General features: G+C 42.0%; 51 protein-coding genes (2 of these 51 only partly in view). 24 read left to right on the plus strand and 27 right to left on the minus strand.

Features of this window, described 5'->3' with window-relative positions; translation table 11 throughout:
• On the minus strand, positions 1-1,060 hold the 5' portion of the coding sequence (locus ACST14_RS09330; RefSeq protein ID WP_459462882.1) for a cryptochrome/deoxyribodipyrimidine photo-lyase family protein. Its footprint begins 404 nt before the window's first position; 1,060 of the gene's 1,464 nt are visible here — the first part of the coding sequence; its start codon is at positions 1,058-1,060; its stop codon lies beyond the left edge, outside the window.
• Positions 1,061-1,144: 84 nt separating this feature from the next.
• Here ACST14_RS09330 and ACST14_RS09335 point away from each other — a divergent pair, with 84 nt between their 5' ends.
• Entirely contained in the window at positions 1,145-1,774 is a 630-nt protein-coding gene (locus ACST14_RS09335; protein ID WP_459462884.1) for a hypothetical protein, read from the plus strand.
• Here the strand turns inward: ACST14_RS09335 and ACST14_RS09340 are convergent.
• The gene (locus tag ACST14_RS09340) at positions 1,769-2,257 is read right to left on the minus strand and encodes a DUF4442 domain-containing protein (RefSeq protein ID WP_459462886.1); all 489 of its coding nucleotides are present in this window, start codon (positions 2,255-2,257) and stop codon (positions 1,769-1,771) included. The genes ACST14_RS09335 and ACST14_RS09340 overlap by 6 nt on opposite strands.
• A gap of 57 nt (positions 2,258-2,314) precedes the next feature.
• Entirely contained in the window at positions 2,315-4,321 is a 2,007-nt protein-coding gene (locus ACST14_RS09345; RefSeq protein WP_459462888.1) for a glycoside hydrolase family 3 protein, read from the minus strand.
• Between the two features lie 54 nt (positions 4,322-4,375).
• On the opposite strand from ACST14_RS09345, the gene ACST14_RS09350 reads away from it, so the two are divergent.
• On the plus strand, positions 4,376-5,023 hold the full coding sequence (locus ACST14_RS09350) for a DUF1801 domain-containing protein (protein WP_459462890.1): 648 nt from the start codon (positions 4,376-4,378) through the stop codon (positions 5,021-5,023).
• 47 nt (positions 5,024-5,070) lie between these two features.
• On the opposite strand, the gene katG is transcribed toward ACST14_RS09350, so the two are convergent.
• Positions 5,071-7,236 (minus strand): catalase/peroxidase HPI, encoded by a 2,166-nt coding sequence (gene katG / locus ACST14_RS09355; RefSeq protein WP_459463133.1) that lies wholly within the window; start codon positions 7,234-7,236, stop codon positions 5,071-5,073.
• 249 nt (positions 7,237-7,485) lie between these two features.
• On the opposite strand from katG, the gene ACST14_RS09360 reads away from it, so the two are divergent.
• The 3 genes from ACST14_RS09360 to ACST14_RS09370 all read left to right on the plus strand — a co-directional run bounded on the left by ACST14_RS09360 (position 7,486) and on the right by ACST14_RS09370 (position 11,219).
• Positions 7,486-8,385: a LysR family transcriptional regulator gene (locus tag ACST14_RS09360; protein ID WP_459462892.1), complete on the plus strand. Its 900-nt coding sequence runs from the start codon at positions 7,486-7,488 to the stop codon at positions 8,383-8,385.
• A 77-nt stretch (positions 8,386-8,462) separates the two neighbouring features.
• A complete protein-coding gene (locus ACST14_RS09365) occupies positions 8,463-10,703 on the plus strand; it encodes a TonB-dependent receptor family protein (protein WP_459462894.1) in 2,241 nt (746 codons plus the stop codon).
• 9 nt (positions 10,704-10,712) lie between these two features.
• The gene (locus tag ACST14_RS09370; protein WP_459462896.1) at positions 10,713-11,219 is read left to right on the plus strand and encodes a hypothetical protein; all 507 of its coding nucleotides are present in this window, start codon (positions 10,713-10,715) and stop codon (positions 11,217-11,219) included.
• A 1-nt stretch (position 11,220) separates the two neighbouring features.
• Here ACST14_RS09370 and ACST14_RS09375 read toward each other — a convergent pair whose 3' ends face one another.
• On the minus strand, positions 11,221-11,784 hold the full coding sequence (locus tag ACST14_RS09375; protein WP_459462898.1) for a methyltransferase family protein: 564 nt from the start codon (positions 11,782-11,784) through the stop codon (positions 11,221-11,223).
• Between the two features lie 110 nt (positions 11,785-11,894).
• Between ACST14_RS09375 and ACST14_RS09380 the strand changes: the two genes are divergently transcribed.
• Genes ACST14_RS09380 through ACST14_RS09400 form a run of 5 tightly spaced genes read left to right on the plus strand, consistent with a single transcriptional unit; the run spans position 11,895 to position 17,468 of the window.
• The gene (locus tag ACST14_RS09380; protein ID WP_459462900.1) at positions 11,895-12,812 is read left to right on the plus strand and encodes a TolB family protein; all 918 of its coding nucleotides are present in this window, start codon (positions 11,895-11,897) and stop codon (positions 12,810-12,812) included.
• 45 nt (positions 12,813-12,857) lie between these two features.
• Positions 12,858-14,258, plus strand: a complete 1,401-nt coding sequence (locus tag ACST14_RS09385; protein ID WP_459462902.1) for a Gfo/Idh/MocA family protein — start codon at positions 12,858-12,860, stop codon at positions 14,256-14,258.
• A gap of 34 nt (positions 14,259-14,292) precedes the next feature.
• Complete coding sequence (locus ACST14_RS09390; RefSeq protein ID WP_459463136.1) at positions 14,293-15,915, plus strand: sulfatase family protein; 1,623 nt, start codon at positions 14,293-14,295, stop codon at positions 15,913-15,915.
• A 1-nt stretch (position 15,916) separates the two neighbouring features.
• A complete protein-coding gene (locus ACST14_RS09395; RefSeq protein ID WP_459462904.1) occupies positions 15,917-17,131 on the plus strand; it encodes a hypothetical protein in 1,215 nt (404 codons plus the stop codon).
• A gap of 10 nt (positions 17,132-17,141) precedes the next feature.
• Positions 17,142-17,468, plus strand: a complete 327-nt coding sequence (locus ACST14_RS09400) for a DUF6370 family protein (protein WP_459462906.1) — start codon at positions 17,142-17,144, stop codon at positions 17,466-17,468.
• On the opposite strand, the gene ACST14_RS09405 is transcribed toward ACST14_RS09400, so the two are convergent.
• The 4 genes from ACST14_RS09405 to ACST14_RS09420 are packed head-to-tail and all read right to left on the minus strand — an operon-like array spanning position 17,465 to position 22,998.
• Positions 17,465-18,658 (minus strand): multidrug effflux MFS transporter, encoded by a 1,194-nt coding sequence (locus tag ACST14_RS09405; protein ID WP_459462908.1) that lies wholly within the window; start codon positions 18,656-18,658, stop codon positions 17,465-17,467. The two genes, ACST14_RS09400 and ACST14_RS09405, sit on opposite strands and share 4 nt — an antisense overlap.
• A 45-nt stretch (positions 18,659-18,703) precedes the next feature.
• Entirely contained in the window at positions 18,704-20,092 is a 1,389-nt protein-coding gene (locus ACST14_RS09410; RefSeq protein ID WP_459462910.1) for a TolC family protein, read from the minus strand.
• Positions 20,082-21,380, minus strand: coding sequence for an HlyD family secretion protein (locus tag ACST14_RS09415; RefSeq protein ID WP_459462912.1), 1,299 nt, complete (start codon positions 21,378-21,380; stop codon positions 20,082-20,084). Before ACST14_RS09415 ends, ACST14_RS09410 begins: the two co-directional genes overlap by 11 nt.
• Positions 21,367-22,998, minus strand: coding sequence for a peptidase domain-containing ABC transporter (locus tag ACST14_RS09420; protein WP_459462914.1), 1,632 nt, complete (start codon positions 22,996-22,998; stop codon positions 21,367-21,369). Before ACST14_RS09420 ends, ACST14_RS09415 begins: the two co-directional genes overlap by 14 nt.
• A gap of 132 nt (positions 22,999-23,130) precedes the next feature.
• Here ACST14_RS09420 and ACST14_RS09425 point away from each other — a divergent pair, with 132 nt between their 5' ends.
• Together ACST14_RS09425 and ACST14_RS09430 are read left to right on the plus strand one after the other, a co-directional pair.
• On the plus strand, positions 23,131-23,808 hold the full coding sequence (locus tag ACST14_RS09425; RefSeq protein WP_459462916.1) for a TetR/AcrR family transcriptional regulator: 678 nt from the start codon (positions 23,131-23,133) through the stop codon (positions 23,806-23,808).
• 123 nt (positions 23,809-23,931) lie between these two features.
• The gene (locus tag ACST14_RS09430) at positions 23,932-26,673 is read left to right on the plus strand and encodes a DUF7133 domain-containing protein (protein ID WP_459462918.1); all 2,742 of its coding nucleotides are present in this window, start codon (positions 23,932-23,934) and stop codon (positions 26,671-26,673) included.
• An 85-nt stretch (positions 26,674-26,758) separates the two neighbouring features.
• Here the strand turns inward: ACST14_RS09430 and ACST14_RS09435 are convergent, their stop codons facing one another.
• Together ACST14_RS09435 and ACST14_RS09440 are read right to left on the minus strand one after the other, a co-directional pair.
• The gene (locus ACST14_RS09435) at positions 26,759-27,268 is read right to left on the minus strand and encodes a nuclear transport factor 2-like protein (RefSeq protein WP_459462920.1); all 510 of its coding nucleotides are present in this window, start codon (positions 27,266-27,268) and stop codon (positions 26,759-26,761) included.
• 114 nt (positions 27,269-27,382) lie between these two features.
• Entirely contained in the window at positions 27,383-27,763 is a 381-nt protein-coding gene (locus tag ACST14_RS09440; protein ID WP_459462922.1) for a Dabb family protein, read from the minus strand.
• A 94-nt stretch (positions 27,764-27,857) separates the two neighbouring features.
• Here ACST14_RS09440 and ACST14_RS09445 point away from each other — a divergent pair, with 94 nt between their 5' ends.
• A complete protein-coding gene (locus tag ACST14_RS09445) occupies positions 27,858-28,154 on the plus strand; it encodes a Dabb family protein (protein ID WP_459462924.1) in 297 nt (98 codons plus the stop codon).
• Here the strand turns inward: ACST14_RS09445 and ACST14_RS09450 are convergent.
• From ACST14_RS09450 to ACST14_RS09460, 3 genes are read right to left on the minus strand one after another with little or no spacing between them, the layout of a single operon-like run.
• Positions 28,123-29,010 (minus strand): dihydrodipicolinate synthase family protein, encoded by an 888-nt coding sequence (locus ACST14_RS09450; RefSeq protein ID WP_459462926.1) that lies wholly within the window; start codon positions 29,008-29,010, stop codon positions 28,123-28,125. The genes ACST14_RS09445 and ACST14_RS09450 overlap by 32 nt on opposite strands.
• Entirely contained in the window at positions 29,007-30,458 is a 1,452-nt protein-coding gene (locus ACST14_RS09455; protein WP_459462928.1) for a sodium:solute symporter family protein, read from the minus strand. The genes ACST14_RS09450 and ACST14_RS09455 overlap by 4 nt, the downstream gene beginning before the upstream one ends.
• A gap of 44 nt (positions 30,459-30,502) precedes the next feature.
• Complete coding sequence (locus tag ACST14_RS09460; RefSeq protein WP_459462930.1) at positions 30,503-31,492, minus strand: sialidase family protein; 990 nt, start codon at positions 31,490-31,492, stop codon at positions 30,503-30,505.
• Positions 31,493-31,560: 68 nt separating this feature from the next.
• On the opposite strand from ACST14_RS09460, the gene ACST14_RS09465 reads away from it, so the two are divergent.
• The 4 genes from ACST14_RS09465 to ACST14_RS09480 all read left to right on the plus strand — a co-directional run bounded on the left by ACST14_RS09465 (position 31,561) and on the right by ACST14_RS09480 (position 35,203).
• A complete protein-coding gene (locus tag ACST14_RS09465; RefSeq protein ID WP_459462932.1) occupies positions 31,561-32,757 on the plus strand; it encodes a parallel beta-helix domain-containing protein in 1,197 nt (398 codons plus the stop codon).
• The gene (locus tag ACST14_RS09470; RefSeq protein ID WP_459462934.1) at positions 32,757-33,755 is read left to right on the plus strand and encodes an SO2930 family diheme c-type cytochrome; all 999 of its coding nucleotides are present in this window, start codon (positions 32,757-32,759) and stop codon (positions 33,753-33,755) included. Before ACST14_RS09465 ends, ACST14_RS09470 begins: the two co-directional genes overlap by 1 nt.
• Positions 33,756-33,863: 108 nt before the next feature.
• Entirely contained in the window at positions 33,864-34,640 is a 777-nt protein-coding gene (locus ACST14_RS09475) for a hypothetical protein (protein WP_459462936.1), read from the plus strand.
• A gap of 14 nt (positions 34,641-34,654) precedes the next feature.
• Entirely contained in the window at positions 34,655-35,203 is a 549-nt protein-coding gene (locus ACST14_RS09480; protein WP_459462938.1) for a nuclear transport factor 2 family protein, read from the plus strand.
• Between the two features lie 82 nt (positions 35,204-35,285).
• On the opposite strand, the gene ACST14_RS09485 is transcribed toward ACST14_RS09480, so the two are convergent.
• Entirely contained in the window at positions 35,286-35,576 is a 291-nt protein-coding gene (locus ACST14_RS09485) for a helix-turn-helix domain-containing protein (RefSeq protein ID WP_459462940.1), read from the minus strand.
• A 226-nt stretch (positions 35,577-35,802) separates the two neighbouring features.
• Between ACST14_RS09485 and ACST14_RS09490 the strand changes: the two genes are divergently transcribed.
• The 3 genes from ACST14_RS09490 to ACST14_RS09500 all read left to right on the plus strand — a co-directional run bounded on the left by ACST14_RS09490 (position 35,803) and on the right by ACST14_RS09500 (position 38,496).
• Positions 35,803-36,171, plus strand: a complete 369-nt coding sequence (locus ACST14_RS09490; RefSeq protein ID WP_459462942.1) for a BlaI/MecI/CopY family transcriptional regulator — start codon at positions 35,803-35,805, stop codon at positions 36,169-36,171.
• Entirely contained in the window at positions 36,164-37,516 is a 1,353-nt protein-coding gene (locus ACST14_RS09495; protein ID WP_459462944.1) for a M56 family metallopeptidase, read from the plus strand. Before ACST14_RS09490 ends, ACST14_RS09495 begins: the two co-directional genes overlap by 8 nt.
• Positions 37,517-37,650: 134 nt before the next feature.
• Positions 37,651-38,496: a ThuA domain-containing protein gene (locus ACST14_RS09500; protein ID WP_459462946.1), complete on the plus strand. Its 846-nt coding sequence runs from the start codon at positions 37,651-37,653 to the stop codon at positions 38,494-38,496.
• On the opposite strand, the gene ACST14_RS09505 is transcribed toward ACST14_RS09500, so the two are convergent.
• Positions 38,474-39,103, minus strand: a complete 630-nt coding sequence (locus tag ACST14_RS09505) for a peptidoglycan DD-metalloendopeptidase family protein (protein WP_459462948.1) — start codon at positions 39,101-39,103, stop codon at positions 38,474-38,476. The two genes, ACST14_RS09500 and ACST14_RS09505, sit on opposite strands and share 23 nt — an antisense overlap.
• 115 nt (positions 39,104-39,218) lie before the next feature.
• Here ACST14_RS09505 and ACST14_RS09510 point away from each other — a divergent pair, with 115 nt between their 5' ends.
• Complete coding sequence (locus ACST14_RS09510; protein ID WP_459462950.1) at positions 39,219-40,484, plus strand: M28 family peptidase; 1,266 nt, start codon at positions 39,219-39,221, stop codon at positions 40,482-40,484.
• Positions 40,485-40,535: 51 nt separating this feature from the next.
• On the opposite strand, the gene ACST14_RS09515 is transcribed toward ACST14_RS09510, so the two are convergent.
• From ACST14_RS09515 to ACST14_RS09525, 3 genes are all read right to left on the minus strand, one after another.
• Complete coding sequence (locus tag ACST14_RS09515; protein ID WP_459462951.1) at positions 40,536-41,990, minus strand: RagB/SusD family nutrient uptake outer membrane protein; 1,455 nt, start codon at positions 41,988-41,990, stop codon at positions 40,536-40,538.
• Between the two features lie 21 nt (positions 41,991-42,011).
• The gene (locus tag ACST14_RS09520; protein WP_459462953.1) at positions 42,012-45,224 is read right to left on the minus strand and encodes a SusC/RagA family TonB-linked outer membrane protein; all 3,213 of its coding nucleotides are present in this window, start codon (positions 45,222-45,224) and stop codon (positions 42,012-42,014) included.
• Positions 45,225-45,359: 135 nt separating this feature from the next.
• The gene (locus ACST14_RS09525) at positions 45,360-45,770 is read right to left on the minus strand and encodes a GNAT family N-acetyltransferase (RefSeq protein ID WP_459462955.1); all 411 of its coding nucleotides are present in this window, start codon (positions 45,768-45,770) and stop codon (positions 45,360-45,362) included.
• A gap of 71 nt (positions 45,771-45,841) precedes the next feature.
• Between ACST14_RS09525 and ACST14_RS09530 the strand changes: the two genes are divergently transcribed.
• Positions 45,842-46,690, plus strand: a complete 849-nt coding sequence (locus ACST14_RS09530) for a sugar phosphate isomerase/epimerase family protein (protein WP_459462957.1) — start codon at positions 45,842-45,844, stop codon at positions 46,688-46,690.
• Here ACST14_RS09530 and ACST14_RS09535 read toward each other — a convergent pair.
• Entirely contained in the window at positions 46,687-47,568 is an 882-nt protein-coding gene (locus ACST14_RS09535; protein ID WP_459462959.1) for a hypothetical protein, read from the minus strand. The two genes, ACST14_RS09530 and ACST14_RS09535, sit on opposite strands and share 4 nt — an antisense overlap.
• A gap of 97 nt (positions 47,569-47,665) precedes the next feature.
• Here ACST14_RS09535 and ACST14_RS09540 point away from each other — a divergent pair, with 97 nt between their 5' ends.
• Complete coding sequence (locus tag ACST14_RS09540; RefSeq protein ID WP_459462961.1) at positions 47,666-48,124, plus strand: DUF6174 domain-containing protein; 459 nt, start codon at positions 47,666-47,668, stop codon at positions 48,122-48,124.
• On the opposite strand, the gene ACST14_RS09545 is transcribed toward ACST14_RS09540, so the two are convergent.
• Together ACST14_RS09545 and ACST14_RS09550 are read right to left on the minus strand one after the other, a co-directional pair.
• Positions 48,121-48,483: a hypothetical protein gene (locus ACST14_RS09545; RefSeq protein WP_459462963.1), complete on the minus strand. Its 363-nt coding sequence runs from the start codon at positions 48,481-48,483 to the stop codon at positions 48,121-48,123. The two genes, ACST14_RS09540 and ACST14_RS09545, sit on opposite strands and share 4 nt — an antisense overlap.
• Positions 48,480-49,442, minus strand: coding sequence for a zinc-binding alcohol dehydrogenase family protein (locus ACST14_RS09550; protein ID WP_459462964.1), 963 nt, complete (start codon positions 49,440-49,442; stop codon positions 48,480-48,482). Before ACST14_RS09550 ends, ACST14_RS09545 begins: the two co-directional genes overlap by 4 nt.
• Before the next feature lie 207 nt (positions 49,443-49,649).
• On the opposite strand from ACST14_RS09550, the gene ACST14_RS09555 reads away from it, so the two are divergent.
• Positions 49,650-50,699: a Fic family protein gene (locus tag ACST14_RS09555; protein ID WP_459462966.1), complete on the plus strand. Its 1,050-nt coding sequence runs from the start codon at positions 49,650-49,652 to the stop codon at positions 50,697-50,699.
• A gap of 149 nt (positions 50,700-50,848) precedes the next feature.
• Here ACST14_RS09555 and ACST14_RS09560 read toward each other — a convergent pair whose 3' ends face one another.
• The 5 genes in view from ACST14_RS09560 to ACST14_RS09580 are tightly spaced (at most 10 nt apart) and all read right to left on the minus strand, a layout consistent with a single transcriptional unit that may run on beyond the window.
• Entirely contained in the window at positions 50,849-52,546 is a 1,698-nt protein-coding gene (locus ACST14_RS09560) for an FISUMP domain-containing protein (protein WP_459462968.1), read from the minus strand.
• A 10-nt stretch (positions 52,547-52,556) separates the two neighbouring features.
• Entirely contained in the window at positions 52,557-53,336 is a 780-nt protein-coding gene (locus ACST14_RS09565) for a LamG-like jellyroll fold domain-containing protein (protein WP_459462969.1), read from the minus strand.
• A gap of 7 nt (positions 53,337-53,343) precedes the next feature.
• The gene (locus tag ACST14_RS09570; RefSeq protein WP_459462971.1) at positions 53,344-54,138 is read right to left on the minus strand and encodes a LamG domain-containing protein; all 795 of its coding nucleotides are present in this window, start codon (positions 54,136-54,138) and stop codon (positions 53,344-53,346) included.
• Between the two features lie 7 nt (positions 54,139-54,145).
• The gene (locus ACST14_RS09575) at positions 54,146-56,986 is read right to left on the minus strand and encodes a LamG-like jellyroll fold domain-containing protein (RefSeq protein ID WP_459462973.1); all 2,841 of its coding nucleotides are present in this window, start codon (positions 56,984-56,986) and stop codon (positions 54,146-54,148) included.
• A gap of 4 nt (positions 56,987-56,990) precedes the next feature.
• Positions 56,991-57,671 carry the end of a LamG-like jellyroll fold domain-containing protein gene (locus ACST14_RS09580; protein ID WP_459462975.1) on the minus strand. It continues 2,142 nt past the right edge of the window, so only the last 681 of its 2,823 coding nucleotides appear in the window; the start codon falls outside the window, past its right edge; it ends in the stop codon at positions 56,991-56,993.

The following is a 57,671-nucleotide window of genomic DNA, read 5'->3' on the forward strand; positions in this document are numbered from 1 at the left end:
CTTGCCATAGATTAAAGACGAAAAAGGAGACGACCATGGCGCGCATGCGGAAATTCAAATAACCAGTGGCGACCACGCAGCGCATGCAGGCGTCCACTAAAGGAACCCCTGTTTTCCCCGTTTGCCAAGCTTCAATAAGTGCGAGATCACGCGGTTTTTCGAGACTTTGGTAGGCCTTATTTACTGGCTCAAATTCCATCCGTGATTCATCCTCAAATTTTTGAATAAAGTGACTCTGCCAGTGAAGTCTAGACACGAAATTTTGTAGTGAACGCTTGTTTCTAGCCGTTTTATAATGCTGCATCGTAAACGTGTGCGCCATGCGCATGCTGATATTCCCGTAGGCTAAATAGGGGGAAATCCGACTGCAGGCTTTTCGACTTGCCTCTGGCTTACTGATCAAAGAGCTATATCCCTCATGTCGGGTATCGATAAAACTTTTCAGGTATTTCCAGCCCCAATATTCGCCCCCTTCTTGGAAGATAGGATTGCGAGTACGAAAAGTCTCAGGTAATTCGGGGCCTTTAAAAGTGGTATAAAAGTTAGAAGATAACGTAAGTAAATTCCAATTACCGTCCCGCTGAAAAAACGGTTCGCTTCGCATCGTAGTCTCCCAACGTTGCTGCCAGGTTTTGCGAGATTTTAAGCGACGGATGACACCATTCGTGGGGGTCTCTTTCCAAGCAATTTTTTCCCGCGCGCAGAACGCGACCACTTCCTTATCCCGCTGATAACTTAGTCCATTTCCAATCTCTTCATGAGAAAATAGGGTCTTGATATCGTACACAGAAGCCAGTGCCTGAAACACAGGAATTACCTCGGAATGGAACATATAAAGCTGTCCATTTCGATCCTCTAATCGCCCCCGCATTTCCATTAAAGATTCATGCACAAATCGCCAATGCCGCACATCGCTGTCAGGGAAAGCAATCAGAGAAGGTTCGAAGAAATAAACCAATAACACTGGAATATCGGAGTCCAAAGCACGGTACAGCGGCTCGTGATCCGTAAAACGGAGGTCACGTTTGAACCAGACAATATGGATCGGGGACTTTGGCATAAATGAATAACTTAAAAGCCCCTAGGATGTTTTCAGAAAGAAAAGGCGTACCTTTGCACCGCCTTATAATATTAATGTATCAAAATGAAACAATTGCTTATCGTTTGCCTTGTAATAGCCTCTTTTTCACTAACTGCTCAAACCGCAAGCATTGAAATGAGTACGGGTGGATTCTCCTTTATCCCCGCTTTTACCTCGAAAGAGCCTAATTTAATCATTAATGCGGGGACCAATCCTAAAAAACGTTTAACAGGGCACTTGATGTATATGATGCGTATTCAGAGCATGACGCCCACCACGGTAGCCTTATTTACACGTTACCGATTTATTGATAAGAAATTTAAGGCTATAATTGGAATTCACATGCCGGCTTTTCAAATGACGGAGGATTATGAAGTGACAAGTTTCTTCGGTCGGGAATTAACGATGTCTTATCCGTTGAGCAAAAAGATGAGCGTGGGTTCTTTCATATTAAATGGTCAGGCGCGCAATACCGATTTTAAAGTGACCTTGATTTCTGGAAATACGAATTACCACCACAAAAAATGGAACTTTTTATCGCAAGGATATTATTTGAGCGTGGGCGATTTAACGGGTGTAGCGGAGACGATTTCGTATGATATTAACGAGCATTTTCAGGCCAAAGCTTTTGGCAATTATACCCTAACAGACGGCCAAGTGATAGGTACAATCAGCTTGAAATACAACCTATAAGTTCTTCGCCTTAAACGTCCAGGTTAAATAGAACTCAGCGACAATCTCGCCCGCCTGATTTCGGCCTATAGAAGTTACTTGCAATTTTGTTCCCTCCGGATTTTGCAATGCCTCATTCACCGTGTCACGTAAAGCCTCGCCATCTTCGCAGGTGAAAATGATAACCCCGGTTGCTTTCTTGACAAACTTAGCTTCCAGTTTTTCCACGAGCATACTCACGGCCGGTTGACGTTTATATATCTGCCCCAAAGCCAACATCCCACAACTCATCTCAGCTGCCATCGCCTCCACCGCGAAATACATCGAACGAAACGGATTCTGATTAAACCAAGAAAGCTTCACGCGCACTTCACACGATTTCTCATCGAAATGGGCGATAGAAAGTCCTGCCCAAAAAGCGGAGGAAAGCTTTTGGAAAACAAAAAACTTAAATAGTACGGGATTTGTAATGATTCGTTTGAAGGCAGGGAAGTGTGGGTTCATAGCAAGTACATGTTCTGTCCCAAAGATATAAAAAAGGGGCGATTAAGCCCCCTTCCTTTAATAACTCAATCCATGTCCAAACGCAAACAAACCATACCCCGGGCCTTCCATATACCCCGGAACATCTGATTTATTTGCATCCACCACTGCTTGATTCAACGGAGTGGTAAATGGCATTTTGCCTGATGGATTATAAGCTCCCGTTACGATATCTAACAGGGCATCTTGTGTCGTCCCAAAAGTCGCAATAATGGAAGAAGCCTTCCCCTTATCGATTTCCCCAATCACCCACGGGTTCGTGTAATTGATCGCTAGGATCGTTGGCTTCGCGTTCAATATTTCATTTACATGTGCGACGTCGATGCGGTTTGCCGACAAATTTAAATCAATTTTTGAACCCTGTGAACTGAATAAACCACCTGCTGAAGGAATTAACCACAATAAAACGACATCTGCCTCCTCCTTCGTGGATACGAATTCTAAGCCTGGATAATTCGGTTTTGACACCTTGATCGCCTCTGCTGCATTGCGACCAGAGTTGAAATAGGTCTCGAAATAGACTTTGGTCTTCTTCGCGATAGGCAAACGTTTTTCGTCGTTGCGCACTAGTACGATAGATTTGCGAAGGGCTAAATTAGCCGCATCCACCGCCTCTTTATTACCTACGATTTTCACCGCGTCTTCCACATTTACATACGGATTTTCAAATAGACCTAAGACGAATTTTTCGGTCAATAATTTCGCTACCGATTGGTCAATGCGTGCCTCTGAAACCATTCCTTTCTTAACCACTTCGATTAAGGTCGTTGGATCTGCAGAACCGGAGAAAATATCTACACCCGCGTTCAACGCCTTCTGGTAACGCTCCGGAATAGTCATGTTTTCTACCCCCCAAGGCATCATCTCAATAGGGCCCGTATCTGAATTGATGATTCCTTTGAAACCTAATTTGCCTTGCAATAAATCACCAATCATTGCTTTGTTGAATGAGAAACCTACCTCTTCGAACTCTTTGCCTTTTGGCGCAGAATAATAAGGCATAATCGCCGACGTTCCTGCCGCGATCGCAGCCTTAAATGGCTTCACGTGAAAGTCAAACATCCCGCCAGGATAATGCGCAAATTTTCCCCAATCAAAGTGAGAATCTTGTCCGTTTTCTTGCGGGCCGCCACCTGGGAAGTGTTTGGTGGTCATCGCCACGGAGGAAGACGAGAGTTTAGTTCCTTGAAACCCTAACACAATCTGCGTAATCATATTCGATGCTAAATCAGCATCTTCGCCAAAGGTTCCTTCCACTCGACCCCAACGCGGCTCCGTCGCTAAATCAGCCATGTACATGTAGCCTTTTCGTAGACCCACCGCGCGCCATTCGGTCGCTGCCGTTTCTGCAAATTTGCGTGTTAACGTAAAGTCGCGCATGGCTGCTAAACCTAATTCACCCGGCCACTTTGAGAAGGATGTTACGCCTACGCTTAATCCCACCGAGGCATCTGTGGTCACGTGATTTCGTGGATTGGAAGCCACAATCGCGGGGATACCCAGGCGAGTAGATTCACAAAGTTCTTGTAGATTATTCGACCATTTGGCCAAAATCGCCGGCTCAGCATTCGCTCGTAAAATGAAATGGCGAAGGTGAAATTGCGTTACCCCTTTGGTCGTACCCGCAGCTCCCATATTAGGGGAAGCTAATGGTTTACGCGTAAACATATTGGTACTTTGTACCTGATCTTCCTCGTTAAAGCCTTCCGTGATTTTCGGTCGAGGTCCAGTGCTGCCTTGAACCCCATTATTGAAAACTTGATCGCCTCCCATACGCGTAGTACTGATCAGCATGAAGCCTACTTTTTCTTCCAAAGTCATCTGCGAAACCAAGTCTTTCACTCGTGCCTCAACAGGCAAGCGCCAGTCCTCGTATTTATCTAGTTTATTATTCTTGTTTAAATCTTTAAACGATAATTTTCCGATACGTAAAGTGGGAGCTTTCATGGCCACTAACACAGGTTGCGTTTGTGCGAATAGAGAGCCGGATGCAAAAAGCAAGGCCAAAAGGATACGTGATTTCATAGGTTTTTTTCTTTCTTTGTATAGGAAAGCACATTCGAACCTATTTCTAATCAGATGAAAGACCCTAATGTAGACGAATTCATACAAAGTGCCGACAAGTGGCGTGCAGAGATGGCGTATTTGCGTCATATTTTACTCGACTGTATGATGATCGAAACTTATAAGTGGAAGACCCCGGTGTATAGGATGGGCTCGAAAAATCTAATCGCCATTTCTAGTTTAAAAGAGCATTGTGCCCTGAATTTTTTCAATGGAGCGCTGCTGCAGGACGAGGAGGGCTTATTAATTAAACCCGGAGAGCATACGCAATTAGGTCGTTGGATGAAGTTTAGTTCGGTGGAGCAGATTTTGGCCAAAGAAGACCTCATTAAAGCCTACATCCTCGAAGCTATCGAGGTAGAAAAGCTAGGACTTAAATTAGAGAAGCCTGCAGAGATACCATTTCCAGTAGAATTAGTCACTATTTTCGCTGCGAAGCCTGCTCTGAAAACAGCCTTCTCAACACTCACCCCAGGTCGTCAGCGTGCCTATTTGCGCTTTTTTTCAGACGGGAAGCAGTCCGAAACACGCACTTCGCGCATCGAGAAAAATGAAAAATACATACTGAAAGGCATCGGAATTACCGATTGCATTTGCGGTTTAACGAAGCGGAAGCCGAGTTGCGATGGATCGCATAAAGCGATTGAGAATTTTAAAAGATAAAGCCAGCCACCCTTTCGAGCAGCTGGCTTTAAACTCAACCCAAAAAACTATTTATAAGTCACATCGAAACGATCTAAGTTCATCACTTTCGTCCAAGCTCCTACGAAATCCTTCACAAATTTAGTTTGTGCATCTTTCGTTGCATAGACTTCAGCAAGTGCACGAAGTTCTGAGTTCGAACCAAAAATCAAGTCAGCACGTGTCGCCGTAGCTACTGCCGCTCCTGTTTTTGTATTCGTTCCTGCGAACTCTTCTTTCGTATCGTTCGTTGGTTTCCAGGTAGTACCCATCTCCAATAAATTCACAAAGAAATCAGTCGTTAACGCGTCTTTCTTCGTTGTAAACACACCGTGCTTCGAACCATTGTAATTCGTGTTCAACACACGCATACCACCGGTTAATACCGTCATTTCTGGCGCCGTTAACGTTAATAGTTGCGCTTTGTCTACGAAGATTTCTTCGGTCGAAAGTGTGTAACGCGTTTTCAAGTAGTTGCGGAAACCATCACCCATTGGTTCTAACAAGTTTACCGATGCAACATCCGTTTGCGCTTGAGACGCATCCATACGACCTGGTGTAAAAGGAACGCTTGTTTTCACACCCGCATTCGCTGCTGCTTTTTCTACCGCTGCTGAACCACCTAAGACGATTAAGTCGGCGATGGATACTTTTTTCTTACCTGATTTGGCATTAAAATCTTTTTGAATTTTTTCCAAAACCGTCAAGACTTTCTCCAATTGCTTTGGATTATTTACCTCCCAATTGCGTTGTGGCATTAAGCGAATACGCGCTCCGTTTGCACCACCGCGGCGATCTGAGTGACGGTAAGTTGAAGCCGAAGCCCAAGCCGTCGATACCAATTCGCTGATCGATAAACCAGAAGTCAATAAGGATGCTTTCAAAGCTGCAATATCTTGCGCATTGATTACCTCGTGATTCAACGCTGGAATTGGATCTTGCCAAACCAATTCTTCTTTCGGAATTTCTGGTCCTAAATACGTCGAGCTAGGGCCCATATCGCGGTGCGTTAATTTGAACCATGCTTTGGCAAAAGCCTTCGCAAATACTTCCGGATTCTCTAAAAAGTTTTTGGAGATTTTCTCGTAAGCAGGATCAACGCGCAACGCGATATCCGTCGTTAACATCGTCGGCTTGTGGAAAACGTTTTTGTCAAACGCATCTGGGATGATGTTTGGACTATCTTTCGCAATCCATTGGTTAGCACCTGCTGGGCTTTTCTCTAAAGTCCACTCGTTATTGAACAATAATTGCAAGTATCCGATACCCCATTGTGTAGGTGTCGACGTCCAAGTCACCTCTAAACCAGACGTGATAGCATCTTTTCCTTTTCCTGACTTGTACGTGCTTTTCCAGCCCATTCCTTGCTCTTCGATGCCCGCTGATTCCGGATTGTCTCCTACGTTTGTAGCAGGACCTGCACCGTGTGTTTTACCGAACGTGTGACCACCTGCGATTAACGCAACAGTTTCCTCATCGTTCATCGCCATACGGCCAAATGTCTCGCGGATATCTTTCGCAGAAGCTATTGGATCCGGAACACCATTAGGCCCTTCTGGATTCACATAGATTAATCCCATTTGAACCGCCGCTAATGGCGTCTCTAATTTACGATCACCTGAATAGCGATTTTTATCGTCTAACCATTTCTTCTCAGAACCCCAATACACATTGTTCTCGGGCTCCCAAACGTCCGTACGACCGCCGGCAAAACCAAAAGTCTTAAAGCCCATTTGTTCTAGCGATACGTTTCCAGTCAAGACCATTAAGTCAGCCCAAGAAATTTTATCACCATACTTTTGTTTGATGGGCCATAACAAACGACGCGCTTTGTCTAGGTTTGTGTTATCTGGCCAAGAGTTCAATGGCGCAAAACGTTGCTGGCCCGCGCGCGAACCTCCACGGCCGTCACCTGAACGATAGGTTCCTGCACTATGCCAAGCCATACGAATGAATAAGGGTCCGTAATTGCCAAAATCAGCCGGCCACCATTCTTGTGATGTAGTCAATACCTTGCCGATGTCTTTTTTCAAAGCGGCATAATCTAAACTCTTGAATGCTTTGATGTAATTGAAGTCAGCACCCATTGGGTTTGACTTCTCTGAGTTTTGGCGAAGCATGGCCACGTTTAATTGTCCTGGCCACCAGTCGTTATTCGTAGTTCCCGATAACTTCATGCCCGTATGCGGATTCATCCCCGCATGTGGATTTGCGCCTGCTGCTGCGTGTGGATTAGCTCCATGTGGATTAGCACCTGCTGCCGCATGCGGATTTGCCGGTTTAGCTGAATAGTCTTGGGCTTGTGCCGCCATTGTAGCGAAAAATGCACCAATGAATAGTAGTTTTTTCATGATTCTTTATTTTTAGTGGAGCTAATTTAAAGCCTATTTTAGTATAGAGGAAACTGATTTTTTCTATATTTGGCATAGATAAAATCTATATCAATGAATATTCATCAATTAGAATACATACTGGCAGTTGATCAGTTCAAAAGTTTTTCCAAAGCAGCGGATTATTGTCATGTTACACAGGCGACGTTAAGCGCCATGGTGAAAAAACTGGAAGAGGAGCTGGATATTGTGATTTTCGATCGCAAGGCGAGTCCAATTGCCGTGACCGAAAATGGCCGCGAAATACTTAATCAAGCACAACAGGTAGTGGCACATGCGAATGCACTGATGGATTCCTCTAAATCCATTAACCGTAAAATGGAAGGCAAGGTGAAATTAGGGGTCATTCCTACGATTGCTAATTCCTTATTATCCATTATTTTAAAACCCTTACTGGAGAAATATCCGGCCTTGATATTTGAAATTCAGGAGCAAACCACTCCTCAATTGATGAAAAGTCTGCAGGAAGGGAAGTTGGATTTGGGGATTTTAAGTACACCGATTTCCTCATCGGATCTAGAAACGGAATTACTTTATAAAGAGGAATTAGTGCTGTATGGGCATGTTCAAAAAGCCTCGATCAAAACGGCTGAACTTAATCAGCAACGCTTTTTTTTATTACAAGACGGCCATTGTCTCCGAGATCAAATCATTCAGTTATGCGAATTAAAAAAGAATAAATTTTTACCGGGGAATCTTCGTTTTGAGGCAAATACCTTTGAAACGCTATTGAATTTAGTAGATGATTTTCAAGGAGTGACCGTTTTGCCCAAACTGTACGCAAAGCAACTCTCCGATAAACGTAGAACTGCTCTGATTGAATTAGAAGATGGGAAGTTAGAACGGGAAGTAAGCCTCTGTTACAACCGACCTTATGCTAAGTGGAATGTGATTAAGCGCTTAACCGTCGATATAAAAGAGCTAGTTGCACTACACGGAATAAAAGTTATTTAAAATAATTCTAAATAAGCTTGCATTTTTGCAGATGGCGTTTTACTTTTGGGCATTATTTATAATTAGTCTAAATAAAAATGCCTAAAATTTCAATACATCAATTTATCGTTTTTTTTGCCTTTTTTCATCCTGTTTTTGCTCAGCAATCGGAGTCTACTGACAGTTTACATGCAGTGCAATTAAAGGAAGTAAGTATCATGGGGACAAGTCCTTATAAAGTGGTGGGCTCTGGGGCTTTGGTTAATTTTGCCAAAATTCAAAAGCTTAACCAACCCGATATAAATAAAGTCATTCAAACTATTCCTGGAATAAATGTACGCGATGAGGAAGGTTTTGGCCTACGTCCAAACATCGGATTACGAGGTACACCCGTGAATCGTAGCGCAAAGATTACCTTAATGGAGGACGGAATTTTAATGGCACCTGCGCCTTATTCAGATCCGTCGGCCTATTATTTCCCCACTTTTGCGCGGATGGAACAGCTGGAGGTTTTAAAGGGAAGTAGCCAGGTAAAACATGGCCCTTATACGATAGGAGGAGCTATTAATCTAATTTCCACCTCTATTCCTGACGCATTTAAAGGATTTGCTCAGCTTTCGTATGGAAGTTTTGGCACGAATCAGCAACGAATTTGGATAGGGAATAGCCATAAAAATATCGACTACCTGTTCGAAGTTAATCGCCTTGCCAGTAATGGATTTAAGGAATTACCTTCTGGTGCGAATACTGGTTTCGATCGTAGAGACTTGATGGGGAAGGTTCGCTGGCACTCGGATGTAAACGCCCCGATCAATCAATCGCTTAGCTTAAAATTCTTGACGATGTCAGAGGAGGGCAACGAAACGTATTTAGGCCTGATTTTCAATGATTTCCTAACTAATTCCAACAGACGTTATGCGGCAACGCAAAAAGACCTGCTGGATATGAATCACCAGCATCTTTCTTTGACACACAGCATCAACCCAACAAATAAATTAAGTATCATCTCTACGGCCTATGCCGCTAAAACGTTTAGAGATTGGGCGCGCGTTAATTCGATCGGAGGAGTGAGTATTGCCACTATTTTAGCAGATCCTGCGAGCAATGCAACGGCTTATTCTATCATGACGGGTCAGTCGAACGGTAATTTGAATTTCCAAAGTGCCGCTAGGACCTTTCACGTGTTGGGTGTTCAAACGAATCTGACGTATGATTTTGAGTCAGGGGACATTCGACATAAAATTCAAGCGGGGATTCGTTATCACCAAGACCAAGCGGATCGATATGCCACGCAATCTACTTACCTTATGTCTAATGCCACGATGGTGTTGAATTCTGCTGGTGTTAAGGGAAATGCGGAGAATCAAATTCGCCAGGCAAAAAGTGTGGCGGGATATGTGCAATATGAAATGGCTTGGGATAAACTGACCATCAGCCCTGGAATACGGTATGAGAATATGGAATTGGCCTTCGATAATTTTGGCAATAATGATAATGCTCGCTTAGGCACTGCCTTAAAATCTGCAACGAATCAATTGGATATACTTTTACCTGGGGTCGGGATAAGCTATGTTGTGAGAGAAAATATGCGTGTTTTTGGTGGCGTACATAAAGGTTTTTCTCCTCCGGGAATGCCCTCCGTAAGTTCAAGTGCCATTCAAGCAAAAACGGAAACAGCCATTAGTTATGAGCTTGGATACAAGGTTAATTATAAGGACTTTAAGCTGCAGGCGATTGGCTTCTTGAATAATTACCAAAACATTTTAGGGTCGGATAATGTCTCCGGTGGCGGAGCTGGAACCGGCGATATGTTCAATGCGGGTAACGCGAAAATCCAAGGAATTGAATTTAGTTTGGAACAAAACTTATGGCGTTCATCTACAAAATGGCGATTACCCTTGAGCATCGCTTACACGTATAATGACGCGAAGTTTATGCAAACATTCGTGAATGCTGGAGGCGATTGGGGTACAGGAACGATTAACAGCGGAGAGTCTATCCCCTTTATTACGCCGCAGCTTTTGTCACTTAGTGTGGGGCTGGAATCGGAGAAATTTAATATCACTTTGGGTAGTCGCTACACGGGAGATACCCGAGTTAAAACGGGGAAACCGGCAGAGATTATCCCCTCATTGAGTGCGAAATACACGGATGTCAATACGATGGGGGAATATTGGGTAGTGGATGTGAGCGGAAATTATCACTTGACTAAATTCGTTTCCTTTTTCTCCACGATTAATAATATGTTTAATAATCGGTACATCGTGGCAAATTTACCACAAGGATACCGGCCTGGAATGCCTTTTTCTGCTAATTTTGGGGTAAAAATTAACCTGTAAATATTTCTTATGAGCTCAGTATCCACTAAAATGCGTACTTATCACCGTTACCTAGGCTTCTTCTTAGCTGGTATTATGGCGGTTTATTCCATCAGCGGAATCATCTTAATCTTTCGCGAGACAAGCTTTTTAAAGAGCGATGTGCACAAGGTGCAAACTTTAAAGCCAGGTTTGCAAGGGGAATCGTTAGGGAAAGAATTACACATTAAAGGCTTTAAGCCCGACACGACGATGGGCGATGTAGTTTCCTTTAAGCAAGGGACCTATAACTCAAAGACCGGGGCCGCGGATTATACCGTTTCAGAGCAGCCTGCAATCGTAAATAAGATGACGAAATTGCACAAGGCAACCACGAATGACCCGCTTTTTTACCTCAATATTTTCTTCGGCTTATCCTTACTTTTCTTCGTGATTTCATCCTTCTGGATGTTTTTGCCTAAGACAAGTATATTTAAAAAAGCGATGCTATTTACGTTGGCAGGAGCGGTTTTGACCATTATTTTATTGTTACTGTAATCTAATATAGGTAAGGAATAAGTGCTTTAACGCGTTTTTGGTAGGAGGTATATTCTGAGCCAAAAACAGCAATTAATTTGCTCTCCTCTAAGCGGTAGCCGATCAGGATATAGCTATAGGAAATCACTAAGATGAGTCCCATTTTTTCGGTGGGGACGAGCAAAAAAAGACCTAAAATCAAGATGATTGTTGCGAAATAAAGGGGATGGCGAACATGGCGGTACATCCCTTTTTGGACTAATTCAGGTTTTCCTTCCGCCTTAATCCCTAGAAATTCTGCTCCATCAAAAGCCTTGAAAGCCAGGATTAATAATATCAAACCGATTACTAGAAGGCATGCCCCCGCCGATTTGCTGCCAGAGAACAAATAGGCCTCTGGGATTAGGAAACTTTGTATGATTAAAGGAATCAATCCTCCTATAGCAATGAGGTTATATAGGATCCTATAATAGGTAAAAAGGAAGGGGAATTTCCTTTCAATAATCGATTTTGCTTCTGCGGAGGCTAAATAGCTGTGGACAAAAAAGTAAAACACCCAGGCTAAACCTAGAATTGTGATTTCCATAGTGATAGATTATTAGCAACAAATCTAAGCTAATTTATAATCTCATTCATTTCGGTCAGGACATGAAAAGCTAAATAATTTTCTAACTTATGTTTCTAAACCGATGAAACATGAAAACAATAGCTATCCTTTTGCTGGGGTTCAGCCTATCCTTGTCTGCTCAGATACCTGCTGGGAAAAAGGTGATCACCTCACTTTACGTTTATGATCTTGCCTCGGGCAAATCGGATTTAATCCTAACGGAGAAGCGGCATTTCGAAGCCCCTAACTGGTCTCGTGATGGAAAGTTTCTACTCATCAATGCCTACGGAAAACTTGAAAAAATCAGCCCGAAAGGCGAGAAATTAGGCGAGTTAAACACGGGTTCTGTCGCGAAGGCGAATAATGATCATGGGTACAGCTTTGATGGAAAAACCTTGTTTATTTCCAGTGGAAAACCAGAGATAAAAGGAGGTTCATCCTTCATCTATAAAGTTTCAGCTGATGGGGGTGAGCCAGTTCAACTTACTCCATTAACGCCGTCTTATTGGCACGGGGTTTCCCCAGATATGAAAATGATGGTTTATTGCGCGTCTAGAAACGGGAATTTTGATGTGTACGCGATGTCGACAAATGGAGGGGAAGAAATTCGCTTGACAACAGATGAAAGCCTAGATGATGGGCCGGAATATTCTCCAGACGGCAAATACATTTATATTAATTCGTATCGTTCAGGGATGATGCAGATTTGGCGGATGAAGGCGGATGGATCTGATCCAGAGCAGATGACTTTCGATGCGCATTCGAATTGGTTCGCGCACATTTCTCCTAATAACAAGGTGGCTACGATTATTACCTATGTGGAGGACCAAAAGCAGTCCCATCCTTTTGGCCATCAAGTAAAACTGCGTCTGTTGAATCTGAAAACGAAAGAAGTGAAAGATTTAACGGAGGAATTTTATGGAGGACAAGGAACGATTAATGTGCCTTCTTGGAGTCCAGATGGCAAGAAATTCGCCTACGTACGGTATGCTTTGGAAGATTTGTAAAAAGGAAGTAAATTCACAAAAAACCTAGTTAATATGAACGTTAAAATGAACAAAGATAGTCAAGCTTCGAGAAGGAAGTTTTTACAACAAATTGGGGCAACTAGCCTCGTGGCAGCCTCTTCGCCCTTCGCCTCTTTAGGCGCTCAACAAAAAGCAGAGGAACGTATTTTAACCTATGAAAAACGCATTTCAGTGGGCGAAAAAATTCGCTTAGGAGTGATTGGTTTTGGGGTACAAGGTCACTTTGACTTAGCCTCAGCACTGAAAGTTCCCGGAGTCGAATTAGCTGGAATTTGTGATTTATATACGGGACGTATCGAAAACGCGAAGGAATTATACGGGAAAGATTTATACACGACACGTAATTACAAAGAATTATTAGACCGCTCGGACATCGATGCGGTGATCATCGCGACACACGATGTGTGGCACGCGCGCATTACGATCGACGCTTTGGCAAAAGGCAAACACGTCTACATCGAAAAACCGATGGTCTATAAAATAGACGAAGGCCCTAAGGTGATTGCAGCCCAAAAGAAATACGGCAAAGTCTTACAAGTAGGATCTCAGCGCGTGAGTAGCATCGGCTTAGCGAAAGCGAAAGAGATGTTAGCAGCGGGCGAGATCGGGAAACTAAATATGGTCAACGCGGTATATGATCGCCAAAGCTCTATAGGCGCCTGGGAATATACCATTCCTAAAGATGCAGACGCATCTACGTGTGATTGGAATCGCTTCATTGAGGCTACGGCTAAAATGGAATTCGACGCGAAGAAATTCTTCTGGTGGCGTGCCTTTAAAGAGGTAGGAACTGGCGTAGCGGGCGATTTATTCATCCATTTGTTGTCAGGAACGCACTTCATGACGAACTCTAAGGGTCCAGAAACGATTTTCTCTACGGGGCAATTTAGTCACTGGAATGATGGTCGTAACTTGCCTGATGTCATGTCTGGCGTCATGCAATATGGAAACACGCCGGAGCATCCAGCCTTCCAACTAACTTTGCAAGTCAACTTTATCAGTGGAACGGGTGGCCAAGAGGTGATTCGTTTGATCGGCTCGGAAGGGGTGATGGACGTGAAAGGAAATACGATTTCTGTGAAGCATAGCATTTTGCCAGAAGCACCAGGTTTCGGTGGATACGATTCCGTGTTTACACTTCCTAAAAGTATGCAGGAAGAAATGACACGGGATTACAACGCTAAATGGACAGAAGCGCAACGCAAGCGCCCGATTAAAGAAGATGTTATTTTCAAAGCGCCTCCAGGATACGATGAGCACGTGGATCACTTCACGAATTTCTTTGACGCGATTCGCAATGGAACGAGCGTGGTGGAAGATGCGACATTTGGCTTTAGAGCGGCAGCGCCGGCTTTAGCTTGTAACGAAAGTTACTTCAGCAAGAAGATCATTCAATGGGATCCAGTGAATATGAAATTAAAATAAGATGAAAAGAATTGTTGTTTGGGTTTTTATAGGGATGCTAAGTCATTCTCTTTTGGGACAAAAGAATCCTAATAAACGCCCAAACATCATTTTCATCATGTCAGATGACCATGCTTATCAGGCCATTTCAGCCTATGATCAGCGCTTGCTTTCCACCCCTAACATTGACCGCATTGCTCAGTCTGGCATTCTATTTACTAATGCGAGTGTTACGAATTCGATTTGCGCCCCTAGTCGCGCCACCATTTTAACAGGCAAGCATTCACATTTAAATGGGAAAGTGGATAATCATTTTCCATTTGATACGACTAACACTACTTTTCCGCAATTATTGCAATCGAATGGCTATCAAACGGCCATGTTTGGCAAGCTGCATTTTGGTAATACCCCGAAGGGCTTCGATCAATTTAAGATTCTTCCCGATCAGGGGAATTATTATAACCCTGATTTTATTACCAAAAATGAAGGGAAGATCAAGGTCACGGGTTACGTGACGGATATTATCACCGATATGACGCTGGATTGGTTGCAGAAGGAGCGATCTTCAGAGAAACCATTTATGCTCATGTATTTGCACAAAGCGCCACATCGTCCTTGGTTAATGGCGGAACGGCATTTGGACGAAATGACTCAAAAAACGTTTCCAGAACCGAAGACGCTCTTCGATGATTATGCTGGACGAACTTCGCCTGCTAAAGAGGCCGAGATGAATATTTTAACGAGTATGGGTTGGGCTGGGGATAATAAAATCTATCCTGCGGTATTGGATTCATTAAAGATTCCTGAAATCAGATCTGATAAGCAACGATTTAAAGCGGACATGGGTCGCTTAAATCCGAGTCAAAAAGCGAACTTTGACCGAGTCTATGATCGGATCAATGCGGAATTTTTGAAGGCCTATCCGAGTATGACGGATCAAGATAAAATGCGTTGGAAATTTCAGCGCTATATGCAAGATTATTTAGGCACGCTGCGTGCTGTGGATGAAAATGTGGGGCGCTTATTGGATTATTTGGAAGCTAATAAATTAATGGAAAACACGATCATCGTGTACACATCCGACCAAGGATTTTACCTAGGGGAACATGGCTGGTTTGATAAACGATTTGTCTATGACGAGTCCTTTAAAACGCCATTGATGATTTCCTGGCCAGGCCATATTAAGGCAGGCCAGCGTTCGGATGCATTAGTTCAAAACCTCGATTATGCGCAAACCTTTTTAGATGCGGCTGGCGTGCCGGCTCCTGTGGATATGCAAGGCCAAAGTTTAATTCCTCTCATGACTGGAAAGCCATGGAAGCGGGATGCGGTTTATTACCACTATTATGAGTATCCAGCAGAGCACATGGTGAATCGGCATTATGCGATTGTGACGAAGAAGTACAAGCTGATTCATTATTATTTTAAGTCGGATGAATGGGAATTAATCGACCGCGAGAAGGATCCCATGGAAATGAAAAATGTGTATACTGATCCGGCATATTCATCTATTCGGAAGGTTTTACATAAGCAATTAGATGCGCTTCGGGTAAAGTATAAAGACAATCCAGAGATTAGCCAGGGGTATATTGATCGCTTTTTGAAAGATGCGGCGGCGGGGAAGGTATATGGTGCTCCTAAGGGGAAGGCCTCTGAGATGAATGCAAAACAAAAGTAAAATGGAAAACCAAATTATCACTGATATTTCAAATCCAGCGGGGCTTGAGCAACTCTATCGCTCGAACCCAGCGGAATTTAGCCGAGCTTTCGAAGCGGTATATCCTCAAATTTCCACGCAGGTTTCGGCGCAAATTTGGCGGGAACGATTAGCTGTTTCGACCACCTCCTGGGGTTCGATGAGCGACTGGATCGTGGTAGGAATTTTTGCGCTGTTAGCCGGATTTCTCATGCAGTTACCGGACATTTTTTCCATTTCGCATGATCGTTATTTTCCCCGCAACATGTCCTTTATCGTGATGCCGGGGATAGGCGCTTATTTCGCTTATAAGCAGGGGATGTCGCTTCGACAGCTTTTGGCACCTTTGGCGATTTTAGCCGCTTCCATTGTTTTTATCAATTTTTTACCTGAAAAAAACACCACCTTACTTTTAACCTGCCTGCATATTCCTATTTTGATTTGGCTTTCGGTTGGCTATATTTTTGCAGGCTCAGATCCCGCGAAGAGAATGGATTTCTTGCGTTATCATGGAGATTTAGTCGTGATGACTACCGTAATTGGATTAGCGGGAGGCCTATTTACCGCGTTGACGATTAATCTCTTTAATTTAATTCAGTTAAAAATTGAGGATTTTTATTTCCGCTATTTAGTCCTTTCGATCCTTCCGTCTGTGCCTCTTTTCGCTACCTTTTTAGTTCGCCAAAACGCCAGCTTAGTCAGCAAAATTTCCCCTGTCATCGCACGTATTTTTACCCCTTTAGTGACTTTGACCTTAGCCATTTTCCTAGTGGCGATCATTTATTCTGGGAAAGACCCCTATAATGACCGCGAGTTTTTGCTCCTATTTAACGGTGTACTCATTGGAGTAATGGCCTTGATCTTGTTCTCCTTAGGGGAGGCGACTAAGCAAAATGCGTCCCGCGTTCACCAATACTTCTTATTTGCTCTAGCGGTTTTAGCGATTATAGATAATGGCATTGCCTTGTCTGCCATCGGTTTCCGATTAGTGGAATTTGGCATTACACCGAATCGCCTGGCTGTGTTAGGAAGTAATGCACTCGTCATGGTGCATTTGATGATTACAACGCTGAAGCTGTGGTCATTTCTAAAAGGGAATGAACGTATCGAAGCCGTAGAAAAAAGCTTGACGTCCTACCTTCCTTTTTATGCCGTTTGGGCAGCGATTGTTAGCTTTGTATTTCCTTTATTATTTTAACTTTACCTATATGAAAAAGCTCTTTTTATTCTTCTTTTTAGCAGCCTTTACGGCTTCTGCACAATCTAAGCCGGCAGGGAAGCTGGACGCCTCTAAGCCAGTTTTAGAACTAGAAGCGTCTTGTGGCTCGTGTAATTTTAAAATGCCAGGAAAGGAATGCTACCTCGCGGTTAAATACGAAGGGAAGGCCTATGCGGTCGAAGGCACGGGGCTAGACGATCATGGGGATGCCCATGAAGAGAAAGGCTTTTGTATGGCTGTACGTAAGGCCAAAGTTCAAGGCTACTTGAAAGGCGATAAATTCGTGGTCAGCTATTTCGAGCTTTTAAAGCCTTAAACTGAAATATATTTTCGTCCGATTCCGAATAAAATCGAATTAGCTAGCACCGCGCATCCGAAAATGATGATCGCCATGGTGAAAGGTGTGCCGTCAAATAGCAGACCAATCAGCGTAGCACATACAGCTCCCCAAGCCATCTGAATAGAGCCTAACATCGCGGAGGCAGTACCAGCCCCTCGGTGAAATGGACGCAAGGCAAGTGTCGCCACGTTGGGGAAATTGAAACCCTGACAACCCATAATCAGGAATAATAAGGCGATATTTATTTCCATAGTTAGCAAGTCTAGCTTTGCTAAAATAGATAAAATCAAGCCCAGGATTAATTGCGTGGGCAATGTCACTTTCAAAATTTGTAAACTCGAATACTTCTTCAAAACCACGCGATTCAATTGACTCGCCGAGATAATTCCGGAAGCAACGATCGCGAAAATGAACCCAAATTTGGACTCATCCACCCCATAATATGTTAAAAAGGTTAGCGGTGCACCACCCACATAGGTGAAAATACTGCCGGCCCCTATCGCCCCCGTGAAGGCAAAAACGAGGTATTCTTTTTCCTTGAACAAGGCCTTGTATGCCTTAATGATCGTTGTAATGCGGAACGGTCCGCCGTGTTCGCGATTCGTCTTTTCAGGTAACCAAGATTTGATCAAGAAAATAATAACAGTAAGGATGAAAGCTAGGACTAAAAAAATAGCTTTCCAGCTCGCGATGGTTAATAATAGACTGCCTAGTGAAGGAGCTAATATGGGTGAAACACCTAAAATTAAAATCATTAATGACATAACCTTGGGCCGTTCTTTTTCCTCAAAAGTCTCTCGAATCACCGCATTAGGAGCGACCATTCCCACACTACCACCTAATGCTTGGAATAAGCGAAATACCACGAGCATCTCCACCGAAGTAGCGAAAGCGCAAGCAATTGAGCTTAGAACATAGACGGATAAACCGATATAAAGTACATTTTTGCGTCCAAAATGGTCGAGTAAGGGACCGCTGATTAACTGCCCCAGGCAAATCCCAAAGAAGAAACTCGATAACGTATAGCCCATTTGTTCTTGCGAACAATTCAGCACGGATGCAATGTTTTTAAAGGCGGGCAAATACATGTCAATGGACAAGGGTCCAATGGCTGACAAGATTCCTAATATTAAGATAATTTTCGTGCGGTTCGCAGAATTAGGCATTATAGAGGGGATATTTTAGAAAAGGCAAAGGTACGCCCAAAATTCCTAAATTAATACCCCCGCACTTGCCTGCAAGGCATAGATTGCCTTAAATAGGTAGGCCTTTAGCTCGGTTAATTTTTCGGCCGCCTCCATCGCTTTGGTCTCCCGCGTGTTGATTAAGAATAAGGAAGATTCTCCCTGTTCAAATCGGGTTTCTTCTGCTTTTACTAAAGCTTGGTAGTTTAAAACAGCTTTCTGTTGTGTATCAATTTGCTTTTTTAGGCTCTCTACTTGATTAAAATACGAACTCACTTCCACTTGAATTTGTTGTCTTTTTTGGGCCAAATTAAGCGACTCTTCTTGAATTTTTAACTTAGCCAAAGCGTAATCGGCCCGGCCTTTTGAAAGGCGAAGTGGCATTTCGAATTTGATACCGTATTGGTAATTGTTCTCAAAAAGCGGGCGCACTTCCACGCTAGGCGTGAGCCCTTTAGATAAAGCATTGTAAGTCACATCTAGTTTAGGCAACAAGCTTTGGAACTTCAACTTTTTTTCCACCTGAAGTCCCTCAATCTTGAATTGATAAGCACTCAAATCCGGGTGATTTGCGTAGGCTTTTTCGATAAGCGAGGAAAGATTTAGGTCAAAGTCTGCAAGCCAAGCGAATTCATTCGCCACTTCTGCCGGCTGCACCTCTGAAGATAACTCTTGCGGGGTATTATTCTCTTGCCATAAATACACAGATAGGGAGAGGCGAGAATTCTCCCGTTCCACCCATTTTTCTTGGTATAGATTTTCAAAATATTGAAGCTGAGTCGTGGCTTCTACCGTATCTACGGCTGGTCTTTCTCCTAGCTCTACACTTTGTTTCACGAAAGAAACACGTGCGGTCGCAATCTGTAGATTCTGATCCACAATTCGTAAAACGCGCACACTTTTTACCCAATTCCAATACGAGCCCATCGCGTCCGAAAAGAGGTCATTGAGAATACTTCTCTGCTGTTGAAGGGCCATTTGATTCATTAATTTAGCTTGCTGAAGGCTAGCCCTACGCTGGTCCATGATCAAGTTTTTCGCTAGAGGAACAGTAATCCCGATATAGCTAGTTTCACCTAAAGTTTCATTCGAATTCAGGCGCGTTCCTTGTAAATTTTCAAGGCCAGATCGCAATTCAATTCCATACCACGTGGGAATACTAAGCTCAGGAGCGTGGGAGGTATAATAGTTTTTCCCGTCGAAGGTTTTCTGCGTGCTATAATGACTAAGTATAGGATCAAAACCACCTCTAGCTTGTAGGATTTGGGCCTCCGATTTCTGCACCCCGATCCCTGCTTGTTTAGCAATGGGATGATAGGTCTGTACGATTTTTAGGAACGCTTCAGGATATAATACGGGCGTCTGAGCTAGGCTTGAAAAACTCAAAAACAAGAAGGCAATAAAACTATTTTTCATCCTTTTTTAACGTATAAAAATCTGGTGGGAATCCATTAATGTTTCGCCATAATTCGTACCAAAGTGGCACATCATTCAGCAAGGCTATTCCTTTTGCTCCGGCTCCCATTTTAATTTGCTTAGGCCATTTTTTCTCTTTCGGATTTTCCACTACGATCACACGAAACATACCCTCTTCATCGATGTTGTTTTCAACCGCTTTTATCTTGCCAGCAAAGGTTCCAAAACTTTGTTCTGGCCAGCCGCCAGCAAATAAGATTGCCGGGAATCCATCAAAAATAAACCTCACATCTTGGCCAGGCATCAATAAGGGTAAGTCCACAGGTCGGACGTACATTTCCACTGCATAGTTTGTATTCGATGGTACGATGGTTAACAACTCTTCGCCGTCCTTTAAAATTTCTCCAATACCCGCTTTTTTCGCATTAATTATTTGTCCACTTTGGGGAGCAAGTATGTAGTACATTTCATCTCGAATTGTATAATTCGAGACTTGGTTTTCTAACTTAGCGATTTCGCCTTTACCCGTTTCGATCATGCCTAGACTTTGGAATTTATCACTCTCCGCCTTATTCATTTTCTCACTGTATTCCTGATCCACTCCCCGCAATTCAATTTTTGTATTTTGAACCTCTTGCAGGGTTTGGTTTACCTTGTTTTCTGAGATGGTTTTTTTCGCTAAAGAATTCTGCATCGCCGCATTTCTTTGTTGGAATGTCGTTTGCGAAATCAAACCTTCCTTGAACATTTTTTGGTTCCGTTCGAATTGATCTTTTACTAAATTATACTCATTAGAAGCTGCATCTAATTCGGATCTTTCTCCCGTTAATTTCTGCTGTAATTGGGTGATTTTATTAGCTAATTGATCTTGTTTTAATTTCTTAGAGGTGCGTAGATTTATGATTTGATCCTCCGTCGATTTTACTTTTTGCTCATAAAATCCAACCGTTCCTATTTTTGCATTTAACTGCTCTTGTGTTCTCGAAATTAATTTAGGGTCTAAGTATTCGGCTTTGATCTCGCTGATTTTTGCCAAAGTATCCCCTTGGGTCACAAAATCCCCCTCTTTCACCCACCAGCGATTCATCTTGCCAGCGATGGGACTATAGATTTTTTGTGGCTTTTGCTCTTGGAAAAGGCTGGTAATATTTCCTTTCGATTTAATGTTTTGGGTCCAAGGCAAAAACAAAATTCCTAGCATGATTAAGCCTAAACCGATTAGCCAAGGCTTGGTTTTAGGCCCCTTATCACGCAAGTATATTTCGTTAAAGGACTTAAATTTTTCCATTTTTTATGATAATTTTTTGATCGAATCCATTCGATTCATGGGTAGAAATAATAACGGTTGCGTTTGATTTTTTGAGCAAGAATTCGCGTAATTTTTCTGCTAATTCTGCGTCTAATCCAGTCCAAGGATTTTCTAAAAGAAGTAATCTTTTTTCTCCAGACAAGGCACGCAAAAGCAATATTTTTTTAATAATGGTTTGTGGAGTTTTTTTACCGATAGGCTCAATATAGGAATCAAAACCCTGTGGAAAGTGATTTAAAAAATCAGACATTCCGAGTTGATTAGCCGTCTCTAAAATGATAGCTGGGGTGATTTCTGATTTACCTAAGCTGATATTCTCATATACGGTCCCTCCAAAAATTTCCTGTCCAGGCAATAATATGCCCGTATGTTTTCGCAAACTGGATAGGCTATAATTTTTTATGGGAACTTTATTGATCATCAATATTCCTTGGAAGTCTAGATAATTCCCTGTCAGGATCCGCATAAATATTGACTTTCCTGAACCATCTGGCCCATTTAATTGTATTTTTTCACCTGAATGAATATGTAAGTTGATACCATCTAAAACAGGTTTGCCTGACTCAAATTCAAAGGAGAAATTTCTCATTTCAATCTCTAAACCTACTCGAGTACTTAGTTCTAAATCTCCGCTCGTTTCTATAGGGCTTTCAGTTATACTTGCTAATTTTTCTAATCCCGTGATCACATCATAGGCGCTATCTAAACTAATAATTAGCTTTTCAACTGCGCCTATCAGCAACAATATCACGATTTCTGCGGCTATAAATTCGCCGATATTTAACTGTTGGGTGATTAATAGATAAGAGCCAAAAGTTAACATTAACGCGGTTAAGCTGATCTTAAAAAATAGGAGGGTTTTATATTGAAAAAGTAAAACATGGAAATGTTTTGTTCTAGCACCCAGATAACCACTCACGTTTTTGTCAGTTCTAATCAAATTTAAATCGGAACCTTGGCTAAACTTGAAGGTTTTAATTGTTCTTGCAATTTCTCCGAAAAAACCAGCTACTTCGTATTTATAATTTGATTCTTCAATACTTGTTTCGATCCCCTTTTCGCTGGTATAATATAAAATCAAAACCAAAAGGAGTAATAATATAAGACCTAAAATGATGAATAGGGGATGATACAAGGAAAGTAAAATAATCCCAAAGACAATTTGAACACTTGCGACTGGAATGTCCAATAGTAATTTTGCAAAACCTTTTTGGATGTTTACGGTATCAAAAAACCGATTCATTTTCTCTGGAATAAAAAATTTATCCATTTGCTTCAAATCCAGCATAGGTATCTTTTCCGCAAAATCATACGCATATTGAGTGAAGATTCTTTGTTGGATCGACTCGATAATTTTCATTTGATTGATTTGGAATAAACCCATCAGAAAGACACCTAAAACCACTAAAAATATCAACACATAGATGGAGGTGACCATCGTAGCACCCATCACTAAACCGATGATAGTTTGAACTCCTAGCGGAAGACTCAGGTTTACAATACCACCCAAAATCGAAAATAGATAGATCGAAACAACCTCCTTTTTATGACCCCGGATTAGTGCTTGTATCCTCTTTAGCGGACTTATATTTTGCATAATTCTTATGTTTCTTCTGCAAAATTATGAATACTTTTTTATATAATAGTAATACTATTATTAATAAACGTTAAAATATCTTTTGTGTTAGTAAAGATATCATTAGATTTGTTGTGTAATAAGCGAATTAAAATGGACTATTCTCTCAGTTTTAAGGTAAACGAAAAGATCTACATCAGAGATCCGGAAAGCACGGAGCTGGGTAAGCAAATCGTTAAAAACGCTATTGATTTAATTTATAAGCTAGGTTTCGAGCATTTTACTTTTAAGAAACTGGCGTTAGAGATGAATACCACGGAGGCAACTATTTATCGGTATTTTGAGAACAAGCACCGTATACTTCTCTATATATTAAATTGGTATTGGTCTTATATGGAATACTTGGTCGTATTTCAGTTGCAGCCTTTGTCTACCTCTACAGATAAACTAAATCGCTTAGTTGAATTGCTGACGCACGCGCTACCGGAGAGTGCTGGTCAAACGGATTATAATAAAAATTACCTCCATCAAATCGTTATTTCTGAGAGTAGCAAAGTATACTTAGTTAAAGAAGTAAAAGAGATCAATGAAGACAAGGTATTTAAGCCGTTTAAGGATCTCTGTGCCTGTATTTCGGAGTTGATTCAGTCCCATAATCCTGCCTATCCTTATCCACATTCTTTAAGTAGTACCCTCATTGAAACAGCTCATTCGCAGCTATTTTTTAGCCATTATTTACCTAGGTTAACTGACGCGGGTAAGGAGAATAAGCAGTCATTTGTCGAGACCTATTTAAAGGATTTATTATTTAAATCCTTGCAGGCAAATTGACCCCTTCCGGACTTATTTCCTCCCATGTAGGTCGCTATGTAAGATGTCCTGCCCTGATATCTCGATGTAAGCCCTTGTAATTCAGTGAAATTCTGTATTTCTTGTGTAAAATTCTAAACCTACATGAAAAAATTAGCCGTATTATCTTTGGCGGGAATGCTGACGCTTTCTGTTTTGGCCTCCTTTCATTCCTCTACTTCTTCTAGTAAGACATCTTTAGATACCTTGAAAATTCCGGATGGAGTTGATCCAAATGATGAGAACTGGAAAGGGATTGATTTAGCGCCTAAAGCTCCGGTTCAACCCTTAACTATCGACGAGCAATTAAAGAAGTTTTTATTGCCTGAGGGCTATAAAATGCAACCCGTTTTAACGGAGCCGCAGATTCAGCAGCCAGCGGAAATTGTGTTTGACGGGAATGGCCGGATGTATGTTTTGGAGTTAAGATCCTATATGTTAGATGCGGATTCCAAAAACGAATTAGAACCGACCAGCCGTATTTCTCGCTGGGAAGACAAAGATAATGACGGAATTTACGAGACAGGAACGGCCTTCGTGGACGGATTAATCTTCCCACGTTTTGTTTTGCCTTATGGCAAAAATAGCGTGTTAACAATGGAATCTGATCAAGATAATATCTACAAATACACGGACACGAATGGCGATGGAAAGGCCGATAAAAAGGAGTTTTTCGCTAACAAATATGGACGTTCAGGAAATGTAGAGCACCAACAAGCCTTCTTGTTTTATGGGATGGACAACTGGTTATATTCAACGGTAAACGCTTTCCGAATCAGAGAAACTCCTACCGGAATTATCCGCGAAAAAACCGGTGCAAACCGCGCTCAATGGGGAATTACGCAGGATGATGACGGAAAATTGTACTTTCAAGGTGGAGCCTCTGGCGTGCCATCTCACTTTCAATTCCCGATTCAATACGGCAATTTTGAGGTGCCGAATGAGCTAGCACCAGGCTTCGTTGTTCCTTACGGCGCGCCGGTAAAAGTTTCCGACATGCAGGGTGGAATGGACGAAATTCGTCAGCCGGATGGTTCCTTAAATCGCGTGACAGGCTCAGCTGGAAATGATATTTTCCGCGGAGATCGTTTACCCGCTTCAGTTCGCGGGCAGCTATTTTATGGCGAGCCAGTGGCGCGTATTGTACGCCAAATCAACCCCATTAAAAAGGACGGTTTAACCACACTTCATAACGTTTTCCAAGATCAAAAATCCGAGTTTATTCGCTCGACCGATCCTTTGTTCCGCCCTATCGATATGGCTACCGCACCAGACGGAACGATGTACATCGTGGATATGTATCACGGTATTATTCAAGAAGGACAATGGACTCCTAAAGGCTCTTACTTACGCATGAAAATTGAGCAGTACAAGTTAGATAAAGTGGTGGGTTTAGGACGTATTTGGCGAGTAAGTCATGAGGGCTTCAAGCGCGACTCGAAACAACCTCGCATGTACGATGATAAGTCCGCGACTTTAGTGACCTATTTAAATCACCCGAATGGTTGGTGGCAAGATATGGCACAACAGGTGTTAGTGCAGCGCAATGATAAATCAGTGGTGCCGGCCTTGAATGCTTTGGCCTTGAAAGGGACGAATGTGAATGGAAGAATACATGCGATTTGGACATTAGAAGGCTTAGGTTCTTTGAAAGTGGCGACTGTTACTAAACTGATGTCAGACGTGAATCCACGCATTCGAATTCAAGCTTTGAAAGCTTCGGAAACTTTATACAAAGCGGGGGAAAAAGGCTTAGCGGAATTGTATAAAAAAGCGTTAGCCGATTCGGATAATGATGTGGTGATGCAGGCGATTTTTACTCAAAAATTCCTCAAAGTTCCTGAACTAGAATCAGGGATTAAAGCAACACTAGCTTCCAATAAATCGGCAGGGGTAAAGTTGATAGGAGAGCAAATTATTACGCCTCCTAAACCACGAACGAATGGGCCATTTAATGCACCGGAATTAAGCAAGGAGCAAAAGGGGGTTTTAGAGCGCGGGGAATTAGTGTTTGCGGAATTATGTTCACAATGTCACGGGAACGATGGGATGGGTAAGCCGATGGGAAATGGGAAGTTGTTAGCGCCGGCTTTGGCAGGATCCTTCCGCATTCAGCAACATCCAGAGTATGCAATTCGCGTGATTTTACACGGACTAGAAGGAGCGATTGAAGGTAAAACTTATGCGGGTGGTTTAATGCAACCGATGAAGGAGCAGTCAGATCAGTGGATTGCTGATGTCGTTTCTTATATCCGAAATGGTTTATCAAATGACGCGTCATTCGTGACTCCTGCGCAGGTGGCTGCCATCCGTGCGAACACAAACAAGCAGTCGGGGATGTATAAATTTGAGTCTTTAGCGAAGCAGGTTCCGATGGAATTTGTTCCGGACCAAAGCTGGAAATTCTACGCCACTCATACCGCGTCCACTCGCGTGGGAGGCAATGCTTCACCCAAAAGCGCCTTCAATTACGAAGGCTGGTCAACCGGCAAAACGCAAGAAAAAGACATGGTTTTCCAAGTGGAATTCCCTTCCGAATATACCTTGTCTGAGTTCCATTTTACCTCTACGTCTGGATTTAAAAGAGGCCAAAGACCGGCTGCCGGAGTCACACCCGAATTCACGCATACGTATCCACGTAATTTAATCATCGAGGCCTCGACTAACGGATCTGACTGGAAGTTAGTTCAAGCGAATGTGAAAGGAACACAAGGAGATAATATCGTGGCTATGACCCCAACTCGTACTAAGTTCTTGCGCTTGAAATTAGCGGAAGGAGTTAACGCCGCCGCCGACAACATTACCCCGTGGTCCATGCGATCGATGAAGATTTATGGATTGCGCTAAGATTGAACTGTTAGGCCCCTGAATTTGCTAGCCATTCATCAATTAAAAAAAGGAGCAGCGTCCGCAGGGCGCTGCTCCAAATAATTTATTTAAATAATTCCGCAACAGCAGCTTTTTCGTAGAATAACCACTCCTCTACTAGCTTGCCATCTTTGATTGCATCTACTACAAAAGTGACATTCTTAGCGGTTTTATCGCCTCTTGTGTAGATATTAGTTGTATGACTCATAACGTAACTAGTGTAGCCTTTTGAAGAAGGCTTATCGAATTGGTTTTCCCAAACCGGCCCCACTATAACCTTAATTTTGATTCCTTTGTCTGCTGATACTTTAAACATAGACATATTTCCATCGATACCCATTGAGTCTAAGTTATCGTGAAATACAACATCAGCAGAATAGGTAGAACGATAAGCTGCCGAATCTCCAGATTCATACGCTGCAATCATTTTTCTCACTAAATCTGTGTTAGCAGAACTGTCGATGGTGATACCGTTTTGGCCTTTTGCGCCAGTAGAAGCAGCTGCGCCGTCTTCTTTTTTAGTACAAGCGAAAATGCTTCCCGCAAGCGCGAATAATAGAATGATTTTTTTCATTTCTTTGATTGTTTAATGGGTTTATGTAAGTGCCAAAGAACGCGTAATAATTCCCCTTATTCCTTAACCATCAAACAAGCTTTGTTCCCTTTACGGATTTAGGAACAAATTCCTTTACGCATCTACCGCATCATACACGATTACTTTTTTCCACAAGTGCGCATAGTTTTTCACGAAGTCGACATGGATGGGGTGATCTTGGTACACTTTTTGGCCGGCCTCATCGTCGAAAAACATCAACTCCGAAACGTCCCAGCTCGTGTCTACCACGTCTCTTTTTTCTGTGGATGCCAAAGTCCCAATGTGGATTTCTTTGATAGACGGAATACCTTTTAGGGCTTTCAATCCTTTGACTAATTGTTGTTTGTCTTCTTCGGATGCGGGGTTATTTAGCCAGAAAAATACATGGTGCAATAAAGGTTTTTTAGCGGCTGCACTAAAAGTTCCGGTGCTAGCTAGCAAGCCAGCGGAGGCGATAAAGTTACGTCTTTTCATAGATTTAGATTTTGTTTCAATTTACAAGATAAAGGCGCTTTTTGCTAATAAATCACCCCAAATTCTGTAATTTAGACACTTAAATCCTATTATTATGAGCATACGACACGCAGGCATTTTTAATTTCAAAGCAACGGTTTCAGAATCGCAGAAACACGCATTTTTTGTGGCGCTGAAAGCTTTGGAAGAAATTAGCGGAGTAGAAAAAATGGAAGTTTCACGCCAAACCAGTTCGAAGAATAAGTTCAAATACGGTTTCTCGATGGAGTTCGCCTCAAACGAAATTTACCAGGCCTATTCGATTCATCCGCAGCACGATGCTTTTGTACAGAACTTCTTTATTCCGCTCGTGGACGATTTTATGGAGATCGATACCGAGAAGCTAATGTAATCAAGGCATCTAATTTTGCTTTCAGCGACTCTGTTAAAGGATCGACTTTTCGTCGCGTGGCTAAGGAAATAGGGAAGCCCTGTTTTTGCAACACATACTTAGCGCTAGTGGGATATGCGGAGTGCATCAACTCCATATTTTCAGTCAAAAATTCCTGAAATTCATCCGTAGGATGAGAGCAAAAACCAGCAATTAAATCCGGGAAAAAGTTTCCTTGAATGCAGGAAAGACCCATCGAACCGGCTTCTAGAGAGGCTTTGGCATGCACCATATAGGCATCATAAACACCGAATCGCGCGCCCATCCCCGCGTTAATTTTTGCCTTTACCTGATCTATATCGAGCGATGTATCCTTGTGGTAGCACAGGCGATCGGACCTTAAAAGATCCTGCAAAACAGGAAGACTCACGAGTCGCTTATAGGGAACGGGGCATTCATAAATGCCAAAAGGAACGCCCGGCGTCAAATCCATCCATTGATGAATCCGCGCTAAAAACACCTCATCCGATTCTTCGGCGGCAACAAATTGATTGTTCAAAACGATGACCGCATCGACGCCCAGCGCATATACCTGATTCGAGAAGTCTGCCATCTCTTCCACAGACCCGTTAAAAGTTCCCGTTGCCACCACTGGCACGCGACCTGCCGTTTGATCCACCACCGTTTGGATCACAGCTAATCTTTCTTGCGCAGACAATTCATACATCTCACTCGACAAGCAATTCGCAAAAAGTCCAACGACTCCATTGTCGATATAATTATCACACAGCGCGCGCAAAGTCGTAAAGTCGACCGATAAATCGTCGTTAAACGGCGTTAGCATAACTGGAATAAAACCGCGCGGCAAGGCGTTCATTTGGCTCGAATTTTATGTAGTAAATAACCGATTCCTACGATGCTTAGCGTCCCTACCACCACCGTCATTTTACTATCTAAAGGAATTTGCAAGTAGGTGGGCAAGGCATCTTTAAATGACATTCCTGCGATGAGAATCAGCCCTAAAAATGCGGCTATTTTAGCCTCTGAATTGCCTACTTTTTTAGCTAGGAATCCAAGCAAAAATATCCCTAACATTCCTCCCGCAAAAATTCCGGAAAGCTTCCACCACACATCTAAAAGGCTTTTTACGCCTATCATACTGATGCCAAAAACGATCCCTAAACTGCCCATACAAGCGGTGGCTACTAGCAATACTCGAAACTGTTTTTTTTCACCGGCAACCGGGTCGATATAGCGCAAATAAATGTCCTTTAAAAAGACCGTGGCCGAACTATTCATCCCGGAACTCATGGTACTCATTCCTGCTGACATGAGAGCCGCTACCAGTAAACCTAAAAAGCCGGCCGGGATTTGTGTTTTCATAAAAAAGGGTAAAACTCGGTCGCCATAGTCACTTGCTTTTAAGGCCTCTAAGGGGATATTTTTTTCAAGGGAAACCTGCTGTTTCAATTCGAAAATGAGCGCTGGATTATCCCCATAAAAGGCATATAGTGCCGTCCCAATGAAGAAAAACAAGAAGGAAACCGGCACATAATAGAGAACGCAGAGCCAAATACTCTTCGCCGCATCGCCTGGATTTTTAGCGGTATGGTAACGCTGGATGTAGTTTTGGTCTATACCGAAATTCGTCAAATTAATGAAAAAGCCATACAGCAAAATCACCCAAAAAGAGCTCGTACCCAAGTCAAAATTCCAGGTACCTAAACTGAATTTATCCTCCCGCATTCCCGTTTCAATAATCGTGCTGATTGTAGTCTTCAAAGTGATTAAATACAAAATCATCGCGGCACCCATTGTCTTTAAAACGGCCTGAATTACCTCCGTCCAAATCACCGCTTCCATCCCCCCTAAAACTGTATAAAGAATGATGCAAAGTCCAGCGACGATAATTATCAGGCGCATATCGATTCCTGTTAGCGCATTCAAAGTCAGCGCGATTCCATAAAAAATTGTCCCCATTCTCGCGAGCTGTGTCAGAATAAAACAGACCATCGCATAGGTCCGAGCCCATCCACCAAATCGCTTTTCTAAATGAGTATACGCACTAATTTCCCCGCTCTCCCGGTAAAAGGGCACAAACCATTTCGTGGCCACGATGGCTGCAAGTGGAATCGATAGACTGAAAACGAAGGGATTCCAATTCGCCCCAAAAGACTTTCCTGGATCCCCTAAAAAAGTAATGGCACTCAGAAAGGTGGCATAGAAACTAAGCCCCAAAGCCCAGCCCGGAATCGCTCCAGAAGCTGTCGTGAATTGTGCCGAACTCTTGTTTTTTCTTGAGAAATAAACCCCGACTCCTATCATGGATAGGAGGTAAAATACAATGATAAGGAGGTCTATCGAAGCCATTAAAGCGAAAGAATGACGTGTTTAATTTTCTTCCGCTTCCAAGTATAGGTGATGTGGACTTTGCCGTCTTTAGTCTGTATAACCGCCGGATAGGAAAATTCCTGGCCCGGCTCGTTTTCTAAAGTGGCGATATCTTTCCAGATTTTTCCATCGCTAGAAATGGCCACACTGATAGGCGAACGACCTTTTTTAACGGGATTGTAAACGATGACGTGTCGGCCATCTTTCAGCGTGACGGCATCGATTCCAGAGCTAGGATTCAATAAAGTCGACGGCTCTAGAGCAGTCCAGGTGCGCCCTAAATCACTTGAAAAGGCCTGAAGGACAAATCCGTTTTCAGAACGACAAACTAATTGCAAGCGGCCGTCTGGTAAGAATAAAACACTCGGTTGAATCGCTGAAGTAGTGACACCGTCATTTAATGGCCCTGTTCTGGTCCAAGTTTTCCCCCAATCGCGCGTGAATTCCATGTGTAATCTCCAGTCGTGATCTTCGGAGCTCGATGGGCATAAAAGGGTTCCGTCTTTTAAAAGAACAGCCTTATTTTTAACAGGACCATAAATGTCTTTTGGTAGTCTTTCTGATGCTGACCAGGTTTTGCCTCCGTCGAAGGACCTTTTTAACATGCCCCACCACTCGTCAGGTGCTGGCCCGTCTTTGTAAAATAGGATTAATTCTTTTCCAGGGACTTGGAATAATACGGGGTTCCAAAGAGGATATCTCTTTCCATCCCCCTGCACGCCATTCGCAATCTCTACCGGCGTTTCCCATTTACCGTTGACATAATGGCTAAACCAAATTCCCACATCTGGACTTTTTTCGTGCTTTCCTCCAAACCAAGCACTCACTAAGCCAGTCGGCGTTTCCTCGATGGTAGACGCATGACAGGATGGATAAGGAGCCGTTTCGTAAATAAAGGCTGATTGTTCAATTTGTGCTTTTGCACTAAAAGCCCAAGCAAAGAGTAGGCTAGCGTAAACAATTTTCATAGGTTTCATAGGTTGTTAGAGTAATATTATAAAAAAATCGATAATTTCGAATGATTTAATCCTATTTAATGAAACACTTTATACTATTTCTTAGCCTATTGAGCTTCACCGCCTTAGGACAAGCAGACTTCGAGAAAAACTTGCAGAAACGCTTGATTCTAGCCGAAGATGGTTCCACGATTGAGATCGAGGCGGGGCGTTTTCAATTGACTAAGGGTTTGTCTTTGGAAGGTAAAAAGAACATCACCTTACGTGGAAAGGGAATAGATAAAACCATCCTAAGTTTTAAAGGCCAAACTCAAGGCGCAGAAGGAATCAGAGTTTCGAATTGTGAAAACATCGTTATAGAAGATATGACGACGGAGGATTCTAAAGGGGATTTGATCAAGACGATGAATGTAAAAGGCATTACCTTTCGCCGTATCAAAGCCGCCTGGACGGGTGGACCTAAGTCCACCAATGGCTCCTATGGGCTATATCCTGTATTATGCGATAACGTTTTGATCGATTCCTGTATCGCCATAGGTGCCTCAGATGCGGGAATTTACGTGGGACAATCTCAGCACATCATCGTTCGCAACTGTGAAGCCTATCAAAATGTAGCTGGAATCGAGATTGAAAATTCGCTGTATGCGGATGTATATAATAACAAGGCGATCGGTAATACGGGCGGAATTTTAGTATTTGATTTGCCTGATTTAGTTCAAAAAAAAGGGGGTCACGTTCGTGTTCACCACAACCTAGTGAAGGATAATAACCTAGCGAATTTCGCACCCAAGGGAAACATCGTGGGCAATGTGCCAAAAGGTACGGGGATGATGGTGTTAGCGACGAGTAATGTCGAGTTTTTTGAGAATCAGATTATCAATCACGCTACGATTGGAGTCGCGATCATCTCTTATTATATGACCGAAAATGCTATTAAAGATAAGGATTACGATCCGTATCCGACAGCCATTTCAATCCATCATAACACCTTCGAGCGTAAGCCGAGAAGGGTGCCGATTGATAGCCGTTTTGGTAAGATGTACCGCTTCGTTTTACGCTTAGGGCGCCAAGTTCCGATGGTCGTTTATGACGGCATTTTAAATCCGAAGAAAGTAGGTCCAGATGGGAAATATCCTTTAGATTATTCCATTTGTGTGCATGATAATGTGAACCAAAGCACCGCCTTCCTCGATGCGGAGAATAATTTCAAAGGCTTAAAGCAAGGCAAGGATCTCTTTGATTGCGATTTAGAAAACGTCAAATCGATTAAATTCTAATGCGGATTTTAGGTATACTTTTTCTGGGGGTTATTGCCTTTATTAGCTTGATATCAGCAGATGCAAACTACAAGGAAAACCTATCTGATTACGGTTTTTTCAAAGGAACTGTAAAGGATCAAATTCCTGCTGATGGCGTCATGCCTTATGCCTTGAATTCCCCTCTTTTCTCTGATTATGCTTCTAAGTTACGTTTCGTAAGGCTACCAGAAGGTAAATCTGTGGCCTATAATCCTGATTCGGTTTTGCAATTCCCGGTGGGAACGGCCATCGTAAAGACCTTTTATTATCCCATCGATGAGCGAAATCCGAAGAAAGGACGTCGCTTAATGGAAACTCGGATTTTATTGCATGAGGCCAAAGGCTGGGTGGCTTTGCCCTATATTTGGAACAAAGAACAAACAGACGCAGTCCTCGAAGTAGCGGGTGGTAGCGACCAGGTTTCTTGGATAGATGGCGCGGGTAAAAAACAGTCCTTCGAATACCAGGTGCCTAACATGAACCAATGTAAGGGTTGCCACGAACGCTCCGGCGAAATGACCCCCATCGGTCCTTCGGTTCGACAATTAAACGATGGTCATCAATTACAAAATTGGTCGACCACCGGACTTTTAAAGGGTTTACCTAAAGACCACATTCCCGCCCTCGTTAACTATTCAGATGCCAGCGCCTCCCTCGATGATCGCGTAAAAGCGTACCTTGATATTAACTGTGCGCACTGCCATAATTCGACGGGTCCAGCCCGATCTTCAGGTCTTTACTTAGACTGGAATTCGAAAGATCGCACGGCTTATGGATTCTTCAAACCCCCGGTGGCGGCGGGTCGCGGATCCGGAAATTTAAGTTATGACATAGTTCCGGGAAAGCCTGACCAGAGTATATTATACTACCGAATGGCTTCTCGTGATCCCGGTGTCATGATGCCAGAACTAGGTCGTCAACTTACTCATCACGAGGGAGTTGAGTTAATTCGAAGCTGGATTTCTTCTCTTAACTAGTGGATGGATTTGTTCCAAAATCCGATTTTGGAACAAATGATACTAGTTATGTAATTTCTTTTAATAAGAATGTTTCTAGGTTTAGGAAACATTTAACCAAATAAAGAAATGAAAAAACTACTTACCTCATTAGCCTTAGTCTTGCTGGTATCTGCAGCGACTTTCGCGCAAAATCGCTACGCTATCGTAGCGTTTCACAAATTACAGCCGGGTAAAACAATGGATGATGCAATTGCCATCGAAAAGCAATGGGCGCAACTTCATCAAGTTAGAAAAAATGCCGGCGTTATCTCCGATTGGATCATGTATGTTCCTTATAATGGGATGAAGTCAGAAGGAATCGATTTTGATTATATCACGGTAAATGGCGGTACTGATTTGGATAAATTACATACGTATCCAATGGAAATTTTTGCTGACATGGTAAAGGCAAATCCTACTGCGCTCGATAAACTTGCTGCTGCTACGGCTAGTACTCAAACTATCCTGCGTCAAGCTATTTCCAAAAGAGTTAATGGTACCGCAAAAGGAACCAATAAGACTCAATTCTTAGTTTTTGATTTAATGAAAGTGGCAGATGGTGCAGCTTATGAGGCATTTGAAAACAAGGTTTTGAAAGTTCACGAGGCTAGAGTCGAAGCAGGAAATATCTCCGGATGGTCTTTATACAAGACACTTTATCCTTCATCTGATGATGTTTCTGCTAACTATTTTACGATCCAAAGCTATGATAAACTATCAAAAATAGATCAAATGATGGAAAGCTACAGCAAGGCAATTCCAAAAGCATTAGGAGTTTCTGCAGAGGAATTTATGAAGCAAGCGACTGTTAAAAGAATTATGACAGGAACGATGCTTACAACGGTAGCCGTATCAATTAAATAAAAATAAACAGAACGATGAAAAAAATTATCATGATCATGGCTGTTGCGACAGCCTTATTCTCTTGCGGACAAAAGCAAGATTCCGCAGCTTCTTCAACGGAGGCAACGAAGGATTCTTTAGGTGGAATGATGACATCTACGGATGCTAAATCTTTAGCAGTTAAAGCACAAATCAAGGCTTATACGGAGAACGATTCTGCGAATTATGGGGCAATTATTGCAGACAATGTGAAGCTTTATTTCCCTAATGATACCGTAGTAGATGTTCAAGGTAAAGCAGGCTATGTGGCAACTTTTTTAGGTCAGCATAAGATGTATGAGAACATAAACGTATCTCGTTTACGCGTTATGACGATTACTTTAGGAAATGGTGAAACATGGACAGATACTTGGGGTGTTTGGTCAGCAAAAGGTCGTGCATCTGGTAAAGTAGTATTCGTTCCGATTCACATTGTGGATCGTTGGGATGGGGATAAAATCGTAGGAGAATACCACTTCTGGGATAATAAAGCTAATGAAAATGAGGCAGCTGCTATGGCTGCAGCAGCTGCAGGTAAAAAATAGTAAAATTTTTGTTGAAAAGGGTTTAATAAAAGGGGGGGCTGCTAGACCCCCCTTTTTTCATTTTAGCACCTAATTTTAGTTATCATATTTCGAAAGAAATATGGACTTTTCCACCCAATCCCTTTTCAACAATATCGTATAAAGTCTTCATGGTAACATTGCTCCCATCGTTTTCTACTCGAGAAATATAAGAACGCTTTTTGTTGATAATTGTCCCTAATTGTTCTTGAGTTAGGTTTTTTTGCTCCCTCGCATTCCGCAAAAGAAGGCCGATTTTGAAAGATTCGAAGTCTCTCTCGACCCCGTCTCTGCGCTCGGTTCCTATTTCGCCATAGACCGAGTCTTTTATTTTTTTCCAGGATTTAGTTTCCATTTTTTTCTAAGTTAGGCAATTATCTAACGGGTTTATTTCAATTACAACGTAACTTTAAAGTTACGTTTAAATTTTGTATTTCCAAATCTCCGCATAATATTGCCCCCATCTGAACAGCTTATTGATAATTTGAAAAAATAACTAAAAAAATAGTTAGAAAGATTTTGTAACTAAAAATTTAGTTATACATTTGCCTCATCGAAAGATATAACGAAACACGAAAAAGATGAAAAAACTAACACAAGCGGAGGAGCAGGTAATGCAGGTGATTTGGAATTTGTCAGAGGGCGGATTCCTAAAGGACATCATCGAACTGTTGCCGGAGCCAAAGCCGCATTCGAATACGGTCGCGACTTTGTTGAAGATTTTAGTGGAGAAGGATTTTGTCCAAATCTTTAATCCGAATCGCAACAACTTGTATTCCGCGAAGGTCTCGAAGCGGGATTATTCAGGCCAAAGAATGGCCGGTCTAACGGATTCCTTTTTCGACGGATCATACGCGAATGTGGTGTCTTATTTAGTGGACAAAAAACAGATGTCCATCGAAGATCTAGAATTGTTGTTGCAAAACCTTAAATCGAAAGGCGATGAATAAGACGGAACTATTTATGTACCTGCTGAAATCGATGATTTTGTCGGGGATTTTCTTTGGTTATTATTCGCTGTTTCTAAAGAACACGATTTACCACGCCTACAATCGCTTTTATTTATTGGCTTCGATGGCGTTGAGTTTAGTGATTCCATTTTTGAACCTATCGATGTTTACGATTGCCGAGGAAGAGCTGCCAGTTGCTCAGGTTTTAATGTACCTAACATCCGTTTCCCAAGGGCCAGTACAAGATTCGAGCATGGCTTGGGAAATACTAGCGATAGGTTTAATCAGTACACTATTTGTAGGTTATTTGGCCTATAGTATTCTCCGAATATACCTGTTGAAAAAGAAAAATCCTGTGACGAATATGGGGGAGTTTGACTTCATCGAAACGGAGTTAGATGAGGCACCCTTTTCGTTTTTTAATAACCTTTTTTGGAAGAAGTCGATCTCCATAGAGGATGAAGGTGGTCGGAAAATATTGCAACACGAGCTTTCACATATCCGCCAAAACCACTCCATCGATCGCTTATTTTCTCAAACGATTTGCGCGATTTTTTGGATGAATCCTTTCAACTGGATCATTCAAAAAGAATTGCAAAATATCCATGAATTCATTGCCGACCGGGACGCGGTAGGCACGGGTGAAGTGGATGCTTTTGCCAAAATGCTCTTAAAAACCTATTACGGTAATCATTTTTTAAACCCGAGTCACTCATTTTATTATTCATCCATTAAACGAAGAATTATTATGTTAACAACCTCCAAAACCCCCCAATACGCCTACCTTAGAAAGGTGGCTGTGTTGCCCATGTTGGCTTTTATTTTGGCCTTATTTTCCATCCAATTAAGTGCGCAAAAACCGAAGGCTAAAAAAGAAAATGTTACCCAATTCACGGTCACTATGCGACCAGATTCCACCACTTTTTCAGACCCTAAAACGGGTAAGAAAGTGTTTTCCGTAGCCACGCGAGATATGCCACCTCCGCCGCCACCCACTGCTGCGCCAGGAGCTCCCACTCCACCGACTCCTCCTGACATTAAGTCGATTAAAGTAGACACGGTGGAAATTAGAGGGACTCGCAACGGAAAAGTTATGGTTGTTGGTTCTTATTACGTAAACACATCTCCTAAAGATCAATCGAACATCGTTTTGACGCCTTTCTCTGGCCAAAAAGACAAACCACTCATTGTCATTGATGGAGTCATTACCTCCGAGATGAACATGAACGATATCAAGCCAAACGATATCAAATCAATGAATATCTTGAAAGGCGATAACGCCAAAGCAAAATACGGAGAAAAAGGAGCAAGCGGTGTTATAGAAATCACCACGAAGAAGCCCTAAGCGAAAAAGGTTTTAAAAAATGATTTAATAGTACGTAATAGGCGGTGATTTTCACCAGCCTATTACCGTTTAAACCTATTTGCAAATTTTCCCTAGAACCTCTACCTTGTGGCTTAATTCTAAATAAAAAAACCTTGAAAAAATTCTTCAAAATCCTAGGCTGGACATTGCTGACTTTTGTCGTTCTACTCTTCGCAGCTGGAAGTCTATTTATCTACAAAGTGAAGAACGGCTTCCCTGTTTCTTATGAGACCGAGAAACCAGCTTTGTCTATACCTGCAGAAAAACCGGCTATCCTTTTATTCTCTAAAACGACGGGATTCAGACACGGAGAATCGATCGATGCATCAAGTCTTAAATTGAGAGAGTTATGCCATAAAAACCCCAGCTGGTATTTATATGAAACGGAAGCAGGAGGGATATTTAATACGGATCAATTAGCACAATTCGAGGTCGTGATTTTTAATAATTCGACAGGACGAGTTCTGGATGACGAACAGCAAAAAGCCTTAGAGAAGTACGTAGAGAATGGCGGAACCTTGATGGGAATTCACGGGGCGGGAGATGATTCACATCATTGGGATTGGTACGAAAAGAATCTCTTAGGGGCTAAGTTTTCGCATCATCCGTTGAATCCGCAGTTTCAAAAAGCGCAAGTTTCATTGAAGGACACCACTTTTTCACCTGGGTTATCTAAGTCCTTTGAGGGTAATGACGAATGGTATGTTTTCTTGAATCAACCTAAGGACGCCACTATAGTTTACTCCATCGATGGAGATAAAATTTTGCCTAGTGGAAATATGTTGTGGATGAAAGATAAGAATTTTGGGATGGGGAAAAACCACCCAGTGGCTTGGCATAAAAAGGTCGGAAAAGGAAAGACTTTTTACACCTCGATGGGGCACTCGAAGGAGGTTTGGGCGAATCCGGATTTTGTTAGTTTAATCGAAGAAGCGATTAAATGGGGATATCGAAAGTAGCTGGATCCGGGCAATTCTCTGCATAAAAAGCCAGATCTCGTTGAGAACAAACGCCTGGATAATCACCTTGAAATCCTTGCATATCGCGTATCAGTTGGAAGTGTAAATGCGGAGGCCATCCGCCATTTTCATCACGTTCCCCTAGGTGGCAAATAAGCTGTCCCTCAGCAATGGGCATTCCCTCAGATAGCCCCTTCAGATCTGAGGCTGATAAATGCCCATATAAACTATAAATCCCTAGAAGTGGATGGTGTAAAATAATTGTAGGCCCATAATTTCCGGAGCCCGGATTCACCTGAAAACTGTGCACCACGCCATCCGCCACAGCAAAAACAGGCGTTCCCGCCGCAGTCCAAAAATCAATTCCTAAATGAATGTTTCTAAAGTTTGCAGAAGTAGTAGCGAAATTTTCGTGCGCCTCATAAATGACCCGGTGTTCGAGGTAGCCGCCTACACCGATTTTGGCCCCTAATTTCTGGTCTATATACGAGCAAAAAGCCTCAATATTCGAAAATATGAATGGATTCAACTCCTTATTCGAAGCACTGAGATCAAGTGTAACGCTGTTCGAAGGTGTTAGAGGCTCAGAAAATAGGCGATGAATCATTCTTGAATTAATTTCAGTAAATTTAGCGAAAGATCCGCTACACGCTTACTAATCCTTCTTTTTCTGACTCCCTTTTTCATCTCTTACCTTTAGACTTTGACATTAACATTGAAAAATGAAAAAATTCTATCTACTCTTAGCGCTGCCCTTTTTGGCTCAAGCGCAGAAAATCGACAAAATCATTACGCGCGCAGAAACCGAGCGTATTGAAACCTATTTAGCCTCTAACGAATTAGCGGGCAGAAAACTGTTCACTCCGGGAATCGAAAATGCGGCGAATTTCATCGCAGGCGAATTTGAGAAAGCAGGCTTGCAGAAAACGAAAGACTCTTATTTGCAGAGTTTCCCCATGTTTAAATCCCAGCTTATTAGCACTTCGGGCAGCCTCGATGATAAGGTAATTGACTCTAAACAAGTCGCCATTCTTTCGAAAGAGAAATCCATTCAGATAGACGAAAAATCGGGTTACGAAGTGGCGAGCATGAAGGAAGGAGAGAATTTTGGCCAAAACATCTACCGAATTATGAATGCGACGAAACCAACAATCGCCTTCTTGCATGAGAGCTTTACGAAATTCATTCCGCGCCTTTCAGGTAGAGGTCCGATGAAAGAAAGCCAGTCGACCATCGTATTCGTGATTTCGAATACGGTTCCTTCTACTTTTAAAATTACGGCGACTCAACAAGTGGAGCGACTTCAACTCTCTAATGTCGTAGGCATCCTACCCGGTAAATCTCGCCCGAATGAATACGTGATTTTCTCCGGCCACTATGACCACCTAGGCATAGGCAAGCCGGTACAAGGGGATTCGATTTATAATGGCGCAAATGACGATGCGGCTGGAACCACCGCGGTGATGATGCTAGCGAAATACTATGCGAAAATGAAGAATAACGAGCGCACCTTAATCTTTGCTGCTTTTACTGCAGAGGAAAGCGGAGGCTTTGGAAGTTCCTATTTCTCTAAGCAATTTAACCCGGATCAGGTGATGGCCATGTTTAATTTAGAGATGATCGGAACAGAAAGTAAGTGGGGGAGAAATAGCGCCTATATTACGGGGTATGAGAAGTCGTCGATGGGGGAAATTTTGAAGAAGAATTTAGCAGGATCTGAGTTTACTTTCTATCCAGATCCGTATCCAGATCAAAACTTGTTCTACCGTTCAGACAATGCAACCTTAGCAGAGTTAGGCGTACCAGCGCATACCATTTCTACATCGAAGATGGACAGCGAGCCTAATTACCACAAGGTGAGTGATGAAGTACAGACTTTGGACCTAGACAACATGACCGAAATCATTAAGGCCATCGCGAAGAGCGCAACGAGTATTATTTCTGGGGGAGACACCCCTAGCCGCGTAGATACTACTAAGCTTAAATAAAAAAAGCCGCTCCCTCGTAAGAAGGAGCGGCTTTTTAATGATTGAACTGAATTACTTATTCAAGTTCGGGTTGTTTTGAACCTCTTCAATAGGAATTTTAAAGGTTAAACGTGTATCGTTGTGAAGAACTGGAGTAGCAACGAACTTCAAGTGGTTAGACCCACGGTTTGTTGTACCCTTGTTTCTCTTCAATGATAAGTACGCTTTTCCTTCACCCCAAAGCTCAATACGAGTCTGTAAGTAAATCTCATCTTGTAACGCTTTACCTGTTAACGCATCGATATAAGATGCATCAGGAACACGTAATGCCATGATTGCTTTAAGCGACTTTCTTGCACCTGCTTCGTCACCTGTTTTAGCACAAGCTTCTGCATTTAACAAGTACATCTCTTCCACACGCATGTAAACATAATCCGCGTCGATTGTTCTTTGACCTCCGATTACTTTAGCTGGGTGGTAGAACTTCCCGATAGGAGCTAATTTATTAGAAGCTGAGAATTGAGCTTTTCTAATGTCATCTGAAGGGATTAAATCATATAAACCTTTGTCCATACCTTTGATATCTCCCGCCCAAGCGTAAGAATAGGTATAAAGGTCCATTTGGCCCCACCAAGAGATCAGATTAAGCTTAGAATCTACTGTGATATCTACACCCCACATCCATTGGCTAGTTGCTAAGGCATTAAAACCACCAGTTGCTTCAGCCGCAGTCATGATTTTGAATCCTCCAGTTGAGATTACATCAGCCGTAACTGTTTTCATCGCAGCGTTGTTACCCATGGCACCGTGAACATAGGCTAACATACCTTTTGCTACAGAAGCGTTTACCTCAGATTTATTTGTACGAGAAAAATCAGATAATAAAGACTGAGCATCCGTTAAATCTTTCACCATTAAAGCATACACATCCGCTGCAGTGCTTTTAGGCAAGTTTGGATCTACTGTGTTCTTGTATAATGGTAAAATCTTCTCAGATGGAGTGTATTCGTTTTGGAAATACTGTGCTAAGTAGAAATAACTAAATGCACGCATTGCCTTAGCTTGACCCATGAACCAGCGACCTGAGGCCGTTGCAGGAATGGCTTCACTTCCACCTAAACCATCGATAACCGTGTTAGCCGCGAAAATTAAGCGGTAGTAGAAACGCCATACTTGGTAATTATCTGCTTGAGTATAATCTACCGTTGTTTGGAATTCTGTAATCGTTCTAAACCATCCGTAAATAACCGAAGTTAAAGCCATATCTCCGGAAAGCATGTCTCCGTACATATCGTATGACTTATGACCAAAGTCATCGTGTCCAGACGTACCGCCGGTTCCAGCGCCATACATCGTTGCATAAATACCTGCTACGTTCGCAGATTGTAAACCTGGATTTAATGCAGACGCTTCCTGAATTTGATTTGCTGAAATCAATTCCGTCGGTTCTGTCTGCAAAAATTCTTCTTTACAACTAACCGTTCCTAAAAGAACAGTCGCAAATAAAATTTTATATACTGTTTTCATCTTTTTATTTCGTTTAAAAAATTAAAACTTAACGCGTAAACCTGCTGTCATAGTAGACAGTGGAGAGTAACGATACGTATCAGATCCACCTGTTTCAGCCGAACTAGGGTTAAAACCATCTCTTGCAGAAGCTAGGAATAAATTATCTCCAGACACCCAAAGGTAAACACCTGAAATAGGGCTGTTTGTGAAGAACTTGCTAGGAACCTTGTAACCGATTTGAAGGTTGTTCAAAGCCAAGAAATCCGATTTAACAATGAAGCGAGTAGATCCAGAACTTACGTTAGCATCTTGTCCCGCAGATAAACGTGGAACACTTGTTGCTTGACCTCTCTGAGTCCATCTTTCTAAGATATCGATATGGTAGTTATTACCACCTGCAGCACCACCTGAGTTCATTAATCCAGCATAAGCACCATCATACGCATAACCGCCTAAGCTATATAGGAATTGCATATTGATGTCAAAGTTACCTATTCCACCATTAAAGCTAAATGCTCCTCTTACTTTAGGGAACGGGGATTTGTTGATAAATTTATTTGTTGCATCTGCATAAGCAGTTGTACGAGAAACTTTGACAGTCTTCAATGTTTCTGCTGTAGCAGTAGCTTCGAAATCAGCCATTGACTTGATGTTTTCCGCTGCTTGGCGAATTCCATCTGCGTTCGAATCTACCCAATATACGTTCCACTCAGAAACACCCGTCTCTGGGTTAACACCTGCGTACTCACGAGTGTAAAAATCGAAGATCGAGTGACCTACCGCTCTACCATAAAGACCATCGATGTCGATGATTTTCTCTTTACCCGTAGCAGGGTCGATCGGTAAACGAAGCATTCTGTTTTCGATTATCTCACCATTAACTGTGAAATCTAAGTAGTTCTTCTTCGATTGAATTAAGTGTGCTGTTACGTCGAATTCAACACCCGTATTACGTAAAGCACCATCGTTTACACGAAGAGACGCATAACCTACTGAAGGTCCCACACGGCGATCGAAGATTAAGTTATCAGTCGTCTTAGTGTAGTAATCGATAGCAACGTCTAGGTATTTACCTAATTTGAATTCAGTTCCTACCTGCATCTGCTTAGAAATCTCCCACGTTAAATCTGGATTACCCTTCGAAACGAAAGATAATGAGATGTTTGCGTTTAAATTTTGAACTTGGAATAAGTCATATCCAGGATAAAGACCGATACCACCTTGCTCTCCAATTAAACCGTAAGAAGCTTTCAATTTCCAATCCTTGATCAATGGAACATTTGCCATGAATGGCTCTTTAGATACTAACCAAGCAGCACCTACTGAACCGAAATCACCCCATTTGTTTTTCAAGAAACGAGATGATCCGTCGCGTCTTACCGTTGCTGATAAGAAGTACTTTCCATCATAGTCATAGTTTAATTGACCGAAATACGACTCTAAAGAGTAGTTGTTCAAGTAAGACCCTGGAGGGTTAGAGATAACCGCGTTGTTAAATTCAACACCGTCTGGCATCACTAATTTGTACATTGAAGCGAACATAAATTTAGTTTCGGTTGCATAACTTTCGTGCGCAACGAATGCTTCAAAGTTGTTAACATTAAACGATTTCTTGTAACGTAATAAATTTAACAAGTTATAGTTTAAGTTCTCCGTTTTTTGCTTGTAGATATAACCCCCTTGACCAGCGTTAGGACCATAGAATGGGTTGTTTTGTAAATCCAAAGAAGCGTTTGAATACTGTAAACCTAATTTGTTCTCTAAAGATAAACCAGGAGTGATTTGGATGTTCAACGAAGTCGCCGCATTGATATCATGTGACTTCGTATTACGGATACCTAATTTAGCATCAGCAATTGAGTTCGTCAAGGCACCGAAACCACGACCTACACCGTAATCGTATTGGTATCCATTATAGTATGGATCACGAACATATTGTGAAGTTGTGTTATCGTGTAAGAATAAAGGATAGATCGGTGGCAAGTTATCCACAAACCAGAATACAGAACCTGAGTCAGATGATTGACCTGGGTTGTTTGTTACACCGTAAGAATAACCGATGTTCGTCGTAGAGCTTAACCAAGACTTCGGATTGTGAGTCAAGTTCAAACGAGTTGAATAACGTTTGTAATCTGTGTTTACAGAGTAACCGATGTCTTCTAAAGCACCATAAGAAGCGAAATAACGTGTTTTGCTATTACCTCCACTGATTTTTAAGTTAGCTTCGTTACGATTTGAATTTTGGAAACCGTAATCAGCCCAATTCTCAGGGATATAACGACGTTGAACACCTGGATTTACTTGTCTTGTAACTGGGTTAATTAATTGAGCCGCAGGAACAGTCCACATGTTGTAATTAGGCATGTTAGCAAACAAGTTCGTGTTTGCGTAAGCAGTCGGGTTAGCATTCGCTAAAGCAACACCTCTGTTATACCAGCCTTCCCACGTTAACCCAATGTATTGCTCTGGGTTACGTATAGTACTGTAACGAGGCAATAAGCTCATGTTTTGACCAGACTTTAATTCTAATTCAATTACAGCCTCACCCGTTCTGCTACCCCTCTTTGTATTGATTACCACCACACCATTCGCTCCACGAGAACCGTAGATAGCTGTTGCAGCCGCATCTTTTAAGATAGTAGTGTTTTCGATATCACCTGGATTAATCGAGTTGATATTTCCTTCAAAAGGCACACCATCTAATACGTAAAGTGGACCACGGCTACCATTTACGGTACCGATACCACGAATACGAATCGCAGCAGCAGTTCCTGGTTGACCAGAAGAGTTAATTACCGTTACACCGGCAGCTTCACCCGCTAATCCTTTAGAGATGTTAGAGAAGTTTTTACGCTCGATGTTTTTTGCATCAACTACTTTCGCTGTACCTGTAAACGATTGTTTAGCAGTAGTACTGTATGAAGTGACGATAACCTCATCTAAGGTATTGTCAGATGTTAATGCTACTTGAACAGATGAAGTGGCACTTGTTACAGCAACCGTAGATTTAGTATAGCCTACGAAGCTGAATGTTAAACTTTGGCCATCCGCGGCCGCGATCGAGAACTTTCCAGACTTGTCTGTGTTAGTTCCCGTTTTTGTTCCATTTACGATAACAGTTGCGCCCACTAATGGTTGGCCGTTCTCATCTGCTACCGTACCTGTTACAGTTTTCGTTGCTTTCTGGGCGAACGATACCTGCATCATGAACACTAAGATTAGTGTCAAAAGGCTAGTAATTTTTGTTTTCATAAGCGATGAATGTTTCAAAAATTGGGTTAAAAAATGATTTAATAAATTTGGGTATTATGCTGATTACCAAACTATTCTTTGGCTTTCAAACCGAAAAAAAGCAGATAATGTTTAAAAATCAAAGAAAAAGACCAATTATTTCAACTCTTCTACACTGTCTGTAAAGTAGCAATGTTCGTGTTTTTGCATCCCAATCTTCGGATAATATGCTTCCGCCGCAGGTGCCGCTAAGAGGATAATCTTCGCTCTAGGGATAAAATTTTTGACTTCAATGATAAGCTGTTTCCCTATGCCCCGGTGCTGGTAGTCTACGTCAATAGCTAGGTCTGACAAATAACTAGTAAAGACAAAATCGGTCATTACGCGCGCTAAACCTACTAATTTGCTTCCATCATACGCTCCCACATATACATTTCCGTGCTGGAACATTAGTTGCATCGCCGCTAAATCTGCTAAAGGACGGCGCAATCCTAAGGTGGATTTATCTAATATGTGGATGAAATCTTGTAGTGTAATTTCAGGCTGAGCAATGTAGGAGATAGGCATGGAAAATTATTTTTTTAAGAATCTTAAATAATTCACAAAAAAAAGTCATTTTTACATAAAACCTATACAAAATGAAAATTAAACAACTAGTACTGGTATGCCTTTTGGCAGTGCCTTTCTTCGTGCAAGCGCAGAAATTATACACCTATCCGATTGGTGTTCAAGCTTATACTTTCCGGAATCATTTTCCTAAAGACGTAGCTAAAACCTTAGACCTTATTCAGTCCATGGGAATAACGGAGATCGAGGGTAGCGCACAAAAGGGTCAAACCCCAGAGCAATTCAAACAAATGTGTGCTGATCGCGGTATTTCTGTTCCTTCTACCGGGGTGGATTTTAACGATTTAGCAAATCCGGCAGACGCGATCGCTAAGGCAAAGATTTTAGGCGCGAAATTTGTGATGTGCGCGTGGATTCCGCACAAGGTTCGCGGAGGTTTTACTTTAGAGGAAGCAGAGAAGGCCGTAGCTGTATTCAATGAAGCAGGTAAAAAGTTCAGAGAAAATGGTTTGACGCTTTGTTACCATGATCATGGCTATGAGTTCCAGCCTTTTGGCAAAAAGGAAACACTTTTAGATTACATCATCCAAAACACAAATCCAGAATATGTTTCCTTCGAGATGGACGTTTTATGGACGATGCATGGCGGCGGCGCCGATATGCCAGAGAAATTATTGAAGAAATATCCTACACGCTTTAAATTAATGCACGTAAAAGATCTTCGCAAAGGCGTTGCTGGAGATTTAACGGGCGGAACTCCTGCTGAAAACGACGTCCCAGTAGGAACGGGTCAGGGCAATTGGAAAGCCATCATCAAACTAGCGAAAAAGAACGGCATCGAGCATTGCTTCATCGAGGATGAAAGTAATCAAGAGGTGCAATTTGTTCCTTTAAGTATTGCGTATTTGAAGAGCCTTTAGAATTTAATGTTGTAAGCAATATAGGGGATCGCTGAAAGCTTAGTGAAAGTAGGGGATAAAAACCCTACGTCGAAGGCTGAGCGTTCCCCTATTATTCGTGCCCCTACGGATAAAATTCCATTATAGGCAGTTGTTGAATTTAACAATTGATTATTAGCGTCATAGTTATTTGTTGTATTTGAGAATATCCAGTTCTCAGAAATTAGCAATATCTTTTTGGAAACCCGAGTCATGCCAGAAATAGTAAACATAGGGTTCTTTGCGAATTTCCAGTTATAACTTGAACTCCCCAGCCCGCTATTTTCATTTACAGCTCCTAAGCCTGCATTCAAAGTGACATTATGTTCGTTCGAACCATAAGTAAATGATCCGTAAACGGTTCCTACACCAAAGTTAAAATCCGAAATAAGGGATGTTGCAAACAGAATTCCCCCTCCCACATGCACCTTGTCCGCTACTTGGTAGCCTATTTTAGGGGTAATATAAATGGCAAAAGGAACCAGAATACCTACTCCTATGGAGAAATGATCTGTTAAACCAGCTTGGAAGGAATTGAGTAAAAACAGGGCATTTTGATAGTATTTATCGCCTTTTTTTAAGGGAATCGCAGATGGCGCGAAGAAATAACGGGATGGCTGAGGATTCGCTAATTGATCTATCTCCTCTTTTGCGACCATGTTCATCGATTTAATGGTCGACCAAGGAATGGTGACTTGACCTAGATCTGATGTAGCAATTGAAACCTCCGTTTCAGACTTTTGAATTAGTTGGCCACCGACCGTTTTGCCATTTTTTAATTCCAAACGGACATAGGTGGAATCTTGGGCCATCGCATGGGTGGCAAATAAGAGTAGGAATGCAATCAATAGATTTTTCATTTGCTTTCGGTTATTTCTACAAATCTTAACGCTTTATCTCATATATCGTTCTAATTAATAAATTATTTTCCAATATTGCTATCTAAATATTAATACTATGCTTAAGCCGAATTGGTGGCGATCATTTACCATTCACCATTTACCACTCACCATTTTTCTTTTATTTCTTGGCTGCAAGACCGTAGAGCCGCTGGATGACGTGACGGTGAATCTGAATCTTTGGAACGAAAAGAAGATTGAAAACTATTCTTTTTCGTTTAAAAGGGTCTGTTATTGTACTATAGAATATGTGGGGCCAAATCAAATCGTGGTCCAAAATGGTAAGATTTCCACCGTTAATGGCGCGCCGTATAATAAAGCAGAACGCTATGGTGTGATGTATACGATTCCAGAATTATTGCAGGTGATCAAGGCAAATGTGGATAGAAAACCAGTTAAGCAAACATTGAATTTTAATCCAACTTACGGTTATCCTACTAGCGTGTTTTTCGATTTTTCTGAAATGATCGCGGATGAGGAAATCGGATATGAAATCACGAATTTTAAAATCAACTAGGGGCAAATAGAGATGGGGAGCGCTTTTCTAGGCGTAGGGGAATAGGCTTTGCAAGTAACACATTCTGCCGTCAGCTGGCTGGCATCTAATTTGAATAAGAATTCGTCGCCTTCCTGTAGGCTAACCGGTAGGGCGCAGGGATTAGAAAGTGCGAACGCATTTGTATAGATTTTACCCGTGTCTGGATTTTTCCATTGGGCTTCGACTCTCGAGGTGTCTATGGAGCCTTCCACTAATTCGATCACATAATTATTGCAAATTCCTTTTAAAGATAGCCTGCCTTTGAAACAGTTTTCTGGCAAGACCTCTTGTGATTTACAGGCACCTAAAAGCAGGCAGAAAAGTAGTAGTCGTTTCATTCTGCTAAAGTAATCATCGCTTTAATTACCTGTGCACCGGGCTCGTTAATTTTTGTAAAAATATCAAGAAGTTGATTTTTGCCAAAACGATGGCTAATAAACCTCCCTTCCTGAATCTTGCCATTCCTTAGCAAATCCATCACGTACCTGAAATCTTCGATCGTCGCATTGCGACTGCTCATTAACGTCGCTTCGCGCTTGTGAAATTCAGGGTGCGAGAAGGAGATCGATTGTTTTTGCAAACCGATCAAAACGTATTTCCCACCATGGGCCATTTTAGCGAAACCAGATTCGATGGCAGCTAGATTTCCTGTGGCATCGATGACGGTGGAATAAGCGTTCGCGGAGGCTTCTGAAACCCCTAAATTTTCGATGCAAAACTTCAAACGAGCTGCGTTCGGTTCTGCAACCTCGACCAAAGCACCTTGGATTTTCGCTAATAAAATCGTGAACAATCCGATGGGGCCGGCGCCCATTACAAGGACTTTTTCCCCTGGTTTTATCGCGGCTCTCCGAAGCCCATGTGCTGCAATAGACAAAGGCTCTACTAAAGCAAGTTCTTCCGCCGATAGCCCATTTCCGAGTAAAATGTAGCGATCTTCTACGCAGATATACTCCCGCATTCCTCCATCGATATGCACCCCAAAAACTTGCAAAGTTTCACAGCAATTCCCTTTCTCCGCGGTGCAAGCTTCACAGGAATCACAATTAAAATAAGGGATAATCGTAGCTAATTCGCCGGGCGAAAAGGTATCAGATTCCACGATTTCAACCGCCAGTTCGTGACCTAAAATGCGGGGATAAGAAAAGAAGGGTTGATTGCCAGCGAAGGCGTGAATGTCAGTTCCGCAGATACCTATGTTTCGAACGCGGAGGAGGGAAGATCCAGCCGCGCGCTGAGGTATTTCTGCCTCGTTTAGGCTCAGTATTCCGGGTTCAGTACATATCCATTGTTGCATGGGTTGAAATTAATAATTTTAATTAAATGGAGCGGTATAAAATGGTGAATGAATCCTTCGGACTCATTCCCTCCGGACTACTGCCCACTGCTCACTACCCACTGACTACTGTTCTCTTTTATCGCTCACGAAAAATGATTTTATCGATCATAAAAGAGTGTAAAGTGATCGATAAATTGTATTTTTGTGATCGATAAAAATACAAAGATGCCCAAAAAGCCCACAAACAGAGATTCCGAGATTATTCAATTTGTGAAGGATCACCCCCAGTGCGCATCTTCTGAAATTTTAGAGGGGCTGGATTTGCCTATAAGTGTAATTACCCTGCGAAGGTCACTTCAGGGATTGTGTATTAAAGGCCAATTAACTAAAATAGGGGAGCTCAAGGGTAGCCGCTATATTATAAGTCCAGGATTTGCGGTGTTAAGTCCAGTCGATGTAGGTGATTACTTTAGTAAAGAAATTGATGATAGAACGATTCAGGCATCCTTTAATTTGGACTTAATTAGTGAAACCTTAAAAAATCTAGCGCTTTTCACGGAAACAGAAACGCTTTTTTTAAATTCATTTCAAGCGAAGCATACATCCAATGCGGCTAAATTATCACCTGATGGTTATAAGAAAGAATTAGAACGTTTAGCGATCGATTTGAGCTGGAAATCATCTCAGATCGAGGGGAATACCTATTCTTTACTAGAAACGGAGCGCTTATTAAAGGATAAAGAGACGGCGGCAGGGAAAACGAAGGACGAGGCAATCATGTTGTTGAATCACAAGGATGCGATTGATTTTATTATTCAAAATCCGACTTATGTGAACCCGTTGACGGTTTCGAGTATAGAGGATATTCATAGTATTTTGGCCAAAGAATTAGACATCGCCAGAAATCTTCGCAATTCCAGAGTGGGTATTTCCGGCACGAATTATACCCCACTCGATAACGAGTTCCAGATCAAAGAGGCGCTAACCGAAATGTGCCAGCTCATTAATGTGAAGCAAAACGTGTTCGAAAAGGCCTTACTAGTTTTGGTGCTAATCTCCTACATTCAACCCTTTTTAGATGGGAATAAGCGTACGGCTCGTATCATCAGCAACGCGATTCTGTTGAATAATGGCTATTGTCCTATTTCCTTTAGAACCATCGATTCGCTCGAATACAAGAAGGCGATGCTGGTATTTTATGAGCAAACGAATATCCAGCCGTTCAAACGAATTTTTATGGATCAGTTTGAATTTGCGGTGAACACGTATTTTTAGATTATAGAGTATAGAGTAGAGATGGGTTATCTATTATCTATACTCTCTACTCTATAATCTCTAATCTGATTTTCGTCATCCAGCCTAAACAAAAGCCCAATGAACTACGTGTCCATTGGGCTTAAACAATCTAATTGTTCTACTACTATTTACAAGCCAAAACGGGATTTAACCGCGTTATAATTTGTGTTTATTTCTGACAAGGATAAGTCTCTATTGTACATATTTACAATAGAATAGTCTCCGTAAACGCCATCACCCATATCCCAGCGATGCGCAATGTAATAGCCTACTGAAGATGCTCGCAAGTTTATGTTTGTAGTTCTAGAGCCTAGTGAAACTCCATTTCGGTAAAGTGTTAATACAGAACCATTATAGGTAGCGACAATGTGAACCCAGTTATTTAAATCGGACCCATAATTTGTAGTTGGTTCAAAAGTCGACCACCCTCCCATGGCTGCGGTGTATCTATAACTATTGTGAGCCGCACCTGACCAGGCCCTTGCATTATAGGCCAAAGCCATATTCACTGTTCCTCCAGATACTTTTTCAGAGAATATACAAGGAGCATAATTTGAACTCGTTAGCGGATTTTGATCTCCTTTAGTTCCAGCTGATTTTACCCAAACTTCCACAGTATACGCTGTTAGGTTTGCAAATCCCGTAGAAGACTCAGCAAAGCCGCCCGTACTAGGGAAGCGTATCACTCCACCATCACTATTTACATAGGACCCACTGCTTAATGAGAAGCTAGTAACAGCATTCCCAGTCACTAAATTGGTCCAGGTAGACCCAGTTCCCGAATAACTTGCCGGGTTTGCAGCATCTAAATTTAGAATGAGTCCTGTTTGTACGATGGCTGGCGCTTGAAATGGAGCGGCTTCATCATTAACGAGACGAACAGAGAATCCGTATCCAGGACTTCCAGAGCTCGTACTATAAAAGCCTTCCACGGAGGAAATAGAGCGGTAGCCATTGTCAGGAGTCCACCAATAACCGAATCCGCCAATTCGGTAGAAAGGAGATCCTCCGGCGTTACGGACTCCACCCGGAAGGCCAGAAAAACCACTCTCATTGGTAGCGGTTGAATTAATGGGATTCCAAGGACTGCCGGTGGTCATCATCTTATTATTGGCTGCCGCATCTCCCCCCAAAAAGGTATTTAAAGTGTTCCATTCTGCACCAGTAGAAACGTGCCAACCTTGAGGAGCTAATCCTCTTGGGTCAGTTACAGCATACCAATTATATAGTTTTCCATAAATAGCGCCATTAGCAGGATCATTATTGTAATAACACCAAGCACCCGTAGTTAAATTACCCCAAGCGGCCGGATCTGTAACTTGTGGAATAACATCGCCATTTCTATAAGTTTCAATATTTAAATTCTGACTCATCCACTGCTGTGTACCAATTATTACAGTTGGCGCAACAAATGGAGGAACTGCTAGTGTCGTAAATTCCATAACTGGGCCATAACCAGTTCCTTTACTATTCGTGGCATAGGCTCTAACTTTATAGGTCACGCCTGCAGTCAAGCCCGTAAGTGAACTGCTGAATGTCCCTACGCTCAATGGCCCGTCCGTGGTTTTGCTATCCGAAAGGGTGGGTGCACTGGAGGTTGAACTCCAACAAATACCCGATGCAGTGATGGGCGCACCACCATTGTCTGAAATGGCCCCCCCGCTACTAGCTGTGGTTTGTGCAATAGATGTAGCAGCGCTTGTGGCTGATAGGTTAGGGACTAGGATCACGGGCCCTACGTAATTGTTATTTCCTCGAAAAAAGGATTCCTGCGCATTTGCGATAAAGGCTGCGAATAATAAACAGAAGAAGATTATTTTTTTCATATAGATAGATTTATAGCCCGAAGCGGGATTTAAGTGCGTTAAAGTTTTGCAATATTTCATCAGGGGACAAGCATCTTTTATAAATCAAGGCCGTGTTTATATCCCCATACCAATAGTTGTCTGCCATTCCTAAAAATTCATTTGATGAGGATTGATATTGTTGCAGGGGAGCACTTGTTGTACTTCCTACTGATACCCCATTCAGGTAATATCGAATCGTGTTAGCATCTTGTGTAGCTGCAAATACATACCACTGATCTGTTAAGAGGGGCACAACATCACTTAGCCCCCAAGATCCTGCTGAAAAATGAATTTGATAATTAGATCCGTCATTATAAATATATAAATTAAAATTGCGCGGACTTAAATTGCCAAATAGAGCTCTGTATCGAATCGTTCCAAAATTCGCATCCATTTTAGCTGCAACTATCACTGTTTTTCCTGTATAGGGAGTATTAAATTTGGAAGAGACAAAACTTACATTACTTGAGGTGCCATTAAATGTAAATTTTTTGGGTGTAGTGGACGTATTTGCAATCGTGTTCGTTCCTATAGTTCCATTGTTTACATTAGTACTTAAATCATACCATATATTCCCAGTACCTGGATAACTAGTAGGATTTTCGGCATCCAAGTATACTAATAAATCAGTAGTGGCAATCGCAGGAGCCTGAAAGGGAACCGAAGCCGCAGCCGGCGCAACGTAATTATTCTGCCCTCCAAACATAGTGCGCTGCGCATTCGAAATAAATGCGGAGAAGATGAATAATATGGTGATTAATTTTTTCATAACTAGTTTATAAACCGAAGCGGGATTTTAGGACATTAAAATTAGCAGTTACATCCTGTGGGGTAAGTGCTCGGTTATATATTAACGCTTGACCTATATTACCTTTATAAAAATACTGTGGGCTTTGACCGTCACTACTCGCATAAGAACCTATGTAAAACTTATCACTTGAATTTGGATTCATAGCACTCGTACTACTCACGTCAACGGGTGTTCCTACTGTCACCCCATCCACGTATAAATACATCATGGAAGAACGATTAATCGTCAATGTTAGATTATGAAATTTATTATCTAAGTAGGGTGTTAGTGGAGTAGATATAATCATACTACTCAAACCTGGTTGAAAAAACGCAACTAAATTATTATCATCGATATAGATAGAATATCTACCCTCATATGACCTGTATGATGTTTTACCAATAATACCCATAAGTCCTGATCCTCCATCAAATTTTGCCCAACAAGAGATTGTCCAACTAGATAATCCCATATTTAAAATGTTACCAAAACTGATAACATCATCAATACCATCAAAAACGATACTACCGCCGTTTCCGCTATTATAAAGTGCCCCATTCGTGAGTGTTCCATGATTACTGCCACTTAAGTCATTCCAATTCACACCAGAACCTGAATAACTTGCCAAATTCCCAGCATCTACATGTAAAACAAGCCCTTGTGTAATCAAGGTAGGAGGCGCAGCCGGCGCCACGTAATTATTATTACCCCCAAACATCGTGCGCTGCGCATGGGAAGTGAATGCGGAGAAAAGGAATAGGAAGGGTAGGAGTTTTTTCATGTATATTTTATAAACCGAAGGACGCTTTTTGGGCGTTAAAAATGGTAGTGATATCTGCAGTTGATAAACCAACAGAATAGACCATGGCTGTTCCCATTTTGCCTCTGAATTCTCTACCTGGATATGGATCTAGGCCAATATGAAAATTAGTGGCTCCTTTACTAGTTAAAGAACCATGTCCGTTTCCTCTGGTATCAGAAATTATTCCGCTTGCATTGCATAAATAGGCAGTAAGTTCTGTTTCTTTCACGGATATTACAATCATGGACCATTGATTATTAGGCACTGTTATATTGGATCTCCAGCTCCAATGTTGGTTGTCCCAATCATAGTGTAAAGTATTACCTGATAAAAAAATACCAGTACCCCCACTATCATAACTTGTTCGACGAAAAATAACGCCAGTAAAAGTAGATTGTGGTTGAGATGGATTTACCCATGCGATTAAGGTTAACTGATTACTAATCGTATACGTCTTTGATGTTGAAGCATTCATATTTGGTCCAAATGTGAAGCTACCTGAACTAAAGGTAGGATTACCCACTAAGTTGGCCGATCCAGCAGGCAATTGCCCACTGATATCATTCCATGTCGAACCTGAACCTCCATAAGAAGCTGGCCGAGTTGCATCTAAATATAACATTAAGCCATTTGTGATAGGTGTGACCAAGTTAGTTAAAATTAGCCCTCTTTCGTCCACACCATATTTACTACTTATTTCACCTGAAGTGGCTACCATAGTTGTCGAAGATGTAATGGGTAACATCTTTCCTTCTGGTGTTTTAGCACAGGCATAAATAGTAGTTACTGTGCTAGTATTGGTACATGATCCACTCGTTACTTGAACTTTGTAATCGCCGGCTGTTGTAGGGGTGTATGTTCTCACATTTGCACCGGGAATAGCTACATTGTCTTTTTGCCAAGCATAGGCAGAGGCTCCCGCAGGGGTGGTTAGTGTAGTTTTATTTACACAGCCATCACCATTAACGGTAAAGGTTGGAGTTGATCCTGTGATGGAAACAGTTATCGAATTAGAAGAAATGGCTGCAGCACTAAATCCAAACCTAGCAGCATAAGTGTTATAATTTTGAGTAATCTCACTTTGAGTCAATGCTCTATTGTATAGTAATATAAGATTTACAATACCGTTTTGCCAAGCTTCCCCTCCCGGCCCCTTGCCAATTAGTGGAGATACTAAGGATATATTACCAGAAACATTACTTCCAACTCCATATGGGCTAGCTTGTAGATAACAGGATATCGCATTTCCACTTCTGACAAAAGTTAACATATAGTAATTGCCATTCGTCAGTGCTGCTTCTGCACCTGCATCAATCTTATTATTAAACCAACCTCCCCAGCTTAATGCAGGCTTACCAAGTGCTGTTAATACTAAACCATTATATCCCCCAACGTTATAAATCCAATCCCAGTTCGCATCATTGTATTTGAAAATTGTACTCCAAGTAAAATCACCATTAAATGGTGGATTTGATAAAGTTTGTGTCCCGTACCCGTTGGTATTTAAAGCAATACCTCCTCCGTTAACTGATGAATATCCAGTATTGGTTAAAGCAACGTTATTGCCATTTCCAGTTAAATCTGTCCAAGTATTACCAGATCCATTGTAACTACTGCTATTGCCAGCATCTAAATTTGCAATTAAATTACTTGTTACAGTAGTTGCAGATACACTTGTAGGAGTGGCTCTAACAGTTATTTGGTCGTTATTGCTTAAAGAGGTGGTTGTATATGTAGCATTTGTTTCACCAGAAATGGCTGTTCCATTTTTATACCATTGCAGGGTAGGTGTGCCACTAAAATTATAGGTGGTGGCTGTAAAGGTGACTGATGTGCCCAAACAAACAGCCCCCGAGGCACTGGAGGCAATCGTTACAGCAGGTGAAAAATAAGTTTGAGTTTGATTGGTTTCTAATGGATTTCGTACTGCATCACTTAATTGACTTGGGAATAGGATGGCTTCAGAAATATTTCCATTAAAAGAAAATGGGCCATACCCTCTCGCACTCCCGATGTAAATTTTTGATCCACTGGTATGGGTTAGTGAACAGAGACTACCTGAATTAGTTTTCAATACCCCATTTATATAAGTATTTGAAAGGTTTGTCGTTGTATTTAAAAAAATATTTGTGACTATTTGTGGATTTGTAGAACTAACGCTTGTTTTATATTCGCAACCCGCACCATCTGATAGATACCCACTGCCCGTACCGCCATAGGATATATTGTAACCAGGTTGACCAATGGCCTTAGCAGCACCAAAAATCCCTCCCACAGCAGAAGTTGTAGCTACATTTTGTGCAACTACGTTTACCGTTGCACCTGACAGTGCGCTGTAATCTACGGTAGTAGAAGAGGTCAACAACGACTCGCCATTATTTCCAGAGAAATAAATAGTGGGCTGTCCGTATAATGTATTTAAGTTGCCTGCTGTTATAATTTTTGCAATGGAGGTATTTGATAATACATGCACTGCATTGCCACTTTGATCGTACCAAATCGCAATCGTTGCATCTATAGACCCCGAAATAATCGTGCTTAAAGCATTGGTACTTGCCGCCGTTACTCCTGCATCATAGGTGCTGATGGACGCGGAGATTTTGGAACTTAAACTAAACTTATTCGTGCTTGCATCGGGATACACATCGTAAAAGGAGGCCCCTACTTTTATCCTAACTAATGGCCCCGTATAACTCGTACTTAATTGTCTTAAGGAATAAGCTACAGAAGCAGTGGTACTGCTCAACCCAGTAATTTTATCCAAGTTGTTTTGCGCATTTGAAACAAATGCAGAGAAAAGGAATAGGAAGGTGAGTAGCTTTTTCATATATCTATTTTGCAATACACCTTACTGAATACCTGAAACTATACCAGTTGGCATTTTGGTATGCACCTTGAGTAGGCCAAAACCGTATTTCCTTTGCACTAAAGCTATCTAATCGATCCGTTGTCCAAAAAACAGTTTTAGTAGTGAGCACCGTGCCTGAAAAACCTCCTCCTTCAATTACCCCCGCTTGAGGGATTTTAAGAAAAGAAGCATAGGCTCCTGTAGCAATATTCGTTGCGGAAGAGCTATTCGTTACTAAGCCTGCAGCGATCATTCCATTTAACTCAGCGTTCCATTCTGAAGCAGTAGGCACTCTAAATCCATTTGGACAAGGATTGTTTACGCCCCCGTCTGTATTATTCCAAGGTTGTACATTCCAAACACCTCCTGTTTGGGAATTCCAATCTGCTTGTGATGTCCAAGGCTGAGAACTAATCGAATTGGTGCTTCTTGATGAAATGTCAGTTAATTTTGTAGAATTCTGTGGAGCTGTTCTTAGTTGACCTCCATCCGTAGCTCTTCCCCATTGGTATAAATCCCCATAGGAAGCTACATCATTCACACCTGTTGCAGCCTGGGTAGCTCCTAAATTTCTATCCATCCATACTTTTGCGGTGTAGGGGGAGGTCACTGTTACATACGACCAAGGCTTAGCTAGTAACTTTCCTGCATCGTCTACTCCAAA

The sequence above is a fragment of the Aquirufa sp. A-Brett2-15D genome (assembly GCF_054558735.1).

What these genes read in the sequence shown, in the direction of transcription:
- ACST14_RS09455 (WP_459462928.1), bottom strand. Translation starts at nt 30,458, where the DNA reads ATGATAGGAGTCGGGGTTTATTTCTCAAGAAAAAACAAGAGTTCGGCA.
- ACST14_RS09365 (WP_459462894.1), top strand. Translation starts at nt 8,463, where the DNA reads ATGCCTAAAATTTCAATACATCAATTTATCGTTTTTTTTGCCTTTTTT.
- ACST14_RS09535 (WP_459462959.1), bottom strand. Translation starts at nt 47,568, where the DNA reads ATGAAAAATCTATTGATTGCATTCCTACTCTTATTTGCCACCCATGCG.
- ACST14_RS09335 (WP_459462884.1), top strand. Translation starts at nt 1,145, where the DNA reads ATGAAACAATTGCTTATCGTTTGCCTTGTAATAGCCTCTTTTTCACTA.
- ACST14_RS09370 (WP_459462896.1), top strand. Translation starts at nt 10,713, where the DNA reads ATGAGCTCAGTATCCACTAAAATGCGTACTTATCACCGTTACCTAGGC.
- ACST14_RS09525 (WP_459462955.1), bottom strand. Translation starts at nt 45,770, where the DNA reads ATGCCTATCTCCTACATTGCTCAGCCTGAAATTACACTACAAGATTTC.
- ACST14_RS09555 (WP_459462966.1), top strand. Translation starts at nt 49,650, where the DNA reads ATGCCCAAAAAGCCCACAAACAGAGATTCCGAGATTATTCAATTTGTG.
- ACST14_RS09550 (WP_459462964.1), bottom strand. Translation starts at nt 49,442, where the DNA reads ATGCAACAATGGATATGTACTGAACCCGGAATACTGAGCCTAAACGAG.
- ACST14_RS09485 (WP_459462940.1), bottom strand. Translation starts at nt 35,576, where the DNA reads ATGGAAACTAAATCCTGGAAAAAAATAAAAGACTCGGTCTATGGCGAA.
- ACST14_RS09515 (WP_459462951.1), bottom strand. Translation starts at nt 41,990, where the DNA reads ATGAAAACAGTATATAAAATTTTATTTGCGACTGTTCTTTTAGGAACG.
- ACST14_RS09440 (WP_459462922.1), bottom strand. Translation starts at nt 27,763, where the DNA reads ATGAAAAGACGTAACTTTATCGCCTCCGCTGGCTTGCTAGCTAGCACC.
- ACST14_RS09540 (WP_459462961.1), top strand. Translation starts at nt 47,666, where the DNA reads ATGCTTAAGCCGAATTGGTGGCGATCATTTACCATTCACCATTTACCA.
- ACST14_RS09510 (WP_459462950.1), top strand. Translation starts at nt 39,219, where the DNA reads ATGAAAAAATTCTATCTACTCTTAGCGCTGCCCTTTTTGGCTCAAGCG.
- ACST14_RS09480 (WP_459462938.1), top strand. Translation starts at nt 34,655, where the DNA reads ATGAAAAAAATTATCATGATCATGGCTGTTGCGACAGCCTTATTCTCT.
- ACST14_RS09570 (WP_459462971.1), bottom strand. Translation starts at nt 54,138, where the DNA reads ATGAAAAAACTCCTACCCTTCCTATTCCTTTTCTCCGCATTCACTTCC.
- ACST14_RS09505 (WP_459462948.1), bottom strand. Translation starts at nt 39,103, where the DNA reads ATGATTCATCGCCTATTTTCTGAGCCTCTAACACCTTCGAACAGCGTT.
- ACST14_RS09520 (WP_459462953.1), bottom strand. Translation starts at nt 45,224, where the DNA reads ATGAAAACAAAAATTACTAGCCTTTTGACACTAATCTTAGTGTTCATG.
- ACST14_RS09490 (WP_459462942.1), top strand. Translation starts at nt 35,803, where the DNA reads ATGAAAAAACTAACACAAGCGGAGGAGCAGGTAATGCAGGTGATTTGG.
- ACST14_RS09450 (WP_459462926.1), bottom strand. Translation starts at nt 29,010, where the DNA reads ATGAACGCCTTGCCGCGCGGTTTTATTCCAGTTATGCTAACGCCGTTT.
- ACST14_RS09470 (WP_459462934.1), top strand. Translation starts at nt 32,757, where the DNA reads ATGCGGATTTTAGGTATACTTTTTCTGGGGGTTATTGCCTTTATTAGC.
- ACST14_RS09560 (WP_459462968.1), bottom strand. Translation starts at nt 52,546, where the DNA reads ATGAAAAAAATAATCTTCTTCTGTTTATTATTCGCAGCCTTTATCGCA.
- ACST14_RS09420 (WP_459462914.1), bottom strand. Translation starts at nt 22,998, where the DNA reads ATGCAAAATATAAGTCCGCTAAAGAGGATACAAGCACTAATCCGGGGT.
- ACST14_RS09425 (WP_459462916.1), top strand. Translation starts at nt 23,131, where the DNA reads ATGGACTATTCTCTCAGTTTTAAGGTAAACGAAAAGATCTACATCAGA.
- ACST14_RS09465 (WP_459462932.1), top strand. Translation starts at nt 31,561, where the DNA reads ATGAAACACTTTATACTATTTCTTAGCCTATTGAGCTTCACCGCCTTA.
- ACST14_RS09530 (WP_459462957.1), top strand. Translation starts at nt 45,842, where the DNA reads ATGAAAATTAAACAACTAGTACTGGTATGCCTTTTGGCAGTGCCTTTC.
- ACST14_RS09375 (WP_459462898.1), bottom strand. Translation starts at nt 11,784, where the DNA reads ATGGAAATCACAATTCTAGGTTTAGCCTGGGTGTTTTACTTTTTTGTC.
- ACST14_RS09380 (WP_459462900.1), top strand. Translation starts at nt 11,895, where the DNA reads ATGAAAACAATAGCTATCCTTTTGCTGGGGTTCAGCCTATCCTTGTCT.
- ACST14_RS09360 (WP_459462892.1), top strand. Translation starts at nt 7,486, where the DNA reads ATGAATATTCATCAATTAGAATACATACTGGCAGTTGATCAGTTCAAA.
- ACST14_RS09415 (WP_459462912.1), bottom strand. Translation starts at nt 21,380, where the DNA reads ATGGAAAAATTTAAGTCCTTTAACGAAATATACTTGCGTGATAAGGGG.
- ACST14_RS09435 (WP_459462920.1), bottom strand. Translation starts at nt 27,268, where the DNA reads ATGAAAAAAATCATTCTATTATTCGCGCTTGCGGGAAGCATTTTCGCT.
- ACST14_RS09400 (WP_459462906.1), top strand. Translation starts at nt 17,142, where the DNA reads ATGAAAAAGCTCTTTTTATTCTTCTTTTTAGCAGCCTTTACGGCTTCT.
- ACST14_RS09475 (WP_459462936.1), top strand. Translation starts at nt 33,864, where the DNA reads ATGAAAAAACTACTTACCTCATTAGCCTTAGTCTTGCTGGTATCTGCA.
- ACST14_RS09410 (WP_459462910.1), bottom strand. Translation starts at nt 20,092, where the DNA reads ATGAAAAATAGTTTTATTGCCTTCTTGTTTTTGAGTTTTTCAAGCCTA.
- ACST14_RS09405 (WP_459462908.1), bottom strand. Translation starts at nt 18,658, where the DNA reads ATGCCTAATTCTGCGAACCGCACGAAAATTATCTTAATATTAGGAATC.
- ACST14_RS09565 (WP_459462969.1), bottom strand. Translation starts at nt 53,336, where the DNA reads ATGAAAAAATTAATCACCATATTATTCATCTTCTCCGCATTTATTTCG.
- ACST14_RS09445 (WP_459462924.1), top strand. Translation starts at nt 27,858, where the DNA reads ATGAGCATACGACACGCAGGCATTTTTAATTTCAAAGCAACGGTTTCA.
- ACST14_RS09340 (WP_459462886.1), bottom strand. Translation starts at nt 2,257, where the DNA reads ATGAACCCACACTTCCCTGCCTTCAAACGAATCATTACAAATCCCGTA.
- ACST14_RS09430 (WP_459462918.1), top strand. Translation starts at nt 23,932, where the DNA reads ATGAAAAAATTAGCCGTATTATCTTTGGCGGGAATGCTGACGCTTTCT.
- ACST14_RS09395 (WP_459462904.1), top strand. Translation starts at nt 15,917, where the DNA reads ATGGAAAACCAAATTATCACTGATATTTCAAATCCAGCGGGGCTTGAG.
- katG (WP_459463133.1), bottom strand. Translation starts at nt 7,236, where the DNA reads ATGAATCCGCATACGGGCATGAAGTTATCGGGAACTACGAATAACGAC.
- ACST14_RS09345 (WP_459462888.1), bottom strand. Translation starts at nt 4,321, where the DNA reads ATGAAATCACGTATCCTTTTGGCCTTGCTTTTTGCATCCGGCTCTCTA.
- ACST14_RS09385 (WP_459462902.1), top strand. Translation starts at nt 12,858, where the DNA reads ATGAACAAAGATAGTCAAGCTTCGAGAAGGAAGTTTTTACAACAAATT.
- ACST14_RS09545 (WP_459462963.1), bottom strand. Translation starts at nt 48,483, where the DNA reads ATGAAACGACTACTACTTTTCTGCCTGCTTTTAGGTGCCTGTAAATCA.
- ACST14_RS09350 (WP_459462890.1), top strand. Translation starts at nt 4,376, where the DNA reads ATGAAAGACCCTAATGTAGACGAATTCATACAAAGTGCCGACAAGTGG.
- ACST14_RS09575 (WP_459462973.1), bottom strand. Translation starts at nt 56,986, where the DNA reads ATGAAAAAGCTACTCACCTTCCTATTCCTTTTCTCTGCATTTGTTTCA.
- ACST14_RS09460 (WP_459462930.1), bottom strand. Translation starts at nt 31,492, where the DNA reads ATGAAAATTGTTTACGCTAGCCTACTCTTTGCTTGGGCTTTTAGTGCA.
- ACST14_RS09390 (WP_459463136.1), top strand. Translation starts at nt 14,293, where the DNA reads ATGCTAAGTCATTCTCTTTTGGGACAAAAGAATCCTAATAAACGCCCA.
- ACST14_RS09495 (WP_459462944.1), top strand. Translation starts at nt 36,164, where the DNA reads ATGAATAAGACGGAACTATTTATGTACCTGCTGAAATCGATGATTTTG.